Below are 53,600 nucleotides of genomic sequence, written 5' to 3'. Positions count from 1 at the left end.
GGTCCACGGCCAGGGGCGGCCCGCGATCCCGTCCGCGCTCTGGAGCAGGATCCCGCCCACGACATCGGCGGTGAAGATGATCCACCAGGCCTGGAGCGGCCGGCTCACGGCGAGCAGCAGAGGCGCGGCCTGCGCGGTGGCCAGCGCCCCGGACCAGCCGCCGCCCAGCCGGTAGTCCTGGACCAGGACCGTGGTGGTGGTCGGCAGCAGGGTCACGGCGAAGCCGAAGAGCACCACATACGGCGCCAGCCGCTGCCATCGCCTGGGCGCCCGCGCGAACAGCGGCTCGGTGGACTGCGCCGGTGTACGCAGCGCACTGAGGAGAGCGCGCGCTCCCTCACGCCACGGGGCGGAGCGGGGTGGCGAGGGTGGCGACGACGGCCGGGGCGGCCCGGCCGGACGGGGCGGCGACGACGGCGGTGGTGGGGTACTCATGACCTGCTCAGCCTAGGCAGCACCGCACGGTCCGGCGTCATACCGAGGAGGCGGTCCGAAGGTCATACCGCAGTATGACGTCACGGCCCGGAGACCGGGGTAGGTCGTAGCGGACCGGGGTGGGTCACAGCGGATCGGGGTGGGTCACAGCTCCGCCAGCAGCTCCGCCTTCTTCGCGCTGAACTCGTCGTCCGTCACCAGACCCGCGCTGTGCAGCTCGCCGAGGTGCCGGATCCGCTCCGCCACGTCGGCCGGATCGCGCCGGGCGGGGACCACCGCGTGGACCGGGACGGCGGCGCGGCCCGTCGCCGCGGCCTGGACCGCCTCCAGAACCGCCGCCGCGAACGGCAGCGACTCATGCACCGGTCCGTAGCCCAGCCCGAAGACGACGGCCGCCGGATCGTGGTCCGCCTGGGCGTGCTGCCCTCGCGCCGGGCCCGGCCCGTCGCGCCGCAGCAGCCGCAGATAGCCGTCGAAGAGTTCGGGGGAGCGCCACTCGACGCCCTGGAGCTCGCCGACCGGGAGACTCTGGTCGCCCGCCTTCCACTTGGCGGAGGAGGCCCCCGTCCAGAACCAGCGGAACGACACGCGGTCCCCGTCGAAGGACGCCTTGGCGTCGTACGCCTTGAACTGGAGCGGTGGCTCCGGCGCGGTCACCAGATAGCGCTCGGCGGGCTCCCGCTCGTCCCGTAAGGACCCGGCCCCGGTCGGCCGGACCCGGGCGAGCGCGGCCCGCAACTCGTCGGCGTAGTACTCCGCGAGGGTCTCGCGCTCGGCCGGCAGCACCAGCCGGTAAGGATCGCCGCTTACTTTGAGCTGCCCGGCCGCCGCCTCCGTGAGAGGGTCGGCGCCGGCTCGCGGCACAGCGTGCAGCACCACCGTCCCGCGTCTGCCGGGAGTGAGCGTCACCGATGACAACGCCTCGTGGGGGATGCGGCGTTCGCCCAGCGCCTGAAAGAGCTTCGGCGTCCGGATCCCCCGTTCGAAGCGGATGAGCACGGAGTCGCTTTCGAACTCCCAGGTGGCATGGATCCCCTGAAGCACATCACCCATGTGCTTCATCGTAGGCGGCGGGCGCCCGTGCGTCGCCTGCCCCAACGGGGGAATTCTACGCGCGTCAGACGGGGGACCCGCCCCCGCGCCCCCGCACGCCCCCCGTTCTCAGTCGCTGTCCGGGATGCCGCTCCGGCAGGCGTCGGCGCCGTCCGCGCAGCTCACCGTGGGGTACGAACCCACCCCGATCTCCGCGAAGTTGTCGAGGCTCTCCGTACCCGGCTGGAAGTAGCCGGCGTGACCGATCGCCCCGCGCGCCGAGATCACCCGCGCCCCGAAGCCCCGGGCCACCGGATCGGCACCGTGGCCGAGTCCGCCGACCGCCATGTACGGGACGTCCTGGATCCAGTCGTCACGGTCCCGCATGGCCCACACGTACGCGTCCGTGCGCAGCTGCGCGGCGTTCCCGACCCGCATGCCGGGGCTGCCCGCGACCGCCACGTCCGTGACCCTGCCCGGCAGCGCGTGTGCGGCGACCCCGCACACCACGGAGCCGTAGCTGTGGCAGAAGAGCGAGACCCGTGACGTCCCCGGCAGCGCGGCGGTCAGCGCGGTGAGCCGTACGGCACCGTCCTCCGCGAGCTTGCCGATCGCCGCGTCCACCCCGAGACCGGAGGGCGCGGTGTAGTCGGCCCAGGCGATGACGGCGGTACTGGTGTCGGCGTCGGCGGTCCGCTCCGCGGCGTACAGCGACTCGGCCATGCCGGCCGGCGCGCTGTACCAGCGGCTGGTCCGCTCGAACGTCAGCACATTGGTGTCGACTCCGGGCACGATGACGGAGACGCGTTCGGCGCGGTCGAGGTCCCCGAGGACCTCGGCCGCCCGGCCCTTGCCCGACGGGTCGAACGCGAGGATCTGCCGGCCGCCGCCGAGCATCGACTCGTAACGGTTCATCCGGCGGCCCGCTTGTTGACGGCCGTCGGCCGACAGTCTGGTGTCACGCATACGGCGCTCCTCCACCGTGCGCGCCTGCATCAGGGCCAGCCGGTTGGCGCGATAGCGCAGGGTGACCGGGGCGCCGTTGAGATTGCCCACGACCAGCGGGTACTTGGCGGCCAGCCGTTCCTGCTGTCCCCGGGTGAGGGAGGCGAAGAAGGCGGCGAGCCGCTTCGGCGACGCGTCGGGGCTCGGCAGCTGACGGACGCCTATCCGGCCCCTCTCCCACGCGCTGAGGGCGAGCTTCAGTGGCTCGCCGGGACCGCGCTGGTTCGCCACGGCTGTCCAGCCGGTGGATGTCAGCATCACGAACACCACGGCGAGAGCGAGGAGAGCGCGCCATGCGTTGAGGGTGGGTGAGGAGTCGAAGGAAGTCACTACCGCTCAGCCTAGGACGAGCGCGGGGACCCTCGTGACGAGGGTGAGTCAGATCACGCGCCAAGGAGGATTGGACCGAGGGTAACCGCACCGGGCGTGCGGGCGGTGTCTACGCTCCGGCGCGTCGCTGACGTGTCATCAGGCGGATTCGCTCAGGCGGGCCTGCGGCCTTTGTCACATCCGGGCGTCCGCCAGTTCCCGGCGAGCGCGGGGCCCAAGTGGTCGAGATAGGCCCGGGTGACCTCCTGGAGCGCCTCCACGCTCGCGACCCGGCCACGTCCCCAGATCTTGCCGGTCACCCGCATGACGCCGGTGAACGAGGCGACGGCGACGCGCGGTCGGGGATCGGTGTTCACATCCAGGCCCTCGCGGTCGGCGATCAGTTGGGCGATCCCCTCCTCCAGCTCAGCGGTGCGCCGCAGATGGACGGCGATCAGGGCCGGAGTCGACTCGATCAACAGATAGGTGCGCATATAGAGCTCGACCGGGACGACGGCGTCGAGCGCCTCGCTGACGGAGTCCCAGGCCGACTCGACGGCGTTGCGCATCGCCTCGAACGGGGTCTCGTCGGCGGGCCGGGCGCGCAGCGAGTCGACGAACTTGTTCTCGACCATGTCGACGACGGCGAAGGCGGCCTCCTCCTTGCTGGCGAAATAGCGGAAGAAGGTGCGCTGGGACACCTCCACGGCGTCCGTGATCTCGTCGATGGTGGTCTGTTCGTACCCCTGGGTGGTGAACAGTTCGAGCGCCACACGCAACAGGGCGTCGCGGGTACGGCGCTTCTTGCGGGCACGCAGCCCGGTGGTCGTGTTCTGCCCGGGGGTCAACGCAATGTCCTCATTCCACCGCTATTAACTGCTTTTTAAACGCTTCATGTTATTCGGTCTCGCTGTGAGCCACGTGACAGTTACTTGCTTAAGAAATGGTTTGTCAACTGTCAGTAGCTGACACTAACGTTCTTGGTATGACTAGTCAGACCACTGTCGACAAGGCGCCGCTGTCGCCGGAACCCTCGGAGTCGACGCCGTCCAAGGGGCTGCGCGGCCACCCCTGGCTCACGCTGTTCTCCGTGGCGATCGGCGTCATGATGGTGGCGCTCGACGGCACCATTGTCGCGATCGCGAACCCTGCCATCCAGAAGGACCTCGGCGCCACTTTCGCCGATGTGCAGTGGATTACCAACGGCTACTTCCTCGCGCTCGCCGTGGCGCTGATCACCGCGGGCAAGCTCGGTGACCGGTTCGGTCACCGGCAGACCTTCCTCATCGGCGTCGTCGGCTTCGCCGCCGCCTCGGGGGCCATCGGGCTGTCCCACAGCATCTCCCTCGTGATCACCTTCCGGGTGCTCCAGGGGCTCTTCGGCGCCCTGCTGATGCCGGCCGCGCTCGGTCTGCTGCGCGCCACCTTCCCCGCCGAGAAGCTCAATATGGCCATCGGTATCTGGGGCATGGTCATCGGTGCCTCCACGGCGGGCGGCCCGATCCTGGGCGGTGTGCTGGTCGAGCACGTCAGCTGGCAGTCGGTCTTCTTCATCAATGTGCCGGTCGGCGTGGTCGCGCTGATCGTCGGCGGGCTGATCCTGCGGGACCACCGGGCGGAGAACGCCCCGAGGTCCTTCGACATCCTCGGCATCGTGCTGCTCTCGGCCGCCATGTTCTGTCTGGTCTGGGCGATCATCAAGGCGCCGGTCTGGGGCTGGGGCGACGGCAAGACCTGGCTCTTCATGGGCGCCGCGGTGCTCTCCTTCGTGCTCTTCGCCTTCTGGGAGACGAAGGTCAAGGAACCGCTCGTACCGCTGGCGCTGTTCCGCTCCGTTCCGCTCTCCGCCGGTGTGGTGCTGATGGCGCTCATGGCGATCGCCTTCCTGGGCGGTCTCTTCTTCGTCACCTTCTATCTCCAGAACGTGCACGGCATGAGCCCGGTCGACAGCGGTCTCCATCTGCTGCCGCTCACCGGCATGATGATCGTCGGCTCGCCCCTCGCGGGCATCCTGATCACCAAGGTGGGGCCGCGGATCCCGCTGGCCGGCGGCATGGCGCTGACCGCCGTCGCCATGTTCGGCATGTCCACCCTGGAGACCGGCACCAGCAGCTTCACCATGTCGGTCTGGTTCGCGCTGCTCGGCCTCGGCCTGGCGCCGGTCATGGTCGGCGCGACCGAGGTCATCGTGGGCAACGCCCCGATGGAGCTGTCCGGGGTGGCCGGCGGAATCCAGCAGTCCGCCATGCAGATCGGTGGCAGCCTCGGTACGGCCGTGCTCGGCGCGGTCATGGCCTCCAAGGTCTCCAACGACCTGCCCGGCAACTGGACCGGGGCCGGTCTGCCGCCGCTCACCCCCGCGCAGGCCGACCAGGCCGCCGAAGCGGTCCAGGTCGGGGTGGCTCCGGTGGCGCCTGGCACCCCCGCCGCGATCGCCGAGAAGATCACGGGTATCGCGCACGACACCTTCATGTCGGGCATGGGCCTGGCCTGTCTGGTCGCGGCCGGTGTCGCGGTCGTGGCGGTCTTCGTCGCCCTGCTGACGAAGCGCGGCAGCAACGCGGACGCCGCGGGCGGAGGGGTGCACATCTGACGTCAGCTCCCGGCTGACGTCACGTCAACTCAGCGCCCGCGACAGCCCCGCCGGAAGGTTCCGGCGGGGCTGTCGCCTATCCGGGTGGAGGCTGCCCGGCCCTCTTCCCCTGGCCAAGCGCCGCAGGTCAGAGTGTGGTTGACCGATTTCGCACCACACACGGGGACCGATCCATATGCGCAACACCACACTCACCATGGGCAAGACCGCACTCACCGCCATGTCCGTCGGGGCGCTGGCCATCGCCGCCCTGCTGCCGGCGACCGTCGCCGAGGCGGTGCCGCCCCGCCTCGGCGAGTGCGCCACCGGCGAGTTGTGCCTCTGGCAGAAGGAGGACTTCCGGGGCGCACGGCAGACGCACGAACTGTCGGCCACCGACATCGACAGCTGTGTGCCGCTCCCGGCCGGCGTCAGCGCGCAGTCACTGGCCAACCGCACGGGGCGGAACGTGACCACGTATCAGTCCGCCGAGTGCGCGGAGACGGGGGAGTTCGAGACGTACCCGGGCAAGGGCAGCTGGGTGCCGCAGTCGCCGTACCGGGTACGGGCCTTCAAGATCTGGGAGCGCTGACCGGAGCGGACGGACGAGAAGGGCGGCGGAACTCATCGTCCCGCCGCCCTCCCGCCGCCTTACGTGAAGCGAGCCGTCAGGCGTCGCCGCCCGCCGCGCCGGGGTCGGCCGCCGACGCGTCCAGCAGCTGATAGCGGTCCACCGCCTGCTTCAGCACCGAACGGTCGACCTTGCCCTCCTTGGCCAGCTCGGTGAGCACGCTGAGCACGATCGACTGCGCGTCGATGTGGAAGAAGCGACGGGCCGCGCCGCGCGTGTCCGCGAAGCCGAAGCCGTCCGCGCCCAGCGACTGGTACGTGCCGGGCACCCAGCGCGCGATCTGGTCCGGAACCGATCGCATCCAGTCGGAGACCGCCACGAACGGTCCCTCGGCACCGGACAGCTTCCGGGTCACATACGGAACGCGCTGGTCCTCCTCGGGGTGCAGCAGATTGTGCCGCTCCACCTCGACGGCCTCACGGCGCAGCTCGTTCCAGGACGTCGCCGACCAGACATCGGCCCGTACGTTCCACTCCTCGGCGAGGATCCGCTGGGCCTCCAGCGCCCAGGGCACGGCCACGCCGGACGCCATGATCTGCGCCGGGATCGAGCCGTGCTCGCCGCGTTTGTAGCGGTGGATCCCCTTGAGGATGCCCTCCACGTCCACGTCGGCGGGCTCCGCCGGGTGCTGGATCGGCTCGTTGTAGACGGTGAGGTAGTAGAAGACGTCCTCGCTGTCGGGGCCGTACATCCGGCGCAGACCGTCCTGGACGATATGCGCGATCTCGAAGCCGTAGGCCGGGTCGTACGCGACACAGCCCGGGTTGGTCGAGGCCAGCAGATGCGAATGGCCGTCCGCGTGCTGAAGCCCCTCACCGGTCAGAGTCGTACGTCCGGCGGTCGCACCCAGTACGAACCCACGCGCGAGCTGGTCGGCCATCTGCCAGAACTGGTCGCCGGTGCGCTGGAAACCGAACATCGAGTAGAAGACATAGACCGGGATCAGCGGCTCGCCATGGGTGGCGTACGCCGAGCCCGCCGCGATGAGCGAGGCCGTACAGCCCGCCTCGGAGATGCCGTCGTGCAGCATCTGGCCGGTCGGCGACTCCTTGTACGCGAGCAGCAGCTCACGGTCCACGGACTCGTACTGCTGGCCCAGCGGGTTGTAGATCTTGGCGCTCGGGAAGAACGAGTCCATACCGAACGTGCGGTACTCGTCGGGGGCGATCAGCACGAAGCGCCTGCCGATCTCCTTGTCCCGCATCAGGTCCTTGAGCAGCCGGACGAACGCCATGGTGGTGGCGATCGACTGCTGGCCCGAGCCCTTCTTCACCGGCGCGTAGGTCTTGTCCCCGGGCAGGTTCAGCGGCTTCGCCCGTACGATCCGGGTCGGTACGTACCCGCCCAGCGACTTACGGCGGTCGTGCATGTACTGGATCTCTTCCGAGTCCCGGCCGGGGTGGTAGTACGGCGGCGCGCCGTCCTCCAGCTCCCTGTCCGTGATCGGCAGATGCAGCCGGTCGCGGAAGCCCTTGAGGTCGGAGACCGTCAGCTTCTTCATCTGGTGGGTCGCGTTGCGGCCCTCGAAGTTCGGCCCCAGCGTCCAGCCCTTGACGGTCTGCGCCAGGATCACGGTCGGCTGGCCCTTGTGCGCCTTGGCCGCCGCGTACGCCGCGTAGACCTTCCTGTGGTCGTGACCACCGCGGCCCAGATGCAGGATCTGGTCGTCGGTCATGTTCTCGACCATGGCGCGCAGCCGCTGGTCGTCGCCGAAGAAGTGTTCACGGATGTACGCGCCGGTCTCGGTGGCGTACGTCTGGAATTGCCCGTCCGGCGTGGTGTTCAGCCGGTTGACCAGGACGCCGTCCCTGTCCTGCGCGAGCAGCGGGTCCCAGGAGCGGTCCCAGACCAGCTTGATGACGTTCCAGCCGGCCCCGCGGAACTGCGACTCCAGCTCCTGGATGATCTTGCCGTTGCCGCGCACCGGACCGTCGAGACGCTGCAGGTTGCAGTTCACGACGAAGGTCAGGTTGTCCAGGCCCTCACGCGCGGCGATGGACAGCTGGCCGAGCGACTCGGGCTCGTCCATCTCGCCGTCGCCGAGGTACGCCCAGACATGCGAGGCGGAGGTGTCGGCGATGCCGCGGGCCTCCATATAGCGGTTCATCCGGGCCTGGTAGATCGCGCCGAGGGGCCCGAGGCCCATCGAGACGGTCGGGAACTCCCAGAAGTCCGGCATCAGCCGCGGATGCGGATAGCTGGACAGCCCGTACGGGGCCTTCGACTTCTCCTGGCGGAACGCGTCGAGCTGCGTCTCGCTGAGCCGGTCGAGCAGGAAGGCACGGGCGTAGATACCGGGGGAGGCATGGCCCTGGAAGAAGATCTGGTCGCCGCCGTCGCCGCCGTCCTTGCCCCGGAAGAAGTGGTTGAAGCCCACGTCGTAGAGGGAGGCGGAGGAGGCGAAGGTGGCGATATGGCCGCCGACGCCGATCCCCGGGCGCTGTGCGCGCGACACCATCACGGCCGCGTTCCAGCGGGTCGCGTTGAGGATCTTGCGTTCGATCTCCTCGTTGCCGGGGAAGAACGGCTCGTCCTTGGTGGCGATGGTGTTGACATAGTCCGAGCTGCGCATCTCCGGCACCGCCACACGCTTCTCGCGTGCGCGCTCGATCAGCCGGAGCATCAGATAACGGGCGCGCTCACGGCCGCGCTCGTCCACGGCGGCGTCGAGCGAGTCGAGCCACTCCTGGGTCTCTTCGGGATCAAAGTCCGGGACCTGGCTGGGAAGGCCGCCAATGATGATCGGGTTGCGATCGGATCCGGAAGCCACGCTTTTCCTTCGCTGTCTGGGTCGTATCGTGCCCTGCACGCGATCGTTGCGGTGCACGCCGTCGGTTACTGCTGCTACGCGGGCCCGGGATCCGGGGTGTCTCACCGGAGCCCCCGGGGCACGGGCACGTACGCCGCCTCCATCGTGTACCGCGGCGGCGGAAACGTCATCTCTACTGAGGGGTAACCCGTACTCCACGCGGAAATACCGCGTCCGAGTCCGGCTTCCGCACCGGTCAAATCGCAACCTTACGCCCACTCCGTCCATGTGTTTCGTTCGGTCGTTCGGACCTGATTGACGTACCGAAGCGGCATAACATGGCAGAGGATGAGAAAACGTACGGCCTGCGTCACAGGGTGCGAGGTCGAAGTGACAGGAGATGCGGTGAAGGACCCCGGAACGTCACCGTTTCGGCGGTCTCGGCGGCCGGGTACTTGCGCGATCCGCCCCGCCCGTGTGGACAATGGCCAATGCCCCGCGTACGCGCGGCCGAAGCATTTATCCGAAACATGATCAGGAGGCAATCCGTGAGCGCGACCGCGGACCACGCGGAGGAACGAACCAACCTTGCCGCACGGCTTGGGTTCGAACCCGGACAGGTGGTCCAGGAGCTCGGCTACGACGACGACGTCGACCAGGAGCTCCGCGAGTCCATCGAGGCCGTCATCGGCCAGGACCTTGTCGACGAGGACTACGACGACGTGGCCGACGCCGTCGTCCTGTGGTTCCGTGACGAGGACGGCGACCTTACGGACGCGCTGGTGGACGCCATCGGTTTGATCGAAGACGGCGGAGTGGTCTGGCTGCTGACGCCCAAGACCGGCCGTGACGGCTACGTCGAACCGAGCGACATCAGCGAGGCGGCCCAGACCTCGGGCCTGTCCCAGACCAAGAGCGTGAGCGCCGGCAAGGACTGGACCGGCGGCCGTCTCGTCACCCCCAAGGCGGCGAAGACCAAGCGCTGACTCCGAGCGCCGAGCGCGCAAGACGCGGCAGCCGACAGTGAGCGGCCTTGAGGGCCCCCGCCGACTCCGGTCGGCGGGGGCCCTGTGCGTAGGGTGGCCGGGAGAGAGTCACCGTCACAGTCTTCGAAAGGACGTGCACCCATGGCGATCGAGGTCGGCGCCCCCGCCCCGGACTTCGAACTGAAGGACAACCACGGGCGGACCGTGCGGCTGTCCGACTTCCGCCGTTCCGAGGACGGAGCGGACGGCGGGAAGAACGTGGTGCTGCTCTTCTATCCCTTCGCCTTCACCGGCGTGTGCACCGGTGAGCTGTGCGCCCTGCGCGACGAGCTCCCCTCGTTCGTCAACGAGGACACCCAGCTGCTCGCCGTCTCGAACGACTCCATCCACACCCTGCGCGTCTTCGGCGAGCAGGAGGGGCTGGAGTACCCGCTGCTGTCGGACTTCTGGCCGCACGGCGCGGTCTCGCGCGCGTACGGCGTCTTCGACGAGGAGAAGGGATGCGCGGTGCGCGGGACCTTCATCATCGACAAGGAGGGCATCGTGCGCTGGACGGTCGTCAACGGCCTGCCGGACGCCAGGGACCTCGACGAGTACGTCAAGGCGCTCGCCGCGCTCTGACCGGTCCGGCTCCGGCCCGTCCGTGGAATCGGGCCGGGCGGTCCGTGGAATCCGGACCGGCCCCCCGAAATCGCACAGCGAGGGGGAACCGGTCACTAGGATCCAGTCGTTGATCCGATGCCAACGCCTCAGGGGACGCACGACCCGCGGCAGCAGCCGCCGAGCCGGGCCGCCGGCCCCGAGAAACCAAAGGGAGGACTCGTGGGAGTCAGCCTCAGCAAGGGCGGAAACGTCTCGCTGACCAAGGCCGCGCCCAACCTGACCGCGGTCACCGTGGGTCTGGGCTGGGACGTCCGTACGACCACCGGCAGTGACTTCGACCTCGACGCCAGCGCCCTGCTGACGAACGCCGAGGGCAAGGTCGCCGTCGACGGGAACTTCATCTTCTTCAACAACCTCAAGAGCCCCGACGGATCCGTCGAGCACACCGGTGACAACCTCACCGGTGAGGGCGAGGGCGACGACGAGGCGATCAAGGTCAATCTGGCCGCGGTCCCCGCCGATGTGGAGAAGATCGTATTCCCCGTCTCGATCTACGAGGCGGAGAGCCGCCAGCAGTCCTTCGGCCAGGTGCGCAACGCGTTCATCCGCGTGGTCAACCAGGCCGACAACAATGAACTCGCCCGGTACGACCTGAGCGAGGACGCCTCGACGGAGACCGCCATGGTCTTCGGCGAGCTGTACCGCAATGGCGCGGAGTGGAAGTTCCGTGCCATCGGTCAGGGGTACGCCTCAGGTCTGCGCGGTATCGCGCAGGACTTCGGCGTCAACGTCTGAACCGCCGGGCCCTGTCCCCACCGGACAGCGCCTGGGTATCTTCGAGCACGGCGCCGCACGCTTCAGTGCGGCGCCGTACGCGTCTCGCATCCGTACGGGAACGTCTCGCATCCGTACGAGAACGACCCGCACCAGTACGGGAACGAGCCGCATGAACAGGGTTTGAACGGGCAGGACGTCAGGCGCGTCCTGCCCGCAGGACGGCAGCACATCATCTCGGGGAGGACTCACCATCATGGGCGTCACACTCGCCAAGGGAGGCAATGTCTCCCTCTCCAAGGCCGCACCCAACCTCACCCAGGTGTTGGTAGGGCTCGGCTGGGACGCGCGCTCCACCACCGGAGCCGACTTCGACCTCGACGCCAGCGCGCTTCTCTGCCAGTCGGGCCGGGTGCTTGGCGACGAATGGTTCATTTTCTACAACAATCTGACCAGTCCGGACGGATCCGTCGAGCACACCGGTGACAATCTGACCGGTGAGGGCGAAGGCGACGACGAGTCCCTGCTGGTCGACCTCTCCAAGGTGCCTGCCCACTGCGACAAGATCGTCTTCCCTGTCTCGATCCATGACGCCGACAACCGCGGTCAGACGTTCGGGCAGGTCAGCAACGCCTTCATCCGGGTGGCCAACCAGGCCGACGGTCAGGAACTCGCTCGCTACGACCTCAGCGAGGACGCCTCCACCGAAACCGCGATGATCTTCGGCGAGCTCTACCGCTATGGCGCCGAGTGGAAGTTCAGGGCCGTGGGACAGGGGTACGCGTCGGGGCTTCGGGGCATCGCTCTAGACTTCGGGGTCAACGTTTCGTAAAGCAGTGCGCTGCGCGGGGGATAACCCGTTAATCACCAGATGGGGTAGCCAGTGATCCTGAAAACCTTCGGCTGGTCGTTCGCCATCACGGCGCTCGGCCTCGCCTTCGCGGCCTGGCAGTGGGGGTGGGAGGCGTTCGGGATCGTACTGATCCTGTCCATCCTTGAGATCTCGCTGTCCTTCGACAACGCGGTCGTCAACGCCGGGGTCCTGAAGAAGATGAATGCCTTCTGGCAGAAGATCTTCCTCACCATCGGCATCCTCATCGCGGTGTTCGGTATGCGGCTGGTGTTCCCGGTCGTGATCGTCGCCATCAGTGCCAAGGTCGGGCCCATCGAGGCCGTACAGATCGCGCTGGACAACCCCGAGCGGTACGAGGCCCTGGTCACCGACGCCCACCCGGGTATCGCCGCCTTCGGTGGCATGTTCCTGCTGATGATCTTCCTGGACTTCATCTTCGAGGAGCGGGACATCAAGTGGCTGGGCTGGCTGGAGCGTCCGCTGGCCAAGCTCGGCAAGGTCGACATGCTGTCGGTCTGCGTCGCGCTGATCGTGCTGCTCGTCACCGCGCTGACGTTCGCCACCAACGCCCACACCAGCACCGGCTACCAGGACAAGTCGGCCACGGTGCTGCTCGCCGGGGTCGCCGGTCTGGTCACGTACCTCATCGTCGGCGGTCTCTCGGGCTTCTTCGAGAACCGTCTCGAAGAGCAGGAGGAGCAGGAGCACGAAGCGGAGGAGAAGGCCAAGGCCGAGGGCAAGCAGGTCTCCGCGATCGGTCTCGCCGGCAAGGCCGCGTTCTTCCTCTTCCTCTACCTGGAGGTCCTGGACGCGTCCTTCTCCTTCGACGGTGTCATCGGCGCCTTCGCCATCACGAACCAGATCTTCTGGATGGCGCTCGGCCTCGGTATCGGCGCGATGTACGTACGTTCGCTCACGGTCTACCTGGTCCGTCAGGGCACCCTGGACGACTACGTCTACCTGGAGCACGGCGCGCACTACGCGATCGGCGCGCTCGCCGCGATCCTGCTCATCACCATCGAGCACTCGATCAACGAGATCATCACCGGTCTGATCGGCGTGATTCTCATCGGCGCCTCCTTCTGGTCCTCGGTGCGCCGCAACAAGGCGCTGAAGTCCGAGGAGGGCGACAAGGACGCCGACGATGACAAGGCAGCGGTCCAGGTCTGAGCCAATGCTCCGGTGAGCCTGTGGTGAGCCGGTCCTCCGGAGGGTGACGCGGAGGGTAATCAGGGAACGCTCTGAACGGGGCGGCCGAGAGGCGCAAGCCTGCCGGCCGCCCCGTTCTTCCATGCGGTAGTGGCGAGTTGACGACAGGAGTGGGGTGGGCATGGCCTTCTGGGACAACCTGTGGCAGGGACAAAGGGCATCGCAATTCGATTCGGGCAATGCCGCGTCCAACTCCATCGAGCTGACCAAGCGGCGGCCGACGGTCTCGCTGACCAAGCAGGGCGCGGCCACCGGCAATCTGCGGGTGAACCTCTCCTGGCAGATGCGCACCTCCGATATCGAGGGGCGCTCCAGGCAGAGCGGGCGGCTGCTGGCGAACCCGCTCAAGCTCTTCAAGCCCGAGGTGGTGCAGGCACATACGCAGGGCATGGTCAATGTGGACCTCGACCTCGGCTGCCTGTACGAGCTGACCGACGGCAGCAAGGGCGTCGTCCAGCCGCTGGGCAACTTCCTCGGGGATCTGAACGATCCGCCGTACATCAAGCTCAGTGGCGACGACCGGTTCGGCGCCGCCTCGGGCGAGACCGTCTATGTCAATCTCGACCACTGGGAGTCCATCAAGCGGCTGCTGTTCTTCGTGTACATCTACGACCAGACGCCCGCCTTCGACCGGACGCGCGCGCATGTGACGCTGTACCCGAGCAATGGCCCGCGCATTGAGATCGAACTCGACGAGGACGCGCCGCAGGCCCGCTCCTGCGCGGTGTTCTCGGTGGAGAACGTCAAGGGCGAACTGGTCGTGCGCCGCGAGGTGAAGTTCGTCTACGGCTTCCAGGCGGAGCTGGACCGGCTGTACGGCTGGGGGCTCCAGTGGGGGCGTGGCTACAAGACGAAGACCTGAAAGGGCCCCGGTGCCCGCTCCCGCCCCGGTGCCCTTACCGGCTGCTACGGGCGGATGAACTGCGGCCCCATGGGGGGCAGCCGGAAGTTCGGATCGGGAGCGGGTGCGGCGGCCGCGGCCGGCTGCGGATAGCCGTACGCGGGCCGCGGGGACGACACCGGCTGGGGATAGCCGTACGGAGGCTGGGCCGACGGCAGGGGCGGCTGCGGGTAGCCGTACGCGGGCCGCGCGACCGGCTGGGTGGGCGGCAGCGGCGGGGGCGGCGGCAGCGGCCTCTCGGCGACCACCGTGGCGCCTTCGGAGGTCTCGGGCGCTCCGTCCGCGGCGGCCTCTTCCGTCTCGTCCACCGAAATGCCGAACGCGGTGGCCAGACCGATCAGACCGGTCGGATATCCCTGCCCCACCGCGCGGAATTTCCAGCCGTCCCCGCGCCGGTAGAGCTCGCCGCAGATGATCGCGGTCTCCTCGCCGGTCTCCGGCCGGACGTCGAAGACGGCCAGCGGCTCGCCGTCGGCCGCCGCCGCGTCGTAGAGGAGGATCCGCAGATCGGTCACATGCTGGAAGCTCGCACCGTCCGAGGAGGCCGCGAGCACCACCTGGTCGACCGAGGGGTCGAGCGCCGCGAGATCGGCCTCGACGGTGTCGGTCAGCTCTTCTCCGAACTGCTTCTTGGACAGCCGCCGCACCAGCCCGGAGGGATGGCGCGGCTGGTTGTAGAAGACGAAGTCCTCGTCGGAGCGGACCCGGCCGCTGTGCCCGAGCAGCAGGGCGGAGGCGTCCACATCCGGGACCCCGGCGCCCGGGGACCAGCGCAGCACGGCTCGTACGGCCATGGCGTCGAGGGGGACGTTCGAGCCCTTGAGCATCGCGTGCGTCATAGCTGCCATCCTGCCTTCCCGCCGCCCGCGGGGACAACGCGGGCCCAGATCCGCCCTGTCCGGGCCATGGACGAGAAGCGGACGAGTAACCAGGATTTCATGTACCGGGGGAACTCTTGACACCCGCCCATACGTACTATTACCGGCCACCTGGTCGACCGGCCATCTCGGCAGTACGGGGGATTCACATGCGTCATTTCGGGCATATCCCGACCGCTGCTCGGCAGGCCCTGTTCCATCAGGAGCCGTGCGAGTTCACCGCGGACTCGCCCGCCCGGCTGCTCTCGGCCGCTCTGGGGGCCACGCTCTACAGCCCGGCCACCCGGCCGCGGCTCGCCGACGACGTGCTGAAGCAGGCGGGGCGCGGAGTCGTCTCCATGGTGCTCTGCCTGGAGGATTCCATCCATGACGCCGAGGTCGAGGCCGCCGAGACCAATCTGGTCCGGCAGTTCGCCGACCTCGCCGGGCGGGATGTCGACACGCCGCTGCTCTTCATCCGTGTCCGTGAGCCGGGACAGATAGCCGACCTGGTCCGGCGCCTGGGGGACTCGATCCGGCTGCTGTCCGGATTCGTACTCCCCAAGTTCACCGAGGAGCGCGGGACGGCCTTCCTGGAGGCGCTCACGGCGGCCGAGAGCGCCTGTGGCCGCACGCTCTACGCGATGCCGGTGCTCGAATCGCCCGAGCTGCTGCATCTGGAGACCAGGACCCGGACACTCACCGGGATCGCGGCCGCCGTCGACAAGTACCGCGACCGCGTACTCGCGCTGCGACTGGGCGTCACCGACTTCTGCTCGGCGTACGGACTGCGCCGGTCGCCCGATATGACGGCGTACGACGTACGCATCGTGGCCGGGGTCATCGCGGACGTGGTGAACGTGCTCGGGCGTGCCGATGGCTCGGGTTTCACGATCACCGGCCCGGTCTGGGAGTACTTCCGGCTCCAGGAGCGCATGTTCAAGCCGCAGCTGCGGCGCAGCCCGTTCCTTGAGGGCCGGGCCGAGGAGCTGCGTACGGCGCTGATCGAGCACGACCTCGACGGGCTGCTGCGCGAGATCGAGCTGGACCGGGCCAACGGTCTGCTCGGCAAGACCTGTATCCATCCCTCCCATGTCCCGCCGGTCCACGCACTCTCCGTGGTCAGCCATGAGGAGTTCAGTGACGCCCAGGACATCCTGCGGCCGGAGCGCGACGGCGGCGGGGTGCTGCGCTCCGCGTACACGAACAAGATGAACGAGGTGAAGCCCCACCGCGCGTGGGCCGAGCGCACCCTGCTGCGGGCCGAGGTCTTCGGCGTCGCCCGGGAGGACGTCGGCTTCGTGGAGCTGCTCACCGCCGGCCTCGGCGCGTGAGCACCCTGGAACGGACCACTCGGACCGGGCAGGCCGGACCGTCGTCGAAGGAAGAGATCGTCACTATGGTGTGGTCGGGCACATGGGTCGCCGAGCGGCTCGGCGTCGAACTCGCCGGCGGCGAGGGACTGCGTGATCTGCTGGGCCTGGCGCTGCGCCGCAACCCCAAGCGGGCCCACCTCCTTGTCTCGAACGTGCTGGGCAAACATGTTCCGCAGCACCCCGGGGTCGTCTACGGAACGGGCGTCGAGCTGGGCGAGCGCGTACGCGGACTGCTGGGCGCGGACGTGGACCGCGCCGTCGTGCTCGGCTACGCGGAGACCGCGACCGGACTCGGCCACGCGGTCGCCGACGGGGTGCGTCACGCTCCGTATCTCCACTCCACGCGGCGCCCGGTCCCGGGGGTGGCCAGGGCGGGCGGCTTCGAGGAGTCGCACTCGCACGCCACCTCCCATCTGCTGCTCCCCGAGGACCCGGAGCTGCTCTCCTCCGGCGGTCCGCTGGTCCTCGTCGACGATGAGTTCTCCACCGGGAACACCATCCTCAACACGATCCGCACCCTGCATGAGCGCTACCCCCGTGACCGGTACGTCATCGTCGCCCTGGTCGATATGCGCTCGGCGGCCGACCAGGGCCGGCTGGCGGAGTTCGCCGAGGAGATCGGCGCCCGCGTCGACCTGGTCACCCTGGCCTCCGGTACGGTCCGGCTCCCGGACGGCGTCCTGGAGAGGGGCCGGGCGCTGGTGGCGGAGCACGAGACCGGGGCCCCCGTGCCGCACCCCGAGGACGGCGCCCCGGCCACCGGCTCGCCCGCGGCCCGCGCGACCGGCGTGGCTCGCGTGGCCCTGGAGTGGCCGGCCGGAGTCCCCGACGGGGGCCGTCATGGCTTCACCCCCGCCCACCGGGCCGCCCTGGAGGCCGCGCTGCCCGCCATGGCGGCCGAGACGGCCGCACACCTGGGCAGCGCCCGGCGCGTCCTCGTCCTCGGCTTCGAGGAGCTGATGTACGCCCCCCTGCGGCTCGCCGAAGCGCTGGAACGCTCCTGCGCCGCCGAGATCAGGTACTCCACCACCACGCGGTCGCCGGTGCTGGCCGTGAACGACCCCGGATACGCGATCCGCAGCCGCCTCGTCTTCCCGGCGCATGACACCGGTGCCTTCCCCGACGGCGACGGCACCGGGGACCGGTATGCCTACAACGTCGCCGGCGCCGGTTTCGACGCCGTCGTGGCGGTCGTCGACTCCATGGCGGACTCCTCCGAACTGCACGCCCCCGGCGGTCTGCTGGCCCAGCTCGCCGCGCACATACCCCGGGTGGTCCTGGCCGTGGTCCCCTCGTATCTCCCGTCCTCCGCGCGCCTCCCGGACCCCTCGCACGACCGCTCCTCGCACGACACCGAACGGCAGGAACCCTCCATGCTGCCCGAGCCCCTCCGCGGCCCCGCCTTCTCCTCCTACGCGCCCGACGAGGTGGGCTGGCTCCTCCAGGACCTGTCCGAAGTGGAGCTGGAGGCCCCGACGGAGGAGCGCGAGGAGGCCATACAGAGCGGTGGCGCCCACTACGCCGAGTCCCTTCCCGTCGAATACCAGCCGAGCGCCCAGTACCAGGAACTCTTCAAAGCCGCCCTGGAGACCTCGGCGGCCCGGATCGCCCGGGCCGTCGGCACCGTCACCGAGACGGTGCTCGCCGAGCGGTCCCCCCGCCCCGTCCTGGTCTCACTGGCCCGCGCCGGCACGCCGGTCGGTGTCCTGATGCGCCGCTGGGCCCAGCACCGGCACGGCCTGGACCTGCCGCACTACGCCGTCTCGATCGTGCGCGGCCGGGGTATCGACGCCAACGCCCTGCGCTGGCTCGCCGCCCACCACGACCCCGCCGATGTCGTCTTCGTCGACGGCTGGACCGGCAAGGGCGCGATCACCCGCGAACTCGCCCAGGCCCTCGAAGCGTTCGGCGGATTCAACCCCGAGATCGCGGTCCTCGCCGATCCGGGCGGCTGTGTGCGGACCTATGGCACCCGAGAGGACTTCCTCATCCCCTCCGCCTGTCTCAACTCGACTGTCTCCGGCCTGATCTCCCGTACCGTCCTGCGGTCCGATCTGGTCGGCCCCAACGATTTCCACGGCGCGAAGCACTATCGCGAACTCGCCGGAGCCGATGTCTCCGGCCACTTCCTGGACACCGTGGCGGCCCGTTTCGACGAGGTCACCCACGCCGTGGACGCCGAGGTCAAGGAACTGCTCTCGGCGGACCGCGCACCCACCTGGGAGGGCTGGGCGGCCGTCGAACGGATCAGCGCGGAGCACGGCATCCACGATGTGAACCTCGTCAAGCCCGGTGTCGGCGAGACCACCCGCGTCCTGCTGCGCCGCGTCCCCTGGAAGATCCTCGCCCAGCGCGGCGCGGGCGCCGATCTCGATCATGTCCGGCTGCTGGCCGAGCAGCGTGGCGTGCCCGTCGAGGAGGTCGACGACCTCCCGTACACCTGCGTCGGGCTGATCCACCCGCGGTACACCCGGGGCGCCACCGGCGCGGACGGCAAGGCGGTCGTCGCGCCGTGACCCTCTCCCACACCCCCGCGAGCCCGCCGGTCCTGGTCGCCAGCGATCTGGACCGCACCCTGATCTATTCGGCCGCCGCGCTCCAGCTCCCGATGCCGGACGCCGAGGCCCCCCGGCTGCTCTGCGTCGAGGTGTACGAGAGCAGACCACTGTCGTATCTGACCGAGACGGCCGCCGGACTGCTCGACGGACTCGCCCGCGCCACCGTCTTCGTCCCGACGACGACCCGCACCCGCGAGCAGTACGGCCGTATCCATCTGCCGGGCCCCGCGCCGCGGTTCGCGATCTGTGCCAACGGCGGCCACCTCCTCGTGGACGGGGTGTCCGACCCGGTCTGGCGGGCCCTGGTGGCCGACCGGCTGGCCGATGAGTGCGCCCCGCTCGCCGAGGTCCGCGCCCATCTGCTCGCGGCCGCCGACCCCGCGTGGCTCCTCAAGGAGCGGATCGCCGAAGACCTGTTCGCCTATCTCGTGGTCGACCGCGCCCTGCTGCCCGCCGGCTGGGTGAAGGAACTCGCCGCATGGGCGGACGGCCGGGGCTGGACCGTCTCCCTCCAGGGCCGCAAGATCTACGCCGTACCGCGACCGCTCACCAAGAGCGCCGCGATGCGTGAAGTGGCCCGCAGGACCGGCGCCGAACTCACCCTCGCCGCGGGCGACTCGCTGCTCGACGCCGATCTGCTGCTGGCCGCGGACCGCGCCTGGCGCCCCGGCCACGGCGAACTCGCGGACAGCGGCTGGAACGCCCCGCATGTCGACGTACTCCCGCAGACGGGCGTCGCGGCCGGGGAGGAGATCCTCCGGCGCCTCACCCGCGCCGCCGCCCCGGACCCGGCCTGACCGGGCGCGCGCCCACGGAGCCCGGAATCGGGCGGATCAGCCGCAGCAGCCACCACCGCAGCAGCCTCCGCCGCCACCAGCCGCCGGGGCGGGGGCCGCGGCGCCGCCCCTCGCGGTGCCGCCGACCGCCACGGTGGAGAGCAGCTTCACGGTGTCGTCGTGCCCCTCGGGGCAGGAGGCGGGGGCCGCGGACTCCGCCATCGGCCGGCTCAGCTCGAAGGTGTCACCACAGGGGCGGCAGCGGTACTCGTAGCGAGGCATGTGCTCAGGTTAGGGCCTGTCCTACCCGACGCCCACCTGGCCCTGACGGCCCCGGGCCCTGAGGCGCTGCTCGCGCTCCGCCTGTTCCGGATGGCGGGCGCGCCAGTACGGATTGTCGTGCGGCAATCCGCCGCTGACTCTCCCGTACATCCCGAAGAACATGAGCAGCAGACCGACCACGAAGCTGAAGAGCACATTCTGGAGTTGGAAGGCCAGGAAGTTGTAACTCGTGTCCAGCAGGGCGAGGTTGACGAATCCGCTGGCGATGAAGAGGACACCGAGGACCATGTTCAGGGTCGACGCGGTGTTCCCGCCGATCACCATGCCGGTCAGGAGGATCAGCCCGACGCAGATGGACAGCACGCTCAGCGCGCCATTGGTGTTCAGGCCCGCGACCGTGGCGCCGCCGGTATCGAAGAAACCGATCTTGTCGAGCAGTCCGAGGATGCCGAAGACGATCAGAATGAGCCCCATCAGCCCGGCCCCGACGCGATAGACCTGGTTGAGCCGGTGATCGACGGGGAGCTGTGAGTCGAGCGTGACATGCCGCCGGGCCGGCCGGCGGGGCACTCGCGTAGCCATGGGGCGGCCTCCTCTGGGCGGTGGCGGCTCTTCACTCCAGCATCCGCCCACCACGACCCGCGGACAACTCAGCCGCCGTGCCCGGCGCCCCGCTCCTCGCGGATGTCCGAGACCACCCGGGCCACGGTGTGCCGTACCGCCTCGGTCTCGGTCAGGAAGTGCCAGTAATCGGGATGGCGGCCCTCCAGCGCGGCCACCGCGCGGTCCAGCCGGGCCACGGACTGGTCCAGCGGGCGCGCGTGACGGGGCTCGGGGGTGTTCCGTCCGGTCATGGCCAGCCGCTGGGCGTCCCGGATCGCGAACCGGGTGCGGTCGATCTCCTGCTGCGGGTCCTTCGACACGGCGTTCAGCCGCCGCAGCCGGTCACCCGCGGCCGAGACCGCCTCGTCCGTACCGTTCAGCAGCGCCCGCGCGGTGCTGAGCAGCGAGGTCGCGTCGGCCCACCGCTGCTCCTCACGTGCCTTGCCGGCTTCCTTGAGCTTCTCCTCGGCCTGGTGAACGCTGGTCGCCGCATGGTCGGGGACCTGCTGGAGGTCCTGCCAGCACGCCGCCGTGAACCGGCGGCGCAGCTCGCTGAGCACCGGCTCGACCGTCCCCGCCCGGGTCGTGAGGGCCTGCGCGCGGGTACGGAGCGACACCAGCCGCCGGTCGATCTCCTGGGCCCGCTCGGGCAGCCGCGCCGCCTCCGCCCGTACGGCCTCGGCATCGCGCAGGACCCGGTCGGCGCGCTGGAGCGTCTCCGCCACGCCATGCTGTCCCGCGCCCTGGTTGAGCTTCGTCAGATCGGGCCCGAGCGCGGCGAGCCGGGCGGCGAGATCGTCCGCCCGCAGCCCCGAGGCGCGCACCGCGTCGAGGGCGTTGCTCGCGGCGAGCAGCGCCTGCCGCGCCCGCTCGACGGCCGGGGCGAGCCGCGCCAACTGGGTCTCGGCCTTGTCGAGCAGCGGCCCGAGCCCCTGCTCGAACCGGTCGAGGTCGCCCTTCACCCGGATCAGCTCGTCCTTGGCCTTCGTCAGCTCGTTGCGGGCCTTGGACGCGGCGGACGGCTCCAGATCGTCGCGGTCGAGATCGTGCGCGTCGACGGCCTCGATATAGCCGTGGCTCACCTCGTCGATCCGCTGCCCCAGCGCCGCGAAACCCTCCACGGCCCTGCGGGCTCCCGGCGAGCTGTCCACCGCCGTGATCGTCTCTATCGAGATCCGCAGATCGCGCTGGGCCGTGTCCAGCTCGTAGAAAGCGGCCGCCGCGGCGTCCTTCGCCGCCTGCGCGTCCGCGCGCTGGCTCTCGCCCCGGCCGCCGAACCACCGCCGCGTACCCCCGCCGGCGAAGGCGGCCGGCAGCGCCGCCACCACCAGGGGCACCGGCAACAGCATCAGCGTGAGGACATCACGGACGGCACTCGCTTTCGCTCCTGCGTGCGGCTGCGCGTGTGTCGCCGTCACATGCCTCTCCCGTGCCGAGTTCGCCCTGCCTGGTTCATTGTCCCACCAGGTAGAGACGAACACACGGGCCGGTTAGTTCGCGCTTTTGACGCTGATCTTCCCGTTGCTGGTGCGGGCCTTCACGACATGGGCGCTGTTCTTGTCGGTCGGTACGCCGACGTCGACCGAGCCGTTGTCGGTCGATGTGGTCACCGCGTAGGAGGTGTCCGAGCCGGGCAGATCGATATCGATCCGCCCGTTGTCCGTGGTGGTGTCCACGCTGTCCGGCACGGCGGTGAGCCCGAGCCGGATGGCTCCGTTGCCGGACTTCGCGGCCACGGTCCTGGCGGAGACGTCCTCCGTGGTGATCCGTCCGTTGTCGCTCTCCAGGTCGAGCGGCCCGCTGGAGTCCCGTACCGTCAGCGCGCCGTTGTCCGAGGTCAGTTTCAGCGCGGTGGTGAACCCGGTGGCGGTGACCCGCCCGTTGTCGCCCTTCAGCGTCACCGCCACCCCGCGCGGCACCTTCACCTTGTGCAGCGACTCGCAGTTGCTCGCGACCGCCGTGCACCTCACTTTGAGCGTCAGGGTGTTGTCCGTCATCTTCCAGCTGGCGTCGGGACCGCTCCCCAGGAACACCCAGCCGTCGACCTGCCGGGTCACCTCGACGTCCTTCACATCGGCGGGGACGAGTTCGACCGCCGCGTTCCCGGTGTCGACCGTCAGCGTCTCCCCTGTGAAGGGGAACGTCTTGCTCTCGACGGGTGCGTCGGAGACGTCCGCGCCGCCGCACCCGCTGACGGCGAGCGCGATGAGCACGGCTCCGCCGGCGGCGAGAAGCGTACGAGAGCGGTGAAGGCGTGCGGCCACGGTGATCGTCCCCCAGAGAATCCTGCGCGGTGTCCTGGCTGTCCCACCACCGTACGAACGGAGACCGCCGGAGCCGATCCGGCCGCCCACCGTCTCCGTGGTGGGGATACCCCCCGTACGACGCCCGCTCCGGTACCCGCGTCCCGGATACGGTGTGCGGCTCCGCCCGGCGGGCCATGTACGCTGTTGCCTCATCCACGGGTGCGTAGCTCAGGGGTAGAGCGCTGCTCTTACAAAGCAGATGTCGGCGGTTCGAAACCGTCCGCGCCCACCGAGGAGAAGTAGCAGGTGAAAGCCTGTTTTCGGCCCCCCAGCTGGCGACGGCTGGGGGGCCTCTCTGTGATCAGAGTCCGCATCGAGTCCACATCCCCAGAGGTTGAACACTCAAGTCACTCGTATGAAGGACTGGACCAGCGGCGTGAGATCCGTAAAGTGCTGTCTACGGGAGGGGCAGGCGTGGCTCCCCACATGCGCCTGAGACGCGTCTCCCGGTTACCTGTGGCGGCCTTCGGGGAGGTTGGCCCCGCAGGCGAGGCCCCCGCCGTACATATCGGCGGGGGCCTTCTGGCGTCCAAAGTAGACCGCCCCGCACCTGGATGGGGTACGGGGCGGGACGCCTTGACCGAGTCATGGCGTCTGACGGCCGGATCTGGCGGAGACGCGTACGCTCGTCCGGCCGCTGGGGTGCCGCTTCCGCTGGTGCTGGGCGGAGCGGCTGCTCGGGTTTCGTTCGCCGATGTGCTCAATAAGGCTCACGTAGATCACAAAAAGCACTGTTGACAGTGCATACATTGGATCATGAAATGGTCACGGTTGACGGGTGCCGCCCTCGCCTCAGCCCGCCAGCCGTATCGCACGGCGCGTGGCTATCGGCGAGCAGATCCGCGCGGCGCGTATTCACGCCAATCTCAGCCAGCAGACCGCAGCTCAACGGGTCGGGATGACGCTCGACAACTACGGGCGCATTGAACGAGGCCAGGCGTCCCCCACCCTCGATACGTTGCTCGGCATCGCCGACGCAATCGGCGTGCCCCTCGCGCACCTCGTCAGAGAACCGCCCCGGCCGGCGCCGTAACACCCGCCGGGGCGGTAATCAGCGGCTCGTCTCGTACGGAGTCAGCGTCGCCGGGTCGACCACGATGACGAACGCGTCACCGTACGGTCGCTTCGACCATCCCCTGCGCCGCTTCGGTTCCCCCGCCGCGGACTTCGCGGTCCGGTAGCGGGCCACCACCTCGGCATATCGCGGGTCGGTCCACTCGCCCATGGGCTTGTTCTCCATTCTCTGACGGTAGAGCCGACGCGATGCCGGAGGCCATCAGACGTCAGTTCGGGCCGGTGTTGGAGCAGTCGCCGTTGCATGTGCCCTCGGGCGGCGGCGGGGAGTGCTCGCAACTCGCGGCCACAGGAATGCTCGTGTCGGCCGGGCCGGCCCACAGCCTGCTGTCGGGGGTGTACCCGGCGGCGCGGATGGCGTCCTGGGTGCGTGCGAGGGCGTGCGGGTCGTGGCGCCCGGTGTCGGGTGCCTCGGGTACGTGGTGCACGAACAGGCCGAGCCGGGCCGCCACCTTCGCCTTGATGCGTGTGTGGAGGATCAGGGCGTGCCAGCCCTCATCGACGACGCGGGAAGGCTTGAGGCGAGCCGTGGGGTGCGCGGCGCAGGCGGCCTCGAACTTCAGGGCCTCCAGCGTGATGGCCTCTGCGATGTCGGCAGTCATGCCGCGGTTGTTGAGCTGCACTGTGGCCATGACCGCAGAAAGTTCCTCGGCGGTGAGCAGGTCGCGTGCGTCCCGTATGGCGGGTGCCTCGGTGGTGATACTCATGTGTGGTGCCTCCTGTTCTCGGATGGGTGGTGAACCCACCGCCGGCCGGAGACCTGGCAGGGATACGTCCGGCCGGGCGGCGGGGGTTCGAGTGCGACCCTGACCCGATGGTCGCCATGGGTGGTGCGTTCTATCGGGACAGGACCGACGGCCGTGACACGCGCCGGCCCTGTCCCATCTGTGCTCCCGCGGGGGAACGGTGGAGCACGGAGTCTGTGATGTAGCTACGCCCGGATCAGCCGCATGACCACGGCCGCGACGAGTGCGATGAGCGCGGCCATCAGCAGCCACACGCCCGCGCAGCACCTGATGATCGTCGTATACGCCGTCTTGTCCGGCTGCTTCATCGTCGCCACGACGGAGGCCGCTGATCGTCGGGGTGCTCGGTGACGTAGGCGTCTACAACTTGCTGCGGAAGTGCTCCGCCGTCGGACAGGAAGTGGCCGCGCGTGTGGGCCCACTTCCGGACCCGCCGTGCCCATGCCGCCGCGGCCTGACGCGGGGTGCGCGGCGGCTCCGGAGGCTCCGCGGGGATCGTGTCTGCCCTCGTGTCCGGATCCGTCGGGAACGCCCGCCACATCGTGGTGGTCGTGGCCCGGTAGTCCCGGTGCGACGGGTTCTGTCCGGTATGGAGCAGCGCCCATACCTCCGGACCAATCCGTGACCCTTCGTCGGCCGGTGATCGCTCACCGCACGTCGCGCACTCAGACTGATATGAGGGGGGCACCGGGGCGCCGTGGGACGCGTCCTGGCGGAGCGTCCAGAGAACCGACCGGATGATCGTCCTAGGTGCCACGGGGCGCCCCTCCCCGGTGGAGGGGGCAGCCGCACTTCGGGAACCGCGATGTCTCATCAGGCTTCTCCGCCGGTTTCACCGTGTGGAGAGGCTTGACGGTGGTCCGCTTCCCGGTGGAGCTGCTGGTTCGGTAGACCCGGATCCACATCATTGCGTCGTCCGCTGCTGGTGGCAGTGGCAGGCGCAGTGCAGGGTTTCGATGGGCGGCTGTGTGGCTGTCTGCCAGTCGAGCCGTGTCTCCCCGGGGCCGGGGCATTCGGCGTGCTCGTCGAGCGTGCAGGCGGGCGTGGTGTACGCGCCGGCCTTGGTCGTCGTCACTGTGTCTCACCCGCTTCGCGTGGCCACGATGTGTGGCTGTGGCAGTGGTAGTGATCGCCGTCGTGGCCGTCGTGCTCGGTGCAGCGCAGGACATCGCCCGGTCGCTCGATCCAGCAAACCGAGGGGATGTGGGTACGGGGCGTCTCGGCATCGATCACGGGGCGACACCTTCGAGGCGGGCCCGGCCGACCCGGAGCAACTCCGCAACCGCGGCGGGGTCGCACAGCTTCCCGGCCTGCTCCACGGGGACTGCCCAGTACGGGGTGACGGGAGTCGGCTCCGTACGGTCCGGCCGCGGGATGCCGAGCCAGCCGCCCCGGCCGCGGACCAGAGCTTCTGCGGCCCGCCACGTCTCGCAAGTTCCCGACGGTACGAGCGCGTAGTACCAGACGCCCGGGAAGCAGATCACCGGACCGTCGAGGACCTCGGCCAGGACACTGGCCACGACGTCCGGGGCGCTGCTCTCGGCCGCCGCGTGAACCAGCGCGAGCGGCATCCGTACCGCGTCGTAGGGCTTGCCGATACGCAGCATCGCCGGTCGGCCGTCATGCCACGCCTCGTGGGCGGCGGCGGGAGCCGGGCTGGAGGACGTCAGCCACCGAGCGATTGCGCTCTCTGTCTGTGCTTTGGCGTACACGGCCGCCCCTGTCATCGTGTCGGTTTCGATCCACCAATAGCCTCTGGCGATCTCCTCAAGACCGGGATGACCAGCGGGGGTTACCGAGGCGGTAATACACTCGTTGCAGCTCCAGGAAGGCGCGCTCGCGTGCGTAGGATCGCCCCGGAAGTTGGCCCACATGGATGCCACCACCCCCGGCCCGCTCGCTCCCGAAGTCCTCGACAGAGAAGACCTTCGGGCAGCGCTGATTGAGCACGACTTCGCCGCAGTCTTCGCCCTGGTCAAAAAGTGGGGCGGCCTCTCTCAGAACCGGATCGCGTCGGCTTGCCAGCTCACCCCCGGCAAGGTGTCGACGATCATCAGCGGTTCGCAGCGGGTCACCAGCTTCGAGGTGGTGTGCCGGATCGCCGACGGGCTCCGCATCCCCGGAGTCTTGCTTGGCCTCGCGTCCCGCCCATGGGAGAGCCAACAGACACAGCAGCAGCGCCCGCCAGAGTCGCCGGGCGGCCAATCCGACACGACCGATGTTCCGTGGCGGCCCGACGCCACCGTCGGCCTGGCCGCAGACCTGACGAGGAGTGATCTCGTGATGGACCGCCGCGCGATGACGCGCGCCCTGGCCGGAGCGGCGGTGACCGGCGCAGCCCTACTCGACTCCCTTGAAGGATGGCTCCAACCAGCTGCCGCGGGGGCAGCGCCGCCCCGCCGCGGCCGTCTGGGAATGCGCGAGATACATGAGCTGGAGACCACTGCGAAGGCGTTCCGCCAGTGGGACCACCAGTACGGCGGCGGCCTCCGGCGTAAGGCCGTGCTTGGCCAGCTCAGCGAGATCGCCAGTGCCCTCGATGAACACCAGGCCCCGACGGTCGAAACCCGTCTGTACCGCATCATGGCGCAGCTCGCCGGGACTGCCGCAACGATGGCCTGGGACTCTGGACTCCACCGGAGAGCGCAGGAGTACTACCGGCTCGCCCTGCGGTCGGCGCACGCGGGCGCAGACAAGGTGTTCGGTGCCAACGTCCTGGCCGGGATGGCCAGACAGATGCTCTACCGCGACCGCCCCGACGACGCGCTCCAGCTCATCCAGCTTGCGCAAGAGGGAGCTCGCGACGTAATCGGGCCACGGGTTCGGGCGATGCTCCACACCCGCGAAGCGTGGGCGTACGCGGCTCAAGGGCGCACGGCCGGCTTTGAGCGCGCGACCGCACGAGCCGCCGAAGCACTCGCCGCGGCAGGCCCCGGCGAGGAAGAGCCTTACTGGATTGCCTACTTCGACGACGCCGAACTGGCTGGCGTCACCGGCGGGCGGCTGCTCGATCTCGCCCGGCAGAACCCTCGCCAGCATGCCGACCGAGCCGCCACGGAGATCCGCAGCGCGCTCTCCTCGCGCGGGCCCGAGGCCGGCCGCTCGCACGCGCTCGACAGGATCGGCCTCGCCGAGTGTTATTTCCTGGTGGGTGACATTACGGGCGCGGTGGAGGAGACACACCGAGCCGTTGCGGCAGCCCGACTTACCCAGTCTGGGAGGGTCCGCGGGCAACTCGGCCAGCTCTACCCGTACACGGTGGGCCACAGCGCCTCGCGTACGGTCCGCGAGGCGCGAGATAGTATCCGCGATCTTCTATCGAGCTGAGGGGTGGACGCATGACGACACTGGCTGTGACCGGGCACATGGATCTTGCCGAGGAGAGCATTCCGCTCGTTCGGGCCGCTCTACGCACGGTTCTGGAGCCGTACCGTGATGACCTTGTCGGGGTGTCGTGCATTGCCGCTGGATCGGACAGTCTCTTCGCGGAAGAGGTGACGGCGCTCGGCGGGCGCCTCGTCGTGCTGATTCCCTCCGTGGACTATCGGGAGAAGAAGGTGAAGGGAGATCACGCCCCGATCTTCGATCACCTGGTGGAGGCCGCTGTAGAGGTGGTGACGCTGCCGAACGAAACGGCGAACAGGGCAGCGTACGAGGAGGCGAACGCGCTCCTTCTGGAGCGCGGCGATCGGCTGGTCGCGGTGTGGGACGGAACGCCTCCCTCCGGGAAGGGCGGTGGCACGGCCGACACGGTACTGCTGGCTCGTGAAGCGGGGCTGCCGGTGGATGTTGTATGGCCGGATGGGGCTGCACGGCGGGCCTAAGACGAGTAGACCCCTGCGAGACGACGCAGCCCCCGCCCCGGCCCGAAGCCAGGACAGGGGCCAGTCGCTTACCCCTGCGTCATCCGAATGAGCGTCAGGTTCCGGTTGTTGACCGTGATCGACGGGATCGTCGCCGTATGCGTCGGCGTCCACGCCAAGTTGAAGAAATCCGTCGTGCCGTTACACAAGGCACCCCCGGACGTCACCAGCTGGGCCGTCCCATCCGCGGCCAAGGTGTTGCCGTTGATACCGCTCCTGCTCACGATGGTGGAGTCGTTGAGCAGGAGCACGATCGACGTATTGATCGGGGCCACCCCACCCGCCGGCTTCGGGAACGACGCGGCACCGAACGCCATCCAGAAGCCGGGCCGCTGCGGGATCACCCGGTAGAAGCCGCCCTGCACGGTCACCTTGACGGCGTTCTGCTGGCCGCCGCCGTTCCCTGCGATTGCGGCACCGCCGACGTTGAAGTCGAAGTACTCGAACGGCAGACCGCGCAGCGACCCGGAGACGACGTTGTTGTACTTCGCCACGGTCTGCCCGACGGCTTTCACCGACGGCCGCGCGGAGATCCCGTTGTAGACCGCCTGCACATCCGTATCGACAGCCGACGCCAGATCCTGCATCGCCTGCGGCACATCCGCCGGATCAGTCGGCACCGGATACGGATAGCCCCGGGGAGTTGTAGCCGGCATAGGTCAGCCTCCGGTTCCAGGGCCGGTCTCCTCACCGTTGTCCGGCGGCGTAGGCGGCTCGGGCGCGGGCGGCGGGGGGTTCTGCGGGTCGTCGCCGGGGGTGCCGACGCCGGTGGTGGGGTCCGGCTCCGGCGGGGTCTCCGGCTCGGGCCCCGGCCCCGGTTCTTCGGGGCCGGGCGTCCAGGCGTCTTCGGGGATGGTCGTCACGGGAGTCCTCCAATGATCGAAATGCGGGTCGCGGTCAAATTGCGGGCGCCGACCGATTTGGCCGTGGTGTGGTCGTGGAAGAAGCTGACGCCGAGCGTCTCGCCGGCAGTGGCGACGTAGTAGATGGCGTACAGGTCAGGGCGCGTGGGCGCGGTCTGAGACATGCGCAGGGACTGTGCGACCGGTGTCGGCCCGAACGTGCCGCTCGTGACCATCTGCGTGTACGTGCCGACCTCAGTAGCCGTGCCGCTCACCGCGACCTCAAGGCGGGTCGAGAGCAGGTAGATCCCGGTCACTGTGAACGTGATCACGGTCGGGCTGCCGGAGTTCCACATGCCCGCGTTGTCGTACGAGGCCGCAGACCATGTCAGCGGCGTCACTGTGGAGCCGTTCACGCTCTGCGCGGTCGAGCTGCCCACGCGCACGGTCGGTTCGTCCAGAGCAGCCAGCCGCGCCGCGTCCAGCACGGCGACGTCGTTGTTGACCGCGGTCGCCAGGGCCTGAAGGTCTGCGGGCGGGTTCTGTGGGTCGGTGTACAGCGGGTACGGGTACCCGCGGGACGTGGTCTGTGGCATCAGGTTCTCCTCGCGACGGCCAGGTCCCAGTTCAGGGACGCGTCCGCGCTGGTCGTGGAGCGGAGCGCGATCCGCATGTAGCCGGTCACCGGCGCCGTCACCGAGCCGGACAGAGTCGAGAACGGCGGCGCGGCCGGCACGTCCACCGCGCTGGCGATGATCGTGTCTGCGGACGAGGTGGTCGGGTATAGGTCCGTTGGTGTGGCGAACCACAGCGCGAGCAGATCCCCGTCCGCGGTCTCCGGGGCGTCGGCGACGTAGCTGCCCCACACGTACACGGACACCGCGAAGGCGTCGCCCGTCGTGACGGGGATGGGATCGGAGTACAGCAGCGCGGTGGCCGCGGCTCCGTCGGTGGCGGCGTTGACGTAGAAGGCGCCGTCGGGCGCGCTGTCGACGGGGCCGACGAGGGTGATGGATGAGGTTCCGGACACGTCGTACGCCGTCCAGGCGACGATCTCGGAGGGGTTGTCCTCGAACGACGGGTTCAGGACCTCGTTCGAGCCGACGCCGGCCAGCGCGCCGAGGACACACCAGGACGCGTCCTGCCGGAGCAGCAGCACCAGGTCGCCCTCCTTCGCCTCGTAGCCGATCAGATAGCTCGCGGTGATGGTGGTGCCGCCGACGTTGACGCGGAGCGTGTTGTCGGAGACGCCGGTGATGCTGCCGGTGCGTACTTGCGCGTATGGGCCGTTCTGTGCGGCCACGAGCATGGGTGTCTGGTTGGTCATCCGGCCACGATCCTGACGAGCTCCATGCGGGAGCCGAACGTGATCGACGTGCCGGGGGCGGCGTGGCGGATCTGGTTGGTGAGGAAGTCACCCTGGTCCAGGTGCAGGGAGTAGAAGAACTGCTGCGCCTGCGCCGCGATGCCCGTCGTGTTGCGCGAGTAGCCCTGCCAGTTTCCGCGCGGTGCCCCGTTCAGGGTGAGGCGAGAGCGGAGATGGAGCTGGAGGGTGGACGTGGCGAAGACATAGCCCATGACCAGGTACCAGCCGCTCCGCTGGATCGTGAAGCCGCCGCGCGCCGGGTCCCACAGGCCGACCCGGTTGTTCCAGGAGAAGCCGCCATAGACGACGTTGAAGTCGGACTCGGTAGTCGTGATGCCGTTGGCGAAGATCTTGGCGCAGTCCGGGTACGCCATCTCGTCGGAGATCCGGTCCCGGAGCGTCTGCACGTCCGCGTTGATGGCATCCGCCAGCCCCTTCACCTGGATGATGTCCGAGGCATCCTTCTGCACCGGCGGCTCGCACTCCGGGTACGGGTAGCCGCGCGCGGTCGTCTGCTTCATACGGTCTCTCCTCTCAGGTCAGCGTGTCGGGCGGCACCGGGCCGCGGCCGGCCAGGGACTGCGCGGTGGTGGTGTCGAGCGGGTAGGTGATGCGGTCGAGGATCTGGTCGCCCATGAGGCGGTCGGTGGTGCCGGTGCCGGAGACGATGTAGCGGAGGGCGTCGCCGGGTTCGAGGGAGTAGTCCGGTACGCAGGAGACGTCCCACTGTTCGGTGAGGCCGATGGACGCGCCGAGCTGCGCGAGCGACAGCGTCTTGGCCTCGGCCTGGCTCAATGGGGTCTGCACGTTGATGACTTGGGAGACGCGGCCGAAGCGGTCGCCGTACCTTGTCGGGCTGCCTGATGCGGTGTTGCGGGAGGTGGAGCGCACCGGGTTGGTGCCGTCGGTCCGTTCGGACACCACGGTCACGGAGTTGGCGACGCCGTCCCGGGACCGGCTGATCCGGGCCGCGCTGATCGTCCCGCCCGGCCCGTCAGTGAGGGTGACAGAGGGAGCGCCGATCACGTACGGCAGCCGCTGCACGGTGAACGAGCCGTCACCACGGGCGTACCACCGGGCGCCGAGCGCCTGCGCGAGCTGATCGAGCGCCTGGCCTCGGTCCTTGTCCCAGTTCAGCTCTGGCACGCGCGCGTCGACCGCGTCGCCGGCCGTGAATGTGGCGGAGGGGAGCGCATCGCGGATGAGTGCCCGGATTTCCGCAAGTACGCTGCCCCTGTTGCGGACGGTCCAGATCTGTTCGAGCTGGCAGCCGATCACGTCCGCGGCGAAGTCGTCGCACTGCACGGTGACCTCACCGGCCTCGGTCCGCGTCACGTCGTACACCCGTCCGGTGAAGACCTGGAACGTTTCCTCGGTTCCGTCGCCGTACCGCAGCCCGGCGCTGATCCGGATCACAGCGGCCTCCGGGGCGAACGCCGCCGACGGCGTCCGGGGGTACCAGTCGTCTGTGACGGTCAGCGTCGCCGTTCTCGTCACCCGGTTCGTCATTGACGCCGTCACGGATCCCTTGGAGAACGGAATGTCGCGCAGCAACGGCGCGCCCAGCGAGTCCACGGTGAGTGGCACCCCGGCGATGTCAGTTGAGGTGACGTGGAAGGCGACCTGGTGCGGCCGGGCCAGGGCTTGCCGGTAGAGGCCGGAGGTCGGTCGCATCAGGCGATACCGGCCCACGTCGCGTTGGCCGACGGGGTGATGCCTGTCATGGTGATCGTTGCGGGCAGCGACGTCTGCGCGGCTGGCCCGTTCGCGAAACGCGAGGCTCCCGCCGCCAGGTTGAAGTTGCCGACGGTGCTGGCCGAAGAGGACGACTGACCGAGCGTCGGCGGCGTTCCAGCGTTCGCGAGGACCGCGACGTAGTAGCGGCCCGGCACCGCGGCGTACTGCGCGGTGAGCGCGATGACCTTGGCGCCGCTGGTGGAGAAATCGCCGGTGCAGTCCGCGGACTGGGCAAGCCGGGTGCCGGTGGAGGAGTACAGGCCCACGAAGTTCTGCCCGGCCGTACCGCCGCTTGCTGCGGTGTTCACGTGGAGGGCCACGGACGTGATGCTGACGGACTGCGTCACGTAGGGCAGTTTGATCAGGCGGATTGTTCCGGACGTTGGCGCGGCTGAGGTGCTGATCTGCGCTACGTCGTACGTCCAGGCCAGCAGTCCGTGATCGTTGGCCTGGAACTCGGAATGCGCCAAGGCCGCGAGCGCGAAATTCAAGGGACTGCCCCACGAGGGGGTGCCGACAACAGGCAGGGTGATCATGGTCTAGCCTCCGTAGATTCCATCGCCGTACAGCCCGTCGCCGTAGCCGTCCGTGTCGTCGCCGCACACGAGCGTCCCGGCCGCCAGGTCTTGATAGGTGCCGCCCGCCGCCGCCAGATCAGCGAAGGTCGGGAAGACCTCCTCGACGGCGCACCAGTTCGCGCACACCGAGCCCTGCTTCGGCCCCACGGGCGGATCCACCACCGTGTACGGGACCGTCCACATTCGATGCGGGCGCCTCTGGTCGGCATACAGGTACGACTCACGCAGGCGGCCGGGCTGGATGTAAATGTCCGGCTGCCCGTACACCGGCGGGAGCTGGAGCATCAGCGGGCCGCCGGCCGTGAAGAGGTCATAGACCTCGTCCTTCGCGTCCAGCGTCCGGGTCATGAACGAGATCGTTCCGCCGTGGCTCTTGCGGCGGGACCAGACCACGGCCGGGGTCTCCGACCCGGTTACCGGGAACAGGCCGGCGTCCTCCTCGCGGTCGCGGTCGCCGAAACCGACCCACACCCTCTCGGGGTTCGGGGTACTGCACGCGTCGCTGTGGCCCTCGATGCCGCCCGTGCAGAAGTCGAAAGCGCGGTCCGCCCACGGCCGAAGTGGGTCCTTCACCCACACCGAGCCCTCCTGCGGCAGCTGCGCGGGGCCCGCGAAAAGCTCCTGCCCGGTTCCGGGATGGCCGATGGCCCGGTACCAGACGGGGGTGCCGATCGGTGCGCCGGTGTCGTAGAACACGGCGCGCTGTCCGAGGAGTGGCACGGTCTGGAGGAACGTCCACGGGCCCGCTGCGGACACGGCGGAGCGGTAGATGTCTCCAGTGGTCTGGGTGCCTGCGGTGCCGGTCCAGGTGACGGTGAGGACGACGTATGGATCGGTCATCAGAAGCGGACCCCCTGCGCGGCCACGCGGTTGAACGCCGCCTGCCGCTCGTCGATGCGGACGGTGACGTATCGGTCGACAGCCTCATTGCCGATGGTCACGAACACCGGTGGCGGCGTGTAGGCCACCTGCGGGCGCACCATGCGGCCCGAGTCGGTCTGTGCGGGCAGCGCGTCCGGGACGGCCGCGGAGACGGCATCGAGCTGGCGTAGCAAGTCGGGCATCGAGTCGTGGATGCCCTTGACGAAGCCGTCCATCGTGAAGCCGCCGAGCGTCATCATGACTTTGGACGGGGAGTTGATACTGAGGGCTCCTGCGACGGCCCTGGCGACGGTGCGGCCGATCTCCGCGGCGATGCTGCGGACCCGGCTGAGCTGCGACAGCATGCCGTTGATGAGGCCCCGTACGACGTCCACGCCGCGGCCGTAGAGGAGGTTGGCGGCGTTGGGGAAGGCTGCGGCGAATCTGCCGGGGAGGCTGAGGATCTGGCTCACGGAGCGTGTGACGCCGCTGGCGACGCCTTCGAGGAGCTTAAGGCCGATGTTGCGGGCGTTGTTGGCGGTGGTCACGACTGCGCTCTGCAACGCGTCGGTTGCCCGCTCTTTGAAGTTTTCGAAGCCACGTGCCGCGTTGCTGGCGAAATTGACAGCGACGGTCTTGGCGCCTTCGAGCGCGCCGGAGAAGTCTCCGCTGAGAAGGTTCTTGATGGTCCTTACCGCGGGGATGATGGTTTCATGGATCGTGTCAGAGGCTAGCCGGATGGCCCCTCCGAATATCACCGTTATGACTCTTGCGATTTCCTTCAGGGTTGGCCCGTACTCGTCCAGTAGGGAGATTGCGAACTCGATGAACTTCGCAATAAGGGGGGCTAGTTCTACAAGGAGATCGGCGAAAGCCTCGGAAAGGTCAGCGATTGCGGGCTGCAATTCCGCTAGAATTTCGGTCAGTTGCGGAAAGATGCGCTCCGCCAGTTCCAAGAACTTCGGCAGAATCTCTTCGAGAATGGGGGCGATCTTTTCCAAGATTGGGACGAGCTGACCCCCCAAATTCTCTGCGAACTCCTTGATGAAGGGCGCCATCAGCTCGAAGACCCGGCCCAGGGTTTCAAAGAGCGGCACCAAAGCAGGCAGCAGCGCCACAACAAGGTCACCAAACAGCGGAAGAACGGGCTCTAGCGCTACAAGCAGCTTCCCGAAGGCGTCCGCCAGTTCCACGAGAACCGGCCCCAGTTCCTCCATGATTCGCCCGAACTGCTCTCCCAGGATTTTGACGATCTCCTTGACCGGGGGAGCGAGCTCGGTGATTACTGGTCCGATAATCTCCAGTGCTTTGATGAGGAGCGGAGCAATCTGCTTTCCGATCTCGCTCATCACGTCGGACAGTGCGCCCAGCGCATCCTGGAATTCCTTGGTTCCCGTCGCCTTGGCGATGGCGCCGGTAATGGTCTCCAGGACGGAGAAGAGGCCCTCGCCGTCCTGCGCGGCCGCGTCCATAACGTTACCGAGGATCTCAAAGACATTCCCCGCGATGCGGCCGAGTTGGGCGATCAGGTCGATCGCCCCGTCGATTGCGTCCTCCAGGGCGCCCGACTCGAACGCGCGGGAGAGGCTGGCAGAGACTTTGTCCGCGAGCCTGGCCGCCGCCGTGGTGATCCGTTCAAAGCTGGGGCCGGCAGCTGCGGCAAGCTGCCCGAATGCGGTGACAGCCTGCCCGGGGATCCTCTCCAGATCTGTCAGGCCCGCGTTCGCACTTTTGAGCGCGGTGCCCAGCACACCCGACGAGCCCAGCGTCGCCGCCGCCGCTGATGCCCCCAGCGCCATACGGTTCAGGGACACCGCGCTCGCGTTCAGCGACCTCTGCACGTCCGGGAGCACGGCCCGCGCCAAATCCCTCAGGGAGTCATCGAAGCCTTGGAAGAACCGATTCTGAACGCCCTGCTGAAGAGCGCGCAGTTCCGTCTGCATCCCCTGGAGCTCGGTGACGAATGCCTTCGCCTCCGGCGCCAGCTTCGCCAACGCCTTGGCGAGGTCCTCCGGCGTGGCCTCCGGATCGAAAGCGGTCTCGATCGCGTCCGCCACCCCGATCATGGCCAGGTTCACGGCGCCGGACGCCGACTGAAGAGCCAGCAACCCCGTCGTCGCCACCGCCGAGGCCGGCAGGAGGTTCTCCACCGCCGTGACCACGCCCGCCAGCAGGGGCGCCGCGGTGCCAGCCGCCGCGCCCGCCGTGCCGAGGCTCCTGCCGAGCCCTCCCAGCGCGCCGACGGCCGACAGCGCCGAGCGGGAGAGTCGGTTGGTGGAGTCGTCGACTTTGCGCAGGGAGTCGTCATCGACGCGTACGCCGATACGGATGTCTGGTGCTGTGGCCTGCGCGGTTGCGGCAACGCGTTGGAGTTGGCCTCGTACGGTGCGCAGGGTTTCGGGGCCGTTCAGCACTCCCTGGAGCGTCACCGGGTCGACAGTCGCGCCGGTGGTCGCGGCGGCGGTCACTCGGGTCAGGTCTCCGCGGAGCCGGCGGAGTGTTCGCTGCTGGTCCAGGACCGCGTCGAGGTCGATATCGGCGGCGCCCGCCGCCGCGGCTGCAACGGCTCGGTCAAGGTCGCGGTTCAGGCTGTCGATGCTCTGTGTCAGGTCCAGCGCGGCTTGCACGTCGACGTCGGGTGCGCCGTTCTCGGCGATGGTGACGATGCGCGACAGGTCCCGCTCCAGCTCGGGGAGAGCGCGGGTCGCGTTGATGATGAGATCAACTTCGGCTTCCGACGCCATGATTCACCTCCTCTCAGCTCATGCCGGGCATGTTGCGTGCCGCCTCGGCCATCGCGGCGAAGTCCTGGTCGTCGTCCCACTCGTCCTCGAAGCCGGGCGGAGGCGCGGCCAACTGCGAGTCGAACTTGAAGACGTCCTGCTCCTTGGCATTGCGGGTCAGCAGCGTGTAGACCGCCGCGCACCACTCCCCGAGCGTCCGGACCGCAGGGTCCACGCCGGCGAGCACCAGATGCCCGAGCGTGGCCGTGTCCGTGCTGAGGACGCCGAGCCGGTACGTCTCCCACCAGGCCCGGCCGCCGATCGCGGTGAGCGCGTCGTACGAGCCCTGCACCGCGGTCTCCAGCGGCAGTGTCCCGGCGGCGAGCTGGTTGATCAGCCACGTCCGGGACGGCTCGTCGGCGACCCGCAGCAGGGCGAGTGAGGGGCGTGAGTCAGCGAGCGCGGTGAGCCACGCGGCTGCGGGCTGGTACGGGATCGTGACGGGGTGCCCCGCCACGGTGATGGTGGCGGGGTTGCGGGAGATGGCGGCGTAGGGGTCAGTCACCGGTCGTGCCGGACAGCTGGGTGAGGACTCCGGTCATCTCGGAGAATTCGACGGCCCCGGTGAGGAGTTGTTCGTTCATCCACTTCCAGTTGGCTTCGCCGACGGCCGAGCGGATCACCGTGCGGACGGCGGCGAACAGGGCGTCGGTGCCGTCGTCCTTGGACATCTGGATGGCGACGAGTTGCCCTTCGGTGACGCGCTTCCCGCGCAGGGTCTTCCCGGCGAAGGTGAAGTTGCTCGGCAGTTCGACCCGCTCGGGCTGCGGAATGGGCTGTGCGACGGGTGCCTGTGTGGTGATGTCCAGCGTGTTCATGGTGTGTCATCCCTGTCTGAACGAATATCCGCGGGCAGCGGCTGTCTCTCGAAGCGCCTGGTCCAAGAAGGGCTTGGCGCGGGTGCCGGGGTGGTGGACGACCTTCGCGAAGACCACCCGTCCCCCGATTACGAATCTGAGGGCCTGCGCACGGCGCGGCCGGATGATGTGCGGGCCGGTGCCGTCGTTGACCATCGGCGCGTACTCGACATCGGAACCGACGGTGACCATCGGCCGGAGCGTGTACGTACGGCGGAACTCCATGCGCAAGCTGGCGCGCAGGCGCCCCGTATCAACCGGCGTCAGCAAGCGCGCCCGATTCAGGAGCTGTCTGCCCGCCGTCTCCAGTTCCCTGCGGTTCGCTCCCCGGATCGTCCTGTTCAGCGCCGCTCGGTCCAGCCTGATCCGTGCCACTGTCCACCACCTTCACGAGCCCAGCGTTGATCCAGCCCTGCACCCGTTCGTCCAGGTCGACCGTCCCGGTGTCCCCGGCGACCATGCCGTTGAAGGACGTGAGGACCTCGATCCGTACGCGCGTCGGCTTCTTCCGTGTCATGTCTCAGCACTCCGAGCAGTCGAGGGTCACCAGCACGCTCTGCGTGGACCACAGGGCGCCGCCTTCCGGGCCGTGCGGCACCCACGCGCCTGGAGCAGCAGCAGCCACGGGGAAGTTGTCGGTCACGACCGGCGTGAAGCAGCACAGCGCCCGGCGCATGGCCGCCGCGTCCGCGTCCATCAGCAGCGCCGCGGCCGTCCACTCATCACACGACGGGCCCGCGGCAGCCGTCCCGTACGGCAGGCAGCGGACCGCGGCCATCTCCAGCTCGATCTGCCAGGCGCTGGCCGCACAATTGGGCTCCGAGTCGGCGCCCCCAGGGATCAGAACCTGCGCCGGGCTGATCCCGACGATCCGAACCCACGCCAGGCCACACGCCTCGTTCTCCGCCGTCCCTGCGCTGATCGGGATCGTCTCGCCCGCGCGCAGGCACACCTTGTCCGCAGGGATCGGCGCCGGGCCGGCGTCCAGCTCGGCGTGGAAGCAGGTGAGGAGCTGCTGCGCGAGGTCTCCGGGGAAGCTCATGACACCCACCTCGTGGCCGGGACGTCAGGGGAGTGGACCCTGCTCCGCTGCCGCTTCCCGGTGGGGTTGACGGAGCGGATCCAAAGGTCGACGTTCGCGATGCCCGTCATCCCTTCGGAGAGCACGGCCTGTGGGTCCACGACCTGGACGTTGATGCCCTGGCGGGACAGGGACTGGAGCTGCTGCGGCAGCGCGCACGAGGCATCGCCCGCGCACGCCTTCGCGAACTCGCACGCCAACTCGCCGGCAGCGATCTGCCCCGCGGCCGTGAGGGACAGGCCGCGCCGGTACGTGACCGCGAACGCCCCTTCCTCGTCGATGCCGAGCCCCATGTCCTGGCACTGGGGCCAGCACTCGCCGTCCGTACGGACCAGCAGGTTTCCGCTATCGACCCGGTAGGCGCTCGGGTCGAGGACCAGGCCGTCGACACGGACCTCGCTGACCTCATCCACCGGGCCGGGCAGGGGCACCTCACAGCGCGCACGGCAGGTGCAGGAGCCCGAGCACGAGCAGTTCCGCCATGCGCCGGCGCCGTCGATGTAGGGCAGCATCCACGGCATGCCGGTGCCGCGGTTGTAGCCGTCGCGGGTGACGGGGAACGTCATGTAGCCGCCCCAGTCGGCGCACGTGGGGCCGCAGGGGCGCACGGTGACGGGGCACTGGCTGAACTGGTGGCCGGTGAGGCTGTCGAGGATGCCCATGGCCCATGCCGTGGCGGCAGCCTGGACGGCTGGGTCGTAGCTGTTCCAGTCGGGGCAGCACGACGTGTCCAACGTCCAGTCGCATGCGGGCATGGCGCTCCTCGCGCTTGGTCCGGGCCCGCCGCTGGGGGTAGAACGGCGGGCCCGGAAGGGGTTAGGACGCCAGTGCTACGGCGCCGCAGGCGGGCGTGGGCGGGGCGACGGTCGTCACCTCGAAGTGCTGATGCTCCGACGGGCCGATTGCTGTCTCCAGAGGGCCTTCCGCGAACGGCGTGACCGCGGACTTGATGACGTCGTACGGGCCGACGCCCCAGCCGGAGCCGGTGCTCGTGCGCGCAGTCAGGGTGAGGGTCAGCGCGGCGTTCGCGATGGTGGCCTCTCCGATGCGGGCCTGGACGACGAACGGCCAGAGCCAGTAGCCGTATTCGAGGCCGCCAGTGCCGCAGGACTGGCCGGTCTTTCCAGACCAGACCTCCAGGCCAAAGTTCGCGGTGCCGGTCAGGTCGGAGTCGAGGCGCCACCCCACGGACGATGGCGTGGGCGTCGCGTCGTTCACCACCAGCGGGTTGCCCGTGATGATGTTGACCGCCTCCGGGTCGATGTTGCAGAAGACCATCGACAGGTCGACCCAGCGCAGGGCGGGGCGTCCCTGGTCATCGATGCACAGGTCACCGTTGGCGTCGGGCTGGGTGATCTCCTCCGGGTCCTGGTAGTTCGGCGTCATGCCGACGCTGACGAACCCTTTGGTCACCAACGTCCCGGTCGGGCCCGGCACCGGGGTGCCGCACTCGTCCAGGCGCGTCAGGCGCATGACCTTGCCGCGGGCGTAGCTTCCGCAGATGGCGGGCATCAGGCATCGCCCTTCTTGCTCGTGGTCGCGCGGCCCTTGGGTGCGCTGACCTTCCGGTGGTAGGCGTCAGCCAGCTCGGCCGGAACGACGAACTCGCCGCCGCCTGCGACCGTGCGTACGTCCTGCGGGTCGTCGGCCAGCTCCAGCAGCAGCCGGGCCGTGTCCTTGATTTCTCCGGGCGGCGGGACCACCCGGCTGTGCTCGCTCATCAGCGTCTCCATGGGGGTCATGCCGGGGTGATATCGACGGTGGCCGGGGCGGCGATGGGTACCTGTACGGCGTGGACGATGGGGCAGGCCCACGTGTGCGCGTACACCCGCTCCGCGAGCGCCATGTACTGGTTGTGGATGCGGTCCATCGTCTGGACGACGTCCGGAACGATCGGCCGGGCCATACGGCGGATCCACACCGGCGGCGTCATGAACGCCCACACCGATCCGGCGGCCGGGGCGGTGCCGGCCGGGCCGGTGATGCCGTAGCCGGATCCGATGGACCACTGCGAACCGAGCGGCGTGGTGAGAACGCCAGCTGACGGGCTGTCGCTGATCAGCTCGGCGTAGGTGAGGGCCGCGTACGCGCGGGTGTTGATGTGGATGGTGCCGTTGTAGCCGTACGCGTCGTAGAAACTCTGTTCCAGCGCGGCGATCGCGGCGCCGGCGCCCGGCGCGTCCGGGGTGACCGTGACGACGCCCGCCGTGGTGGTGAGTGCCGGGTCCACGGGCGGCGACGTGCCGCCCCAGATCGCGGCCTCCACCTGCTCCTGCTCCGCCCCGGCCAACTTGCGTCGGACGGTCCGCTCGATCTCCTGCGGGGTGCGGCCCACGCTGCCGCACTTGTGGGTGGCGTACACCCAGTACGGGTCACCCGCGACGTAGCCGAGGCCCTCGTCGAAGGTCTTTGTGGGGTTGGTGTCGCAGTTCGCGTCGTACAGGCGGGCGACACCGCAGTCCTCCGCAGGGAACTGGAAGCCAGCGGCGACGGTGCGGTCGTCGAGGTCGTCCGTGAGCCGCGCTGCGGTAAACACGCCGTAGCGCAGACGGCCGGGCGCCGGCGCTTCGACGAGCTGCGGGTTCGTGAGGATTCCCATGGTCCCTCCCTTCTGTGGTGAGTGGCGGCCGGGCCAGGGACGGGGCCCGGCCGCCGGTCAGAGGGGAAGGTCAGGCAGCAGCGGCGGGAACGGCGCAGGACGACCAAACCTGAGCGCCGGTGGCACCGGACGGGCAGAGCTGCGCGGTGTACTGGCGGACGGAGCCGCACGGGTAGATGGGCTGGAAGCCCTCCTCCGAGAACAGGCGCGTGAACAGGTTCTGCTGGAGGTTCGCCGCGTCGTACACGCTGGAGAGGGTGACGACGTCCTGTCGGGCGAGGACGACCGCGCCGGCCGGGTAGATCAGGAAGTTCACGGTGACCGGGAGGGCCGTGAGCGCCGCCGCGCCGCCAGGGAGCCCGGTGGGCGGAGTGGTGGCGTAGGCGTCCTGGAAGTCGTACACGAACTGCGGCCGGATGTTCCTCGTGGCGAACCAGCTGACGATCATCTGGTTGGTGATCGCGAACGGGTCGTTCGGGTACGCGTTCCTGCGCGACAGGTCAGCTCGGATCTGCGCCAGCGACCACTGCGGCAGGATCACCTCAAACGTCTGTGAGAACGGCATCCGCTCCCGGTACCGCATGTCCGTTGCCGCCAGCTCCAGCGCCGCCAGCAGAGACGCCGTCGCCGACGAGTCCGGGCCGGAGCCCGGCGCCGGGGTCGCGCCCTGAGCAGGGATCACCGTGGCCGCGCCCGCCTTGGTGGCGATGCGGGCGATGATGTTGCCGTTGAGCTTGTGGGCGTGGTTGGTGAATAGGCCGTCGACGTAGTTGTTGACCCACTCCGGGTACCCGGCCATCTGCATGAACGACGCGGTGATGCAGGACACCGCCACGTCGAGGCGGGCATCCGTGAACGTCGGGCAGGGGATCTCGGCGCAGTTCTTCGCGGTGTCCGCGATCACCTGCGCCTCGGTAAGGACGGTGAAGCTCGTGGACGCCTGGAGGTCCGCGTACGTGGGCTGGTTGCTGGCGTAGTTGAAGCCGCCCCTGCTCGCGGTGAGGGTCGGCAGGTCGAGCATGCCGTCCATCGACCACAGGCCGCAGGTGTCATACAGGTTCTCCGACGGTGCACACCATCCGGCCGCCGCGGTGAGACTGTTGGCGTCCTCTGTGACCTGTCCGGCCCACGCCTTGAGGAGCGAGCCTCCGTCCAGGCGGGATTCCTTCCGGGCGCGCTCGATCGCGCTGTAGTCGTCCTCCTCACCGCGGCCGAGCTGGAACTCGTCGCCGCGGTTGCGGGTGAACTGCGCAAGGGTCCGCTTCGAGGACTGGCCGCCTCCGGCCCGCCCGTACGAGGAGAAGGACTTCGCGACGGCTGCGGAGACGTCGGCGACGGTGACCTCCTCGCCGTACCGCTTGCCCACGGAGGCGGCGCCGTCGGAGGTGAGGACGATGGAGAACTCCCGCGCGCGCTCGCGGCCGAGGACAACGGGCGGCTCCGGGGGCTGCGCTCCCAGCTCGGCGACCGACGGCACGACCGCGGGGGCGGCAGGCTCGGGCGCGGCGGGCGTCTCGACAGCGGCCGGGGGTTCCGGGGCGGCCGGCGGAGTGAGGTCGGGGAGAGCGGCGAACGCGGACCGGCGGGCGGCGAGTTCGGCGGCGGCGGTCTCGCGGGTGCTGATCTCGTCGCGGACCAGGTCGACGCGGTCGCCGAGGCCGGTGAACTCGGCGATCTCCTCGGCGGACAGGTCCTGCTTCGCGGAGAGTTCGGCGCCGCGGTCCTTGATGCGGGCGTACTCGGCGTACAGGGCCTCGTCGTTGAGCGCGGTCGCGTCGAACGGCTCTGGGGTTTCGGGGGTGTTCAGCTCGTCGGCCATGGTGCTGCTCCTGTGGGAGTCGGCGCGGATCGGTGAAGTCGTTCGTCACGTCTCCGGGCCGGCTCACAGCTCAGCACCCGTAAGGCTGTGCACAGGGTAGCGCGGTTTCGCGCCAAGTGGGGAATGGGCCCCGTTTACTTTTTGGGGACGGCCTTGTACGTGCCGCCGCTCTGCGCGATGAGGATGCGGGCCTCGGCGACGGAGGGGACGGTCTTGGTCTCGCCCGTGTTGAGCCTGACCTCGTAGTTGACGTTGGATGCGGCTCGGCCGCAGGTGCCACAGGCCATGTCAGTTCTCTTCTCGCTCGGGCCAGTGCCAGGTGCCGCCCCGCTTGTGGGCCTCGTCCTGGAACAGGCCGGTGTTGAAGAACACCCCGGTCGGGTTGAGCACCGCGACGCCGACGCGACAGCGCTGGTCGTCATCCCAGTTTTCAATGTCGGCCTGGGCCGCGTCCTCGCCTTCCAGAGGGGTCACCTCCGTGATGATCGCGGCCCTGCACTGCGGTGTGTACTCGCCACCAGGGGTGCCGTAGCTCACGTAGTGGACGATCTCTCCGACGCTGGGTTTCACAGGCTTCTCTCCTTCTCTTTCCAGGTGGCGCGCGCCCACTTGGCGCGGGCCTCAGTACTGTCCGGGCCGTTCTCCGGCCCGGGCACGGTGACGGCCGCGGTTGGTTCGGCGCTCTCGACTACGCGACCGCGCATGGGGCCAAACGCACCGATCAGAGCGCGCTGCGCCTGGTTCGAGAACCCCACGCGGGCGCGCGGCACGGGGAAGCCAGGCGTGTTCACCGAGCACACGGCGATCAGCTCCAGCGAGCCCCCGATACGCCGCCAATCCCCGCTGACCGGGGACGCCTTGAACTGCTCCACGCGCAGAGGGTCGGCCTCGGGCAGAATCCAGCCGGCCACCCAGATCCCGTGCTCATCCTCGCTCGCGAACACCCGCGCGACGGCCGTGCCGATGTCGTCGTAGTGCTCGGCCGCCGCTCGGAACCCGAGCTGCGGGTCAGCGTGGCCGCCGCCGACAGTGAGCGTCCCGACGGGCACGGTGGCGCCGTCGGCGGTGCGCTGTTCCCCGACCATGAAGTACGAGTAGCCGGTTTGTGAGGCGGGTGGGGTGACGCAGCCAGGTAGTCCAACGTGGCACGAGTCCCAGCCAGCGACGTGCCCGTACACGCGGCCGTCGGCGGTCACGGTGAGCGGGGTGAGCGAGGGCAGGCCGGGGTTGGTGAACCAGCTGAGAGGCGGCAGGACCTCGGTGCGCGCCAGTTGAGCCGTGGCGTTCGATGTGAACGCAGCCAGCTCAGCCGCGAACACCCCATCGTCCTCGAACCCCGTTACGTCCGGCTGCACTCCGGCAGGCACCATCTCGGGCATCAGCGGTGCGACGGGCACCGGCTCCAGCGTGATCGACACGTCCGCGAACGCCGGGATTGCCACCAGTGTGGCGCCCGCGATGCGGCCCTTCGTGATCACTACGCGGTCCTGGTCGTCGACGACGTACTCCATGTCATCCAAATCGAGGGACGGCCCGATCACTCCAGCCTCGATCAGCTCGCATACCCCGCTGTACTCCCCTGCGTCGAGGATGGAGCCGGTTGCGAGGACCATGTCGTCGACGAAGCTGATGGTCTCCATTCGGGCGACAACCTCGCTCCCGTTGTGTCTCTCATCGGAGAAACGTTGCCAGGACAGCGGCAACGGCAGGTCACGGGAGATGAGGGCCCCGGGTGCGAGAATCCGGCCGTCGCCAGTCGGCACCCCAATCCGGCCCAACACGGCGGTCCAGCGTCTGGGCATCATGCTCCTCTCAGCGCACGCGACCACCGGGGCCGCTGCGGTCAGGGGGATCTCTTCACGGTCGGGCCCGTACATCGCGGCCAGCCGATCCAGAACGACCGTCGTACCGACCCGGTCCGCCAGCGTCTCGGAGTCGATGCCGTATCCGACGGTCAGGTGCGGCAAGTACTCGGGGAAGCGGTCCTCCGGCACGGGGATGTCCTGCTCCAGCGCGGCCTTGACGGTCTCCCGCATCGTCTGGAGCTCCGGCGAGTCGAGCATGAGGACGATCGCCTGCGGATCGTCCTCACCGAGTCCCTGCACAGCCGTGACGGTCGCCTCGATCGGCCCGTCCGGCGCGACCTCTGCGAGCGCCTGCGCGATGGACCGGCGCTGCTCCTCATCCAGCTCGGTGTTGTCGTCGGTGAGGTACAACAGGGTGACGTGCAGCTGCTCGGCCGGATCGCCGTCGGGCACGGTGAGGGTGTCAGAGGCGGCAGGCAGGAACGCGATGATCGCGCCGCTCATGTTCGCCGCAGCGGTCAGGCTGCCATTCACGAAACGTCTCCCCCTTCCGGGTGGTCCGCCCACTCCACGCGCGCGTTCAGGAAGCGCTCGGTCAGCAGTGAGTCGACGTCAAGGGCGACCGTGAAGTCGTAGTAGGCGCCTCCCTCATCGAGCCGGTCAACGACCACGCGCCCACTGGGAAACTCGGCCCCTTGGAGTACGTGTCCCTCGGCCGTGTGAAGTCGGAACGGGCGGGCAAAGTCAGACATAGTCAGCCTCTCGGATTCTGTCTGTCGGTCCAATCAAGCGACTCCCCGAGCACCACGGGCAGCAGCGTGCACCGGCACTGAATAACCTCCTGCGCCGGGCCGCGGGGGTCACCCGGGAACAGAAGCTGCGCGCCGCCTACCTCGAACGGCGAGCCCAGCAGCGTGCGCTGCCCGTCGGCCGCGCGGTGAGACGGCCGCGTCCGCTGGTCCTCCGTCGCCAGCCACACCTTCATCGGCGCCATATCTCCACGCGCCTCTGCGTCCAGCTGCGCGCTGCGGAAAACGCCAGCGTTGACCGCGCCCATGACCTCCGTGCGAGCCACCACTCGCGCCCGATTCGGCCACAGCTCCGACCCCGACGCCGTGAGGATCCGCTGCACCTCAGCCGTCACATCCGGGATCGGCCGGCCCTCACGGATCCCGCGTTCGATCTCCACCACGATCCGGGCGTACACCTCGTCTGGCACGCGTCGGAGACGGTTGCCCGCGTCGTTCAGGTAGTCCGCCACGTACGGATCGGTGACCGGGTCTCCGGCGCTGGTGACGCGGCGCCACGTACGGCGCAGCACGTTGGAGATCTCCGGCACCACCTGGACGTTGACCTCGTCGGTCCAGAACTGCGAGCTGTCGCTCACCCTGTTGGGGTCGAGCGGCCCGTCCGGCGGTGCAGCGGCGGGCCGTACGCGGTCCAGGAACCGCGACAGGGACCGGAACCAGGCACGGCCGATCCGCTGCTCGCCGTCGCGGATGATGGCCTGCGCACGCAGCCGCGCGGGCAGGTGCTCGTCCTCCGGCGGGGTACTCACCGTAGGTACCTCAACAGATCGGCGCGCTCGTGCCGCTCGACCCACTGGAGCCGGTTGTCGACGTACTCACGGACTCGGCTCTCGAAGCGCTCCGAGTCCAGACCGAACGCCTCAGCCACATGGGCGGCGAACTGGAAGGACCCCTCAGTCAGCCGCGTGCGCTCGCTGCGGTCGGTGTCGAAGGGAATCTGCAAGTACAACTCATGCTTCGGGACGTGCCCGAACTGCCCCCGGAGTGGGGCCTTCAGGAGGCGCCCGCCCGCGCGGGACAGAGCGTCGAACACGACCAGTTCGGCGGCGGCCACCAGGCCATCGGGAAGTGTCGTAGCAGCTGCGGCGGCGAGCGCCGGAGGTTCGTCGTTCTGCGTCGCGGGCAGCGCGCGCTGATCCCGCGCCGGCGGGGCGTCCACCGGTGGAGGCTTCCCGCCCTCAAGCTGAGGGACTGCGGGCGTGCGGGCGATCTCGAACCCGAACAGCCGCTGCGCGACCTGTGGATCGTCGGCCAGCGACGGAGCCGCGACGATGGCCCTGGCGAGGCGCCGCAGTTGTACCTGCTCCTCGTCGGGGATGTCGTCCTCGCCGACGCCGACTTCGGCGCGCATGGCGTCGTCGCTGATGAGTTCGTTGTCCCAGAGCCACTTGAGGTCTTCTGTGCGGTTCGGCCGCTGGACGATCTCGGACGTGTTCCAGGCGAGCCTGTACTTGTCCGGGTCGGCGACGCCCATCTGCTTCAGGGTCGGCCGGTACCAGTGCGTGGTGAGCGCGTCTCCAATGCGGTCGAGAAGAGGCTCGATGTAGATCTTGTAGGTGGACTCTTCTACCTGCCACGCGCCCCAGTGATTCGCGTCGGCCGTGGACCCGGTCGCCACCTCGTTCGGCATATCGAGCGACTCAGCGAGCCGTCGGATACCGTCGGCGCGCAGCGCGACCACCGCCGCGTCGAAGGCCGTAGCCAGATCGATGTGCTTGATCGGGTCGATCATTTCGGCCGGGATCTGCGCCATAACGGGCACCTGCGCAGCAGCAGTGCCCGGGTTCTGGAGAGAGCGGGAAGCGATACCCGACACGTACTCCATGAAGCCAGCCGCGCCAGTGGCGCCCGATTCCTGCTCGGGGAAATCGATCTCTTCTGGGAGGAACAGCAACCCGTTGCCCGCGAGTCTGCTGTCGAGGCGGGCGGCGATGTTCTGCGACGCCTTCTCAATCTCCCGCAGCACAGGCAGTGCCGGCCGGACCGCGCTGTCCGCGTGGTACTGGATCCGCGGGTGCGGGGACCACACGCGCATCAGCAGGTCGCCAGGGGCGAGGTCCCTCTTGACGCCCGTCATGGGGTCCTTGTACGTCCAGCGGGCGCCGCTGTAGTCGACCTCCGTGCCTGATAGAGCCACCCACTCGTCGGGCGCGGTCTCTCCGCGGCGCGTGGTGGTCCCGGGCCGGACGAGGACGAACACCTCGCCTGGCACCTGCCAGTTGACGGCCATCGTGTACTGGAGCTGCGCGCGCATGGCCGCGCCGCCGAGCGCGCGGGCGACGGCGGCCTGCGCCTGCGCGTTGTCGGTCGGCCCGGTCGGCATGCCGGTCGCCGGGTCGACCTCGGCCGCGTACAGCTCGGCGCGGGACACTGCGTTGGCGATCCAGGTGACGGCCGAGCGGAGTTCGCCGCATGCGTCGTAGTGGTACCAGGCGTCCCGCTGCCAGGCGGTGTCTCCCTGTCGGGCGGTCCACGCCTCGCGGGCATCCGAACCGGTAACAGGAACTGCGGCGGCGAGGACCACCCGCGGCCTTGTGCCGCGTTCCTCTGCGCCCTTGCGGCGCTTGAGCAGGGGCATCACTCACCGCCCTCTCGGCCGCTGAGCCAGCCGGTGGCGTAGCTGAACGCCAGCGCGGCGCACCCGGCGGCGAACCACCGGGCGTCACCCCACGCCCACCAGGCGGCGCCCATACCCGCGCCCACGTACACGGACGAGCACCAGGCGCACACCAGCAGGTACGAGAGCAGCGATTCGCGCGGCAGCTGCCGGATGATCCAGTTGCGGGGGGCTTCCGTGATCCGGTCGGCGGTGATCAGGCGAGTGAGCCGGGCGGTGGCCAGCGCGGCGAGCACGAGCGTCAAGGTGTCCATAGTCGTCGTCATCTCTATGCGGGCCTGCCCTGCGGCGCGGCGTGGGGTGAAGCAAGAACCATCCGCGTCCGATCGCGCTTCATCAGCAGGGCGACGGCGTGGACCATGGCGTCGATGTGGTCAGGGCTGTTGTTTGGGTCCTCTTCCGGGATCCACGAGGTGAGCTGGTCCTCCAACTCCGCGTGGACACCCACGTGATGCACCCGGCCCTGCTCGTACCTCATCGCCACCGGCTGCGCCCGGAGCTGCTTGCCGCGGGAAGCGTTGACGCGGCGGATCGGGGGAACGCCGGCGTCGTCGCCGTAGATCTCCCGCCACGCGTCCTTCAACACCGTGCCGATCCAGTCCTTGCCGCCGTTGTCCTCGACGACGAGGAAGTCAGCGTCGACCTCTTCCCACAGAGCCCACGCGCGGTGCGAGGCGTCACGCGGGGTCATGCGGCGGGAGACGTCGGCCAGGATGTAGTCGTGCCCGTCTGTACCGCGCCCTGCGGCGACGAGGCCGGTCTCGTCGCCCTGGCCGGTGCCTGCGGGGTCCATGCCGACGACGGTCAGCATCAGCTCCGGGGCCTCGTGCACGCGGTTGGCCTCGATGATCGAGCGGGCAACGAGCGCGCCCGGCATGTCGTCGAGGACCTCAGCGTCCAGTTCCTGCCTTCCCAAGGTCGTCCCCTCATACTTGGAGACGACCGCACGCCGGAAAGTCGGCGCCAAATTGTGCAAGTTGTCGTAGGTGCTGCCCTTGACCAGGTGGGTCATGGGGTCCTTGATCAGCATCTTGATCACGGGGAGCGGGCGGGGCGTAGTCGTGATGCAGATGCGGGGGTGGTCGCCGAGGCGCATGCCGAGCTGCGCCATGTCCCAGCACGCTTGCAACCGGCGCCAGGCGGCAAGCTCGTCAAACCATCCGTAGTGGTGCTGCGGACCACGGAGCCGGTCCGGCTCGTCGGCGCTGTAGACCGTCTGGATCGCCCCGTTGGGGTAGACAACGCGGCGCTTCGACGGCTCGTACACGGGGCGGAACGTCGCAGGGGCGCACGCCAGGATGCCCGACTCCCCTTCAACGAGGATGTCCCGGGTGTCTGCTGCGGTCGGCCCTACAAGAGCGCCGCGCTCGTAATGCCGGGCCATGTCGATGGACCACTCGGCGCCCGTGCGGGTCTTTCCGAAGCCTCGGCCAGCGAGGAGCAGCCACACATCCCAGCCGTCGCCCGCAGGCGCGCGCTGTGGAGCGCGGGCGTGCCGGCCTTGGCGGCCGGGGTGTGGCATGCCGTCGCAGTTCTCGCGGTCACACAGCCACGGAACTTTGCCTGCGTCGTGGTCCTGCTCGATCTGTTCCAGGCGGGCGAGGAGCAGGGCTTGGGCCTGTACGGGCCAGGCGGCGATCTCTTCGCGGGTGGGGAGCAACGACATGGTCACTCGCCTCCCCCGAGCTTGTCGATGATCGCGGCGATCTTGTCGGAGAGTTCCGTGTGCTTGGGGGATTCGGGCTTGTTGTAGTCAAGGAGCGTGGTGCGGGCCTTGCATGCTGCGGAGAACGCCTGGGTCCATCGAATGCTGGGGTCGTTACCTGGGGGCAGTTGGTCCAGGGACTCGTTGAGGCGGTCGAACAGCTTGTCCGTGAGCAAAGACTGCTGCTGTGTGGTCTTGCGGACCATCACCGCGTAGGACTCGGTGCGCACGCCGATGAGGTGCTGGTCGTAGGAGCGGCAGCGTTCCACCCAGCCGTGCCGGGCCGACCACTGCTTGAGGAGCACCACCGATTTGCCGATCGTCTCGGCGGACGCGGCCAGCGAGCGGGAGGAGCCCATGTCCCGGTACACGGTGAACGCCTCGTACGCCGGATCGGACTCGTTGCTCTGGCGTACCCACGGGTCCAGTTCGCTCACGATGGCCTCCCTACGCCCCGCCGCCGGTGCCCAGAGAGAGCGCGCCTACAGCCCACAGAAGGAAGGCGACGACGAGAGGAGCGCCGAACGACGTCCACGCGATCCGCCGGTTCGTCAGGCCCCGCTCACGCTCCGATTTGACGTCCGTTTCGACACGCTCGATCCGCTGCCCGATCAGCTGCTGATCCGTGGCCCGCTGCTCCTGCGTCACGAGTTTCGCTTCCAGAGCGGACACGGCCTGTGCCAGTTGGTTGAGCTGGAGGCCCTGGGTGCGGATCAGTTCGTACACGGTGGGCGCGGTGGGGTCCGGGGCGGGCGTGACCATTACACGCCCTTGGCGAGGGACGCGCTGTTGGTGACGTCGCGGACGCGGGCGATCAGGCCCTTGACAAGGGCTAGCGCTGCACCGATGCCGCCCGTGAGCGCGGCGTACCACATGGAGCCGTTGAGGGGCTGGGTGACGACAACGCCCGCTATGAACGCCTGGAGGAACGTCGAGAGAACGCGCTCCAGAAGGTCACGGCCGTACGTCTTCGCCGTCTTGTACACCGTGTCAGTACTGGGGAAACCGCTGAGAGACATGGGGAGATCCGTATCTGTGAGTCAGGAACCGGACGTACCGGTGACGTCGATGTCGACCTTGACGACCGCGTCCGCGATCGCCTTCTGCACAGCGGCGACGACGGCCGCAGTGTCGACGCCCTTGCCGACGAGACCGGCCAGCGTCGTGATGGCGGCGGTCTGTGCGGCCTCGGCTTTCTGGAGGGCGCGGACGCGGGCGACTACGTCCTTGAGGAGGGACTGTGCCTGCCATGTGGGGTTGGTCTTGATGTCGGGGGCGTCGGCGGGAGCCGCGATGGCGTCGGTTCCCCAAACGGCGTTGAAAATGTCAGTTTTGGTGATGCCTGCCATGGAGTCCTCCTCGATGGGCGGCTTGGGGGCTGGCGTGGTGGTCCCGGGCGACCAACTGGCGGGATGTTTGAGCCGCTCGGCGACGTCGGCGCGGAGCTGCGCCATCGTGAAGCCGCGGGGGTCGACCTTGTCGGAACTCCACTCCAGGTGCCCGATAACGGACTTCGCCGACCACTTGTGCGCGCGGCACAGGGCGGCCTGGACGCGGACGATCGCGTCGTACTGGGCGGCCGGCCAGGGGTCCTTGCCGTCGCCGAGGTTCTCGCACTCCCAGCCATAGAAGTGCCTGTTGCCATCGGTGCCGTTGCTGTTGCCCTTGGTCGGCGAGGTTGGCCGGGCCCCGTAGGACTCGGCGATGACCTGCTCCAGCACGCGCGGGTCCCCGCCGCCGGCATGGTTGGCCCGCCCCCAACCGACCATGTGCACCGTGCCGTCCTTGGCGATCATTCCGTGGCAGAGCGGGCCGGGGAGCGCGGCGTATCCGTCGCGGACGATCCGGACGGTGGCGTCCGTGCCTCGGGTGACGGTGTGGTGGACGATCGAGCCGTTCAGCGGGCCCCACGCGCCCTTCGAGTTGCGGTTGTGGGTGCGCCACGAGCCGACCTCGACGACGCGTACGCCTTCGGCGCGGAGCGCTGTCAGCACTGCTGAGGCGGATAGCGGCTGAGCCATGCGTGCCCCCCCTCTTTTCGGCCAGTCCTGAGCCGAGCATAACTGAAACACGTTCTAATTCACTACATCTGTAGTGACCGTCCAGGGCGGGCTACCCGGGCACGCAAGAAGGGGCCCGCATCATGGCGGGCCCCTTCTCAACTCGTTCAGCTAACGTGCGCGGACATCTACTTGATGGTGCCGGTCCAGTGCGGATCCTCAGCGAGAAGGTCGACACTGGCGTCCACGCGGGTCATGGTGAACACAACCTCTGCCCCGTCCTTCTTGGCGAGCGCGTACTCGAAGGTGAAACTGCCCTTCTTGCCCGGCGCGAGGCGACCCGTCATCTGCTTCGACCCCTTCTCCGTAGACACGAACTCGGTCTGACCGCCCGTAGTCGCGCCCTGCGCGCTGACCCCCCACGTGTCCAGGTCCAACGGCTTCTTCGAATCGTTCGTCACGTCCAACAGGACACGAAACCCGGTCTTGTCGGCGCCGGGCTTGAGGTCAAACTCCCCGAAATCAGCGGCCGTCAGCTTGCTGATCCCGGTGACCGTGAGCAGAACGCCGTCCTTGTAACGGAAGCCGTCGCCGACCATCAACTCTGTGTCCGGTGCCTTCTCCTCGACCGGCTCTTCGGCCGGCGCTTCTTCCGTCGCCGACTGCTGCGGCGCCACGTCCCGTTCTGCGGTGCCCTGCGCGCCGCTGCTGCATGCCGCGGTGAGGGGAAGGAGTGCGGCGGCTGCGGTGGCCGCCATGGCGGCGCGGATTCTTGTGCGGGTGTGCATGGTCCCCCCAAGGACTTGTGGATGAGGGGACATCGTGGCGGATGTGCAGGTGGCGTGTCTGGTGGGTGACGGGTTCGTGACCTGTTGGCTCAGTGTCAGCCCGCGCTGTAGGCCGTGGGGCGGTGGGCGTCGTCGATTACATGGCTTCCCAGGGGATGTCTCTGACCCATCGCCAGACGCCGGCCTCGTCGGGTGCGTAGAGGGAGCGGCCGCCGGGGTGGGTGCAGCCGTCGCTGATGATCGCGGTCCAGGGGTCCGGGTCCGTGGGGTCGACGGGGGCGTGCTCGCCGTCCAGGGGGCCGCCGTGCAGCTCGACCATGGTGGTGGGCGTGTTGGTCATGGCCCCATGGTGGCGCAGCGGTGAGCGGCTACGGGCGGGTATGGGTGAGCCCCACCGACGGGGGTGACGGTGGGGCTCGGCCCGTGCGGCGCGGAAGCCAGATACGCGGACCGGATAACGCCAGCGTACGGCGTGGGACGGGCAGTGGTCAGACGCGCATGCCAGCCCGGTACCGGGCCGCGCGGAGCACGGAGGAGTGCACGCCGCACGACGTAGCCTCAAGTCCGAGGCTGATCTGCACCGGGCGCACCGCGTCCATCAGCGGACGCGTGGCGGCACCCGCGAGAGCCAGAGCCTTCCTCGCACCCTGGGCCATCCGCAGCTGCTCGGGCGTAAGAGGATCAGGGGCACGGTGCCGCGCAATCTGGCGCAGGGCGCGGTCGCGGCTCGGGTACGGGCTCATGTCGTTATCATCCCTTCTCCGGCAGTCAGCGGGGAGGTTTTGGGAGCATCTCGTCACCGCGGCGCAGCCGTCCGTCGGTTCGGCCGGCGCCGGGGGTGGGGGTGGTTTCC

65 protein-coding genes, 1 tRNA gene and 1 pseudogene (1 of these 67 cut by a window edge) are annotated in these 53,600 nt (G+C 69.0%); 15 read left to right on the top strand and 52 right to left on the bottom strand.

From position 1 onward, the window contains the following. The 4 genes from ACFRKB_RS11715 to ACFRKB_RS11700 all read right to left on the bottom strand — a co-directional run. Positions 1-435 carry the beginning of a sensor histidine kinase gene (locus ACFRKB_RS11715; RefSeq protein WP_383105334.1) on the bottom strand. 1,035 nt of this gene lie to the left of the window's left edge, so only the first 435 of its 1,470 coding nucleotides appear in the window; it begins with the start codon at positions 433-435; the stop codon falls past the left edge of the window. A 144-nt stretch (positions 436-579) separates the two neighbouring features. Next, the gene (locus ACFRKB_RS11710; RefSeq protein ID WP_383105332.1) at positions 580-1,488 is read right to left on the bottom strand and encodes a DUF4429 domain-containing protein; all 909 of its coding nucleotides are present in this window, start codon (positions 1,486-1,488) and stop codon (positions 580-582) included. Positions 1,489-1,596: 108 nt separating this feature from the next. Then, positions 1,597-2,802 carry an alpha/beta hydrolase gene (locus tag ACFRKB_RS11705; RefSeq protein ID WP_383105330.1) on the bottom strand — a complete coding sequence of 402 codons (1,206 nt, stop codon included), beginning with the start codon at positions 2,800-2,802 and terminating at the stop codon, positions 1,597-1,599. A gap of 152 nt (positions 2,803-2,954) precedes the next feature. Next, positions 2,955-3,629, bottom strand: coding sequence for a TetR/AcrR family transcriptional regulator (locus ACFRKB_RS11700; RefSeq protein WP_383105329.1), 675 nt, complete (start codon positions 3,627-3,629; stop codon positions 2,955-2,957). 137 nt (positions 3,630-3,766) lie between these two features. On the opposite strand from ACFRKB_RS11700, the gene ACFRKB_RS11695 reads away from it, so the two are divergent. Together ACFRKB_RS11695 and ACFRKB_RS11690 are read left to right on the top strand one after the other, a co-directional pair. Next, positions 3,767-5,374 (top strand): MFS transporter, encoded by a 1,608-nt coding sequence (locus tag ACFRKB_RS11695; protein WP_383105327.1) that lies wholly within the window; start codon positions 3,767-3,769, stop codon positions 5,372-5,374. A gap of 175 nt (positions 5,375-5,549) precedes the next feature. After that, a complete protein-coding gene (locus ACFRKB_RS11690) occupies positions 5,550-5,945 on the top strand; it encodes a peptidase inhibitor family I36 protein (protein ID WP_365971018.1) in 396 nt (131 codons plus the stop codon). Between the two features lie 76 nt (positions 5,946-6,021). Here ACFRKB_RS11690 and aceE read toward each other — a convergent pair whose 3' ends face one another. Beyond that, positions 6,022-8,754, bottom strand: coding sequence for a pyruvate dehydrogenase (acetyl-transferring), homodimeric type (gene aceE / locus ACFRKB_RS11685; RefSeq protein ID WP_383105325.1), 2,733 nt, complete (start codon positions 8,752-8,754; stop codon positions 6,022-6,024). Positions 8,755-9,281: 527 nt separating this feature from the next. On the opposite strand from aceE, the gene ACFRKB_RS11680 reads away from it, so the two are divergent. From ACFRKB_RS11680 to ACFRKB_RS11655, 6 genes are all read left to right on the top strand, one after another. Next, on the top strand, positions 9,282-9,719 hold the full coding sequence (locus ACFRKB_RS11680) for a DUF3052 domain-containing protein (protein WP_030352588.1): 438 nt from the start codon (positions 9,282-9,284) through the stop codon (positions 9,717-9,719). 141 nt (positions 9,720-9,860) lie between these two features. Beyond that, the gene (locus tag ACFRKB_RS11675; RefSeq protein ID WP_365971015.1) at positions 9,861-10,340 is read left to right on the top strand and encodes a peroxiredoxin; all 480 of its coding nucleotides are present in this window, start codon (positions 9,861-9,863) and stop codon (positions 10,338-10,340) included. 201 nt (positions 10,341-10,541) lie between these two features. Further along, complete coding sequence (locus tag ACFRKB_RS11670; RefSeq protein ID WP_030352590.1) at positions 10,542-11,117, top strand: TerD family protein; 576 nt, start codon at positions 10,542-10,544, stop codon at positions 11,115-11,117. Between the two features lie 235 nt (positions 11,118-11,352). Further along, on the top strand, positions 11,353-11,928 hold the full coding sequence (locus ACFRKB_RS11665; RefSeq protein WP_030352591.1) for a TerD family protein: 576 nt from the start codon (positions 11,353-11,355) through the stop codon (positions 11,926-11,928). 51 nt (positions 11,929-11,979) lie between these two features. After that, positions 11,980-13,119, top strand: a complete 1,140-nt coding sequence (locus tag ACFRKB_RS11660; protein WP_383105322.1) for a DUF475 domain-containing protein — start codon at positions 11,980-11,982, stop codon at positions 13,117-13,119. Positions 13,120-13,279: 160 nt separating this feature from the next. Then, on the top strand, positions 13,280-14,020 hold the full coding sequence (locus tag ACFRKB_RS11655; RefSeq protein ID WP_383105321.1) for a TerD family protein: 741 nt from the start codon (positions 13,280-13,282) through the stop codon (positions 14,018-14,020). Between the two features lie 44 nt (positions 14,021-14,064). Here the strand turns inward: ACFRKB_RS11655 and ACFRKB_RS11650 are convergent, their stop codons facing one another. Beyond that, on the bottom strand, positions 14,065-14,898 hold the full coding sequence (locus tag ACFRKB_RS11650) for a TerD family protein (RefSeq protein ID WP_383105665.1): 834 nt from the start codon (positions 14,896-14,898) through the stop codon (positions 14,065-14,067). A gap of 188 nt (positions 14,899-15,086) precedes the next feature. On the opposite strand from ACFRKB_RS11650, the gene ACFRKB_RS11645 reads away from it, so the two are divergent. The 3 genes from ACFRKB_RS11645 to ACFRKB_RS11635 all read left to right on the top strand — a co-directional run bounded on the left by ACFRKB_RS11645 (position 15,087) and on the right by ACFRKB_RS11635 (position 19,647). Beyond that, the gene (locus ACFRKB_RS11645) at positions 15,087-16,250 is read left to right on the top strand and encodes an HpcH/HpaI aldolase/citrate lyase family protein (RefSeq protein WP_383105319.1); all 1,164 of its coding nucleotides are present in this window, start codon (positions 15,087-15,089) and stop codon (positions 16,248-16,250) included. A gap of 65 nt (positions 16,251-16,315) precedes the next feature. Further along, on the top strand, positions 16,316-18,808 hold the full coding sequence (locus ACFRKB_RS11640) for a phosphoribosyltransferase (RefSeq protein WP_383105664.1): 2,493 nt from the start codon (positions 16,316-16,318) through the stop codon (positions 18,806-18,808). Beyond that, the gene (locus tag ACFRKB_RS11635) at positions 18,805-19,647 is read left to right on the top strand and encodes an HAD family hydrolase (protein WP_383105317.1); all 843 of its coding nucleotides are present in this window, start codon (positions 18,805-18,807) and stop codon (positions 19,645-19,647) included. Before ACFRKB_RS11640 ends, ACFRKB_RS11635 begins: the two co-directional genes overlap by 4 nt. Positions 19,648-19,683: 36 nt before the next feature. Here ACFRKB_RS11635 and ACFRKB_RS11630 read toward each other — a convergent pair whose 3' ends face one another. The 4 genes from ACFRKB_RS11630 to ACFRKB_RS11615 form a co-directional block, all read right to left on the bottom strand. Beyond that, complete coding sequence (locus ACFRKB_RS11630; RefSeq protein ID WP_383105316.1) at positions 19,684-19,908, bottom strand: FmdB family zinc ribbon protein; 225 nt, start codon at positions 19,906-19,908, stop codon at positions 19,684-19,686. Between the two features lie 21 nt (positions 19,909-19,929). Continuing rightward, positions 19,930-20,490, bottom strand: a complete 561-nt coding sequence (locus ACFRKB_RS11625; protein ID WP_383105314.1) for a DUF4383 domain-containing protein — start codon at positions 20,488-20,490, stop codon at positions 19,930-19,932. A gap of 68 nt (positions 20,491-20,558) precedes the next feature. Continuing rightward, positions 20,559-21,929: a hypothetical protein gene (locus ACFRKB_RS11620; RefSeq protein ID WP_383105312.1), complete on the bottom strand. Its 1,371-nt coding sequence runs from the start codon at positions 21,927-21,929 to the stop codon at positions 20,559-20,561. 72 nt (positions 21,930-22,001) lie between these two features. Then, the gene (locus ACFRKB_RS11615) at positions 22,002-22,775 is read right to left on the bottom strand and encodes a DUF4097 family beta strand repeat-containing protein (protein WP_383105310.1); all 774 of its coding nucleotides are present in this window, start codon (positions 22,773-22,775) and stop codon (positions 22,002-22,004) included. Positions 22,776-22,974: 199 nt separating this feature from the next. Between ACFRKB_RS11615 and ACFRKB_RS11610 the strand changes: the two genes are divergently transcribed. Both ACFRKB_RS11610 and ACFRKB_RS11605 read left to right on the top strand, forming a co-directional pair. Beyond that, positions 22,975-23,046 (top strand) — tRNA-Val (locus tag ACFRKB_RS11610). A 591-nt stretch (positions 23,047-23,637) separates the two neighbouring features. Further along, a complete protein-coding gene (locus ACFRKB_RS11605; RefSeq protein ID WP_383105309.1) occupies positions 23,638-23,850 on the top strand; it encodes a helix-turn-helix domain-containing protein in 213 nt (70 codons plus the stop codon). Positions 23,851-23,868: 18 nt separating this feature from the next. On the opposite strand, the gene ACFRKB_RS11600 is transcribed toward ACFRKB_RS11605, so the two are convergent. From ACFRKB_RS11600 to ACFRKB_RS11575, 7 genes are all read right to left on the bottom strand, one after another. Continuing rightward, a complete protein-coding gene (locus ACFRKB_RS11600) occupies positions 23,869-24,057 on the bottom strand; it encodes a hypothetical protein (RefSeq protein WP_383105307.1) in 189 nt (62 codons plus the stop codon). Positions 24,058-24,100: 43 nt separating this feature from the next. After that, a complete protein-coding gene (locus ACFRKB_RS11595; RefSeq protein WP_383105305.1) occupies positions 24,101-24,598 on the bottom strand; it encodes a glycine-rich domain-containing protein in 498 nt (165 codons plus the stop codon). 224 nt (positions 24,599-24,822) lie between these two features. Then, entirely contained in the window at positions 24,823-24,954 is a 132-nt protein-coding gene (locus ACFRKB_RS11590) for a hypothetical protein (protein ID WP_383105304.1), read from the bottom strand. Further along, positions 24,942-25,451, bottom strand: coding sequence for a DUF7848 domain-containing protein (locus ACFRKB_RS38940; protein ID WP_463291729.1), 510 nt, complete (start codon positions 25,449-25,451; stop codon positions 24,942-24,944). The genes ACFRKB_RS11590 and ACFRKB_RS38940 overlap by 13 nt, the downstream gene beginning before the upstream one ends. A 90-nt stretch (positions 25,452-25,541) precedes the next feature. Beyond that, positions 25,542-25,712, bottom strand: a complete 171-nt coding sequence (locus ACFRKB_RS11585; RefSeq protein ID WP_383105302.1) for a hypothetical protein — start codon at positions 25,710-25,712, stop codon at positions 25,542-25,544. Further along, the gene (locus ACFRKB_RS11580; protein WP_383105300.1) at positions 25,709-25,870 is read right to left on the bottom strand and encodes a hypothetical protein; all 162 of its coding nucleotides are present in this window, start codon (positions 25,868-25,870) and stop codon (positions 25,709-25,711) included. The genes ACFRKB_RS11585 and ACFRKB_RS11580 overlap by 4 nt, the downstream gene beginning before the upstream one ends. Then, complete coding sequence (locus ACFRKB_RS11575) at positions 25,867-26,349, bottom strand: hypothetical protein (protein ID WP_383105298.1); 483 nt, start codon at positions 26,347-26,349, stop codon at positions 25,867-25,869. Before ACFRKB_RS11575 ends, ACFRKB_RS11580 begins: the two co-directional genes overlap by 4 nt. Before the next feature lie 160 nt (positions 26,350-26,509). Between ACFRKB_RS11575 and ACFRKB_RS11570 the strand changes: the two genes are divergently transcribed. Together ACFRKB_RS11570 and ACFRKB_RS11565 are read left to right on the top strand one after the other, a co-directional pair. Further along, a complete protein-coding gene (locus ACFRKB_RS11570) occupies positions 26,510-27,964 on the top strand; it encodes a helix-turn-helix domain-containing protein (RefSeq protein WP_383105296.1) in 1,455 nt (484 codons plus the stop codon). A gap of 11 nt (positions 27,965-27,975) precedes the next feature. Next, positions 27,976-28,461, top strand: coding sequence for a hypothetical protein (locus ACFRKB_RS11565; protein ID WP_383105295.1), 486 nt, complete (start codon positions 27,976-27,978; stop codon positions 28,459-28,461). Positions 28,462-28,529: 68 nt separating this feature from the next. Here the strand turns inward: ACFRKB_RS11565 and ACFRKB_RS11560 are convergent, their stop codons facing one another. The 35 genes and pseudogenes from ACFRKB_RS11560 to ACFRKB_RS11390 form a co-directional block, all read right to left on the bottom strand. After that, positions 28,530-29,120 (bottom strand): hypothetical protein, encoded by a 591-nt coding sequence (locus ACFRKB_RS11560; protein ID WP_383105293.1) that lies wholly within the window; start codon positions 29,118-29,120, stop codon positions 28,530-28,532. A 39-nt stretch (positions 29,121-29,159) separates the two neighbouring features. After that, on the bottom strand, positions 29,160-29,363 hold the full coding sequence (locus tag ACFRKB_RS11555) for a hypothetical protein (protein WP_383105292.1): 204 nt from the start codon (positions 29,361-29,363) through the stop codon (positions 29,160-29,162). Beyond that, positions 29,360-29,938 (bottom strand): hypothetical protein, encoded by a 579-nt coding sequence (locus tag ACFRKB_RS11550; protein WP_383105290.1) that lies wholly within the window; start codon positions 29,936-29,938, stop codon positions 29,360-29,362. Before ACFRKB_RS11550 ends, ACFRKB_RS11555 begins: the two co-directional genes overlap by 4 nt. Continuing rightward, positions 29,938-30,669, bottom strand: a complete 732-nt coding sequence (locus tag ACFRKB_RS11545) for a hypothetical protein (RefSeq protein WP_383105288.1) — start codon at positions 30,667-30,669, stop codon at positions 29,938-29,940. Before ACFRKB_RS11545 ends, ACFRKB_RS11550 begins: the two co-directional genes overlap by 1 nt. After that, positions 30,666-31,229: a hypothetical protein gene (locus ACFRKB_RS11540; protein WP_383105286.1), complete on the bottom strand. Its 564-nt coding sequence runs from the start codon at positions 31,227-31,229 to the stop codon at positions 30,666-30,668. The genes ACFRKB_RS11545 and ACFRKB_RS11540 overlap by 4 nt, the downstream gene beginning before the upstream one ends. Before the next feature lie 13 nt (positions 31,230-31,242). Next, positions 31,243-32,382: a DUF5047 domain-containing protein gene (locus ACFRKB_RS11535; RefSeq protein ID WP_383105285.1), complete on the bottom strand. Its 1,140-nt coding sequence runs from the start codon at positions 32,380-32,382 to the stop codon at positions 31,243-31,245. Continuing rightward, complete coding sequence (locus tag ACFRKB_RS11530) at positions 32,382-32,981, bottom strand: hypothetical protein (protein ID WP_383105283.1); 600 nt, start codon at positions 32,979-32,981, stop codon at positions 32,382-32,384. Before ACFRKB_RS11530 ends, ACFRKB_RS11535 begins: the two co-directional genes overlap by 1 nt. Before the next feature lie 3 nt (positions 32,982-32,984). Further along, positions 32,985-33,863 (bottom strand): hypothetical protein, encoded by an 879-nt coding sequence (locus ACFRKB_RS11525; protein WP_383105282.1) that lies wholly within the window; start codon positions 33,861-33,863, stop codon positions 32,985-32,987. Beyond that, positions 33,863-36,628: a phage tail protein gene (locus tag ACFRKB_RS11520; RefSeq protein ID WP_383105280.1), complete on the bottom strand. Its 2,766-nt coding sequence runs from the start codon at positions 36,626-36,628 to the stop codon at positions 33,863-33,865. The genes ACFRKB_RS11525 and ACFRKB_RS11520 overlap by 1 nt, the downstream gene beginning before the upstream one ends. A gap of 13 nt (positions 36,629-36,641) precedes the next feature. Beyond that, on the bottom strand, positions 36,642-37,172 hold the full coding sequence (locus ACFRKB_RS11515) for a hypothetical protein (protein WP_383105278.1): 531 nt from the start codon (positions 37,170-37,172) through the stop codon (positions 36,642-36,644). Next, a complete protein-coding gene (locus tag ACFRKB_RS11510; RefSeq protein WP_383105276.1) occupies positions 37,165-37,485 on the bottom strand; it encodes a hypothetical protein in 321 nt (106 codons plus the stop codon). The genes ACFRKB_RS11515 and ACFRKB_RS11510 overlap by 8 nt, the downstream gene beginning before the upstream one ends. Positions 37,486-37,491: 6 nt before the next feature. Further along, positions 37,492-37,716, bottom strand: a complete 225-nt coding sequence (locus ACFRKB_RS11505) for a hypothetical protein (protein WP_383105678.1) — start codon at positions 37,714-37,716, stop codon at positions 37,492-37,494. 9 nt (positions 37,717-37,725) lie between these two features. Next, positions 37,726-37,794, bottom strand: a pseudogene (locus tag ACFRKB_RS11500) (hypothetical protein); the annotation flags it as partial. Then, positions 37,778-38,041, bottom strand: coding sequence for a hypothetical protein (locus ACFRKB_RS11495; RefSeq protein ID WP_383105275.1), 264 nt, complete (start codon positions 38,039-38,041; stop codon positions 37,778-37,780). The gene ACFRKB_RS11495 and the pseudogene ACFRKB_RS11500, both read right to left, overlap by 17 nt. Positions 38,042-38,044: 3 nt before the next feature. Continuing rightward, positions 38,045-38,566, bottom strand: a complete 522-nt coding sequence (locus ACFRKB_RS11490) for a hypothetical protein (RefSeq protein ID WP_383105273.1) — start codon at positions 38,564-38,566, stop codon at positions 38,045-38,047. Then, entirely contained in the window at positions 38,563-39,360 is a 798-nt protein-coding gene (locus ACFRKB_RS11485) for a hypothetical protein (RefSeq protein ID WP_383105272.1), read from the bottom strand. The genes ACFRKB_RS11490 and ACFRKB_RS11485 overlap by 4 nt, the downstream gene beginning before the upstream one ends. A gap of 61 nt (positions 39,361-39,421) precedes the next feature. Continuing rightward, positions 39,422-40,117: a hypothetical protein gene (locus tag ACFRKB_RS11480; RefSeq protein ID WP_383105270.1), complete on the bottom strand. Its 696-nt coding sequence runs from the start codon at positions 40,115-40,117 to the stop codon at positions 39,422-39,424. Further along, on the bottom strand, positions 40,117-40,347 hold the full coding sequence (locus tag ACFRKB_RS11475; protein ID WP_383105268.1) for a hypothetical protein: 231 nt from the start codon (positions 40,345-40,347) through the stop codon (positions 40,117-40,119). Before ACFRKB_RS11475 ends, ACFRKB_RS11480 begins: the two co-directional genes overlap by 1 nt. Beyond that, a complete protein-coding gene (locus ACFRKB_RS11470; protein WP_383105267.1) occupies positions 40,344-41,204 on the bottom strand; it encodes a hypothetical protein in 861 nt (286 codons plus the stop codon). The genes ACFRKB_RS11475 and ACFRKB_RS11470 overlap by 4 nt, the downstream gene beginning before the upstream one ends. A 70-nt stretch (positions 41,205-41,274) precedes the next feature. After that, the gene (locus tag ACFRKB_RS11465) at positions 41,275-43,023 is read right to left on the bottom strand and encodes a major capsid protein (protein ID WP_383105265.1); all 1,749 of its coding nucleotides are present in this window, start codon (positions 43,021-43,023) and stop codon (positions 41,275-41,277) included. Between the two features lie 134 nt (positions 43,024-43,157). Then, a complete protein-coding gene (locus ACFRKB_RS11460) occupies positions 43,158-43,310 on the bottom strand; it encodes a hypothetical protein (RefSeq protein ID WP_383105263.1) in 153 nt (50 codons plus the stop codon). A gap of 1 nt (position 43,311) precedes the next feature. Then, positions 43,312-43,593: a hypothetical protein gene (locus tag ACFRKB_RS11455; protein WP_383105261.1), complete on the bottom strand. Its 282-nt coding sequence runs from the start codon at positions 43,591-43,593 to the stop codon at positions 43,312-43,314. Further along, a complete protein-coding gene (locus ACFRKB_RS11450; RefSeq protein ID WP_383105260.1) occupies positions 43,590-45,362 on the bottom strand; it encodes a 2'-5' RNA ligase family protein in 1,773 nt (590 codons plus the stop codon). Before ACFRKB_RS11450 ends, ACFRKB_RS11455 begins: the two co-directional genes overlap by 4 nt. Then, a complete protein-coding gene (locus ACFRKB_RS11445) occupies positions 45,359-45,499 on the bottom strand; it encodes a hypothetical protein (RefSeq protein WP_383105258.1) in 141 nt (46 codons plus the stop codon). Before ACFRKB_RS11445 ends, ACFRKB_RS11450 begins: the two co-directional genes overlap by 4 nt. Before the next feature lie 83 nt (positions 45,500-45,582). After that, complete coding sequence (locus tag ACFRKB_RS11440) at positions 45,583-46,386, bottom strand: phage minor head protein (RefSeq protein WP_383105257.1); 804 nt, start codon at positions 46,384-46,386, stop codon at positions 45,583-45,585. Continuing rightward, positions 46,383-48,215 (bottom strand): hypothetical protein, encoded by a 1,833-nt coding sequence (locus tag ACFRKB_RS11435; protein ID WP_383105256.1) that lies wholly within the window; start codon positions 48,213-48,215, stop codon positions 46,383-46,385. The genes ACFRKB_RS11440 and ACFRKB_RS11435 overlap by 4 nt, the downstream gene beginning before the upstream one ends. Beyond that, complete coding sequence (locus ACFRKB_RS11430; RefSeq protein WP_383105255.1) at positions 48,215-48,508, bottom strand: hypothetical protein; 294 nt, start codon at positions 48,506-48,508, stop codon at positions 48,215-48,217. Before ACFRKB_RS11430 ends, ACFRKB_RS11435 begins: the two co-directional genes overlap by 1 nt. Positions 48,509-48,522: 14 nt before the next feature. After that, positions 48,523-49,920, bottom strand: coding sequence for a terminase large subunit domain-containing protein (locus ACFRKB_RS11425; protein ID WP_383105253.1), 1,398 nt, complete (start codon positions 49,918-49,920; stop codon positions 48,523-48,525). Positions 49,921-49,922: 2 nt separating this feature from the next. After that, the gene (locus ACFRKB_RS11420; RefSeq protein WP_383105251.1) at positions 49,923-50,396 is read right to left on the bottom strand and encodes a hypothetical protein; all 474 of its coding nucleotides are present in this window, start codon (positions 50,394-50,396) and stop codon (positions 49,923-49,925) included. A 10-nt stretch (positions 50,397-50,406) separates the two neighbouring features. Continuing rightward, the gene (locus ACFRKB_RS11415) at positions 50,407-50,721 is read right to left on the bottom strand and encodes a hypothetical protein (protein WP_383105249.1); all 315 of its coding nucleotides are present in this window, start codon (positions 50,719-50,721) and stop codon (positions 50,407-50,409) included. Continuing rightward, positions 50,721-50,978, bottom strand: a complete 258-nt coding sequence (locus ACFRKB_RS11410) for a hypothetical protein (RefSeq protein ID WP_383105248.1) — start codon at positions 50,976-50,978, stop codon at positions 50,721-50,723. The genes ACFRKB_RS11415 and ACFRKB_RS11410 overlap by 1 nt, the downstream gene beginning before the upstream one ends. Positions 50,979-50,999: 21 nt before the next feature. Continuing rightward, positions 51,000-51,980: an N-acetylmuramoyl-L-alanine amidase gene (locus ACFRKB_RS11405; protein WP_383105246.1), complete on the bottom strand. Its 981-nt coding sequence runs from the start codon at positions 51,978-51,980 to the stop codon at positions 51,000-51,002. Between the two features lie 167 nt (positions 51,981-52,147). Further along, complete coding sequence (locus tag ACFRKB_RS11400; RefSeq protein ID WP_383105245.1) at positions 52,148-52,717, bottom strand: hypothetical protein; 570 nt, start codon at positions 52,715-52,717, stop codon at positions 52,148-52,150. A 166-nt stretch (positions 52,718-52,883) separates the two neighbouring features. Next, positions 52,884-53,087, bottom strand: coding sequence for a hypothetical protein (locus tag ACFRKB_RS11395; RefSeq protein WP_383105244.1), 204 nt, complete (start codon positions 53,085-53,087; stop codon positions 52,884-52,886). Positions 53,088-53,235: 148 nt separating this feature from the next. Beyond that, entirely contained in the window at positions 53,236-53,490 is a 255-nt protein-coding gene (locus ACFRKB_RS11390) for a hypothetical protein (protein ID WP_383105243.1), read from the bottom strand. Positions 53,491-53,600: the final 110 nt, after the last annotated feature.

This window comes from Streptomyces scopuliridis, from assembly GCF_042790125.1.
GTDB classification, from domain to species: domain Bacteria; phylum Actinomycetota; class Actinomycetes; order Streptomycetales; family Streptomycetaceae; genus Streptomyces; species Streptomyces scopuliridis_A.
This window is presented reverse-complemented; position numbering and strand designations above follow the sequence as displayed.

What these genes read in the sequence shown, in the direction of transcription:
- ACFRKB_RS11710 (WP_383105332.1), bottom strand. Translation starts at nt 1,488, where the DNA reads ATGGGTGATGTGCTTCAGGGGATCCATGCCACCTGGGAGTTCGAAAGC.
- ACFRKB_RS11695 (WP_383105327.1), top strand. Translation starts at nt 3,767, where the DNA reads ATGACTAGTCAGACCACTGTCGACAAGGCGCCGCTGTCGCCGGAACCC.
- ACFRKB_RS11690 (WP_365971018.1), top strand. Translation starts at nt 5,550, where the DNA reads ATGCGCAACACCACACTCACCATGGGCAAGACCGCACTCACCGCCATG.
- ACFRKB_RS11675 (WP_365971015.1), top strand. Translation starts at nt 9,861, where the DNA reads ATGGCGATCGAGGTCGGCGCCCCCGCCCCGGACTTCGAACTGAAGGAC.
- ACFRKB_RS11665 (WP_030352591.1), top strand. Translation starts at nt 11,353, where the DNA reads ATGGGCGTCACACTCGCCAAGGGAGGCAATGTCTCCCTCTCCAAGGCC.
- ACFRKB_RS11655 (WP_383105321.1), top strand. Translation starts at nt 13,280, where the DNA reads ATGGCCTTCTGGGACAACCTGTGGCAGGGACAAAGGGCATCGCAATTC.
- ACFRKB_RS11650 (WP_383105665.1), bottom strand. Translation starts at nt 14,898, where the DNA reads ATGACGCACGCGATGCTCAAGGGCTCGAACGTCCCCCTCGACGCCATG.
- ACFRKB_RS11645 (WP_383105319.1), top strand. Translation starts at nt 15,087, where the DNA reads ATGCGTCATTTCGGGCATATCCCGACCGCTGCTCGGCAGGCCCTGTTC.
- ACFRKB_RS11640 (WP_383105664.1), top strand. Translation starts at nt 16,316, where the DNA reads ATGGTGTGGTCGGGCACATGGGTCGCCGAGCGGCTCGGCGTCGAACTC.
- ACFRKB_RS11630 (WP_383105316.1), bottom strand. Translation starts at nt 19,908, where the DNA reads ATGCCTCGCTACGAGTACCGCTGCCGCCCCTGTGGTGACACCTTCGAG.
- ACFRKB_RS11625 (WP_383105314.1), bottom strand. Translation starts at nt 20,490, where the DNA reads ATGGCTACGCGAGTGCCCCGCCGGCCGGCCCGGCGGCATGTCACGCTC.
- ACFRKB_RS11600 (WP_383105307.1), bottom strand. Translation starts at nt 24,057, where the DNA reads ATGGAGAACAAGCCCATGGGCGAGTGGACCGACCCGCGATATGCCGAG.
- ACFRKB_RS11595 (WP_383105305.1), bottom strand. Translation starts at nt 24,598, where the DNA reads ATGAGTATCACCACCGAGGCACCCGCCATACGGGACGCACGCGACCTG.
- ACFRKB_RS38940 (WP_463291729.1), bottom strand. Translation starts at nt 25,451, where the DNA reads ATGAGACATCGCGGTTCCCGAAGTGCGGCTGCCCCCTCCACCGGGGAG.
- ACFRKB_RS11570 (WP_383105296.1), top strand. Translation starts at nt 26,510, where the DNA reads ATGGATGCCACCACCCCCGGCCCGCTCGCTCCCGAAGTCCTCGACAGA.
- ACFRKB_RS11565 (WP_383105295.1), top strand. Translation starts at nt 27,976, where the DNA reads ATGACGACACTGGCTGTGACCGGGCACATGGATCTTGCCGAGGAGAGC.
- ACFRKB_RS11550 (WP_383105290.1), bottom strand. Translation starts at nt 29,938, where the DNA reads ATGCCACAGACCACGTCCCGCGGGTACCCGTACCCGCTGTACACCGAC.
- ACFRKB_RS11545 (WP_383105288.1), bottom strand. Translation starts at nt 30,669, where the DNA reads ATGACCAACCAGACACCCATGCTCGTGGCCGCACAGAACGGCCCATAC.
- ACFRKB_RS11540 (WP_383105286.1), bottom strand. Translation starts at nt 31,229, where the DNA reads ATGAAGCAGACGACCGCGCGCGGCTACCCGTACCCGGAGTGCGAGCCG.
- ACFRKB_RS11535 (WP_383105285.1), bottom strand. Translation starts at nt 32,382, where the DNA reads ATGCGACCGACCTCCGGCCTCTACCGGCAAGCCCTGGCCCGGCCGCAC.
- ACFRKB_RS11530 (WP_383105283.1), bottom strand. Translation starts at nt 32,981, where the DNA reads ATGATCACCCTGCCTGTTGTCGGCACCCCCTCGTGGGGCAGTCCCTTG.
- ACFRKB_RS11525 (WP_383105282.1), bottom strand. Translation starts at nt 33,863, where the DNA reads ATGACCGATCCATACGTCGTCCTCACCGTCACCTGGACCGGCACCGCA.
- ACFRKB_RS11520 (WP_383105280.1), bottom strand. Translation starts at nt 36,628, where the DNA reads ATGGCGTCGGAAGCCGAAGTTGATCTCATCATCAACGCGACCCGCGCT.
- ACFRKB_RS11510 (WP_383105276.1), bottom strand. Translation starts at nt 37,485, where the DNA reads ATGAACACGCTGGACATCACCACACAGGCACCCGTCGCACAGCCCATT.
- ACFRKB_RS11505 (WP_383105678.1), bottom strand. Translation starts at nt 37,716, where the DNA reads ATGGTCACCGTCGGTTCCGATGTCGAGTACGCGCCGATGGTCAACGAC.
- ACFRKB_RS11495 (WP_383105275.1), bottom strand. Translation starts at nt 38,041, where the DNA reads ATGACACGGAAGAAGCCGACGCGCGTACGGATCGAGGTCCTCACGTCC.
- ACFRKB_RS11490 (WP_383105273.1), bottom strand. Translation starts at nt 38,566, where the DNA reads ATGAGCTTCCCCGGAGACCTCGCGCAGCAGCTCCTCACCTGCTTCCAC.
- ACFRKB_RS11485 (WP_383105272.1), bottom strand. Translation starts at nt 39,360, where the DNA reads ATGCCCGCATGCGACTGGACGTTGGACACGTCGTGCTGCCCCGACTGG.
- ACFRKB_RS11480 (WP_383105270.1), bottom strand. Translation starts at nt 40,117, where the DNA reads ATGCCCGCCATCTGCGGAAGCTACGCCCGCGGCAAGGTCATGCGCCTG.
- ACFRKB_RS11475 (WP_383105268.1), bottom strand. Translation starts at nt 40,347, where the DNA reads ATGACCCCCATGGAGACGCTGATGAGCGAGCACAGCCGGGTGGTCCCG.
- ACFRKB_RS11470 (WP_383105267.1), bottom strand. Translation starts at nt 41,204, where the DNA reads ATGGGAATCCTCACGAACCCGCAGCTCGTCGAAGCGCCGGCGCCCGGC.
- ACFRKB_RS11465 (WP_383105265.1), bottom strand. Translation starts at nt 43,023, where the DNA reads ATGGCCGACGAGCTGAACACCCCCGAAACCCCAGAGCCGTTCGACGCG.
- ACFRKB_RS11460 (WP_383105263.1), bottom strand. Translation starts at nt 43,310, where the DNA reads ATGGCCTGTGGCACCTGCGGCCGAGCCGCATCCAACGTCAACTACGAG.
- ACFRKB_RS11435 (WP_383105256.1), bottom strand. Translation starts at nt 48,215, where the DNA reads ATGCCCCTGCTCAAGCGCCGCAAGGGCGCAGAGGAACGCGGCACAAGG.
- ACFRKB_RS11430 (WP_383105255.1), bottom strand. Translation starts at nt 48,508, where the DNA reads ATGGACACCTTGACGCTCGTGCTCGCCGCGCTGGCCACCGCCCGGCTC.
- ACFRKB_RS11425 (WP_383105253.1), bottom strand. Translation starts at nt 49,920, where the DNA reads ATGTCGTTGCTCCCCACCCGCGAAGAGATCGCCGCCTGGCCCGTACAG.
- ACFRKB_RS11415 (WP_383105249.1), bottom strand. Translation starts at nt 50,721, where the DNA reads ATGGTCACGCCCGCCCCGGACCCCACCGCGCCCACCGTGTACGAACTG.
- ACFRKB_RS11410 (WP_383105248.1), bottom strand. Translation starts at nt 50,978, where the DNA reads ATGTCTCTCAGCGGTTTCCCCAGTACTGACACGGTGTACAAGACGGCG.
- ACFRKB_RS11405 (WP_383105246.1), bottom strand. Translation starts at nt 51,980, where the DNA reads ATGGCTCAGCCGCTATCCGCCTCAGCAGTGCTGACAGCGCTCCGCGCC.
- ACFRKB_RS11400 (WP_383105245.1), bottom strand. Translation starts at nt 52,717, where the DNA reads ATGGCGGCCACCGCAGCCGCCGCACTCCTTCCCCTCACCGCGGCATGC.
- ACFRKB_RS11395 (WP_383105244.1), bottom strand. Translation starts at nt 53,087, where the DNA reads ATGACCAACACGCCCACCACCATGGTCGAGCTGCACGGCGGCCCCCTG.
- ACFRKB_RS11390 (WP_383105243.1), bottom strand. Translation starts at nt 53,490, where the DNA reads ATGAGCCCGTACCCGAGCCGCGACCGCGCCCTGCGCCAGATTGCGCGG.